Below are 57,671 nucleotides of genomic sequence, written 5' to 3'. Positions count from 1 at the left end.
AAACGACTGGTACCTGTCCAAGCTCAGCTGGACGAAAACGGTTTATTAATACACCAGAAACACTTCTTTATAGGTCTTGACCAGACCTTTCCCGTGGTAGAGCTCTATATAAAAGATATAAGGGCCGGGATTTAGTTTGTTCTGCCGGTAGCCGGATCCGTCCCAGGAAAGCACTCCATTGGTTCCCGTTAGTTCGTTATTGGCGATCTCCGCCACGCGGTGTCCGAAAAGGCTGTAGATAAAGGCACGGCACCGGTAACCCGGCTGATCGAGGGAGTAAAAGATCGAATAAAGGCCGGTCTGATGGGAGTATTCCGGTTTCTCTATGCCGGTGGGGTCTTCGCTTATTTCTTTCTGCTGCATATACTGTGAGTTCTGATAACCGGGAGTGCCGTAGCCGGCACTTTCCGCTGCCGAAGTCCAGTTGTTCTCGTCCTGCGTTTCTCCTTCCGGATCGATACGCTCCAATGCCACACCTTTCTCTTCCCGGATAGCGCTATGATGCCAGGTAGAGGAATAGGTGACTTCATCGATCACCGTCTGATCTGCCGTACGAAACAATACCAGGGTTGAGCCGTTATTGTTCAATACCGGTAGCTTTACCTTATAAATATTCTCCGGATAAGGTATCGGGTAATAGGGATAAACTCCCTCCTCCGCTTTAGTCAATAGAATATATTCGCCCGGCGCCAGTAGAGGGGTAATATCAGACAGCCGATACGTCGTGCTGAGCGTTCCATCCGCCTTCCTTACCGCAATCGAAAGCCCTCTCAACGAATGAGGAATGCCGGAACGGTTATACAATTCGATATACTCACTTCCTTCCGCGTACGGATTGGGCAGAAGCTCATTGAACAGGATATCGAACGGCTCAACCTCACTATTTTCCTCTTCCTCCGGTTCCTCCGGTTCCTTTGGCTCTTCCGGTTCCTTTGGTTCTTCCGGTTCAGGATCGTCGGAAAAAGTGGAGTTCGGGCTTCCCGGTGTGCCTCCCCGGCTATCCGTCGACAGGAACCAGCCCTCTTCCGACCATTCCCAGGCTTGCCCGGCTTTCGCCTGATTGTATGTCACCTCATCGACCTGCTGATCGGTAGGGTCCAATAGGCGGAGGGTCTTTCCGGTATTTGCCAGTTGCGCAGGGAATTTAGCCAACGGCATGGCTTCGCCCCCTTCGTCGATACGGATTTCACGCCCTTCCCGGTACAGGACAAGGAAGCTCTCCGCCGGGAAATCCACATCCGCCAGGGCTACCCGCGTATCTCCGTAAACAAAGGTCCATCCGTTCAAGGCAATACTCTCCGCCGTGGTATTGTACAGTTCAACATATTCCGTTTGCGCCAATTCGCTTAGGCCGCTCGGATCGGCCATGATCTCGTTGATGCGGATAGAACCTGATTCCGAGGGTTGGGGTGTCTCGGGCTCTTCCGTGGGCTCCGTCACGGTCGGGCCGAACAGGGAGGTGAACGTATATTCCCCTTCGCACAGGTTACCGTCTTCATCCGACAACCCACTATAATATAAGGTATAGGTTTTCCCTTCCTCCCGCGATTCTTCCCAGACCAGTTTCAGGATCAATTCATCGTAGGTTTGATAAAGCTCATCGACCGCTCCCAGTTCGGATAAACTCAAACCGGCCTGATCGGCAATCACCGGACGGTTGAAACACATCAATAATTCTTCTCCATTCTCCTGCTCTACCCCTTCCAGGGCAAGAGGCGGATCAGGATTAGGATCAGGATCCCCTTCTCCCGGATCCTCCCGAGAATCAAACGCCTGAACGTAAAGATCATCTATATATTTATTCTTCCCGTGCTGGGAACTGTACTTCACACCGATCATAAAGTAACCCGGATCGTCGGTATAGACCGGGATGGAGGCTGTTCCCTCTTCATAGAATTCCGCCTCGCCAACGCAGCGGCTATACAAAACGCTGTTCCCATCGGCATCGATTGTCACTTTGAACTCCACTTCCTGCGCGTCCGTAAACAAAGCGCGTCCTTCGATCAACGTGGTTTTGTCGATATTGCCCCGCTGGTAGCACAAAGCGATATTGTTCTTCGTATACCCCATCCGCACATAGATCGCCTCACCCGGGTTAACCAGATCCGGCTTTTCACACCAAAGGAAGAAACGGAAATAATTATTGACCGTGCCTTTGTATTCGCTCCGGGCTTTCCCATGCCATTCATTGCCATAGAGAGGAACGGCAGCGAGGTAGAGCTTCTCTTCCCCGCCGCCTGAATAGCCTTTCAGTTGCAATTCACTATCCGCGTTGATTATAAAGCGCTCGGTATTCCCCAACCAGGAATAAGCGGTGGTCACCTCCGGTCCGTCAAACGTTTCGTTTAGTTGACTGGAAACATAAAAAGGAAGTAAAATCGTGATAATTAAGAAGAAATGTCTCATAATCGTCAGGTTTTGTTAATAATTGATTATCTTTGCACCCCAATAAATGACATGACGTAAGTTGCTGGCTTATTAAGGTTTCACAACAAAGTTATGATTATTTTTTTATAAACCAAATAAATTCGTGCTCAAAATGAAAGTAGCAATTGTTGGAGTAAGTGGAGCGGTAGGACAAGAATTCCTGCGCGTATTAGCTGAGAGAAACTTCCCGATGGATGAGCTGGTGCTTTTTGGCTCATCTCGCAGTGCCGGACGTGTTTATAACTTCGGAGATAAACAGTACACCGTTAAGGAACTCAAACATAACGACGACTTCAAAGGAATCGACATTGCTTTTGTTTCAGCCGGCGGAGGTACTTCTGTTGAGTTTGCCGAGACAATCACGAAATACGGTACGGTTATGATCGACAACTCAAGCGCATTCCGGATGGATAAAGAGGTGCCGTTGGTTGTTCCCGAAGTGAATGCGGAAGATGCTTTGGATCGTCCGCGCGGCATCATTGCCAATCCGAATTGTACGACGATCCAGATGGTTGTAGCCTTGAAAGCGATTGAAAAGATCTCCCATATCAAACGGGTACACGTATCCACCTATCAGGCTGCCAGCGGCGCCGGTGCAACGGCGATGGCGGAGCTGGAGAAACAATACGAACAACTCTTGAAAGGCGAAGCCCCTACCGTAGAGAAGTTCGCTTACCAGCTGGCGTACAACCTGATTCCCCAGGTCGATGTGTTCACCGATAACGGATACACCAAAGAAGAGATGAAGATGTATCACGAAACGCGTAAGATCATGCATTCCGATATCGAGGTGAGTGCGACCTGCATCCGTGTCCCGGTGATGCGTGCCCATAGCGAAGCGACCTGGGTAGAGACCGAGCGTCCGGTCAGTGTCGAGGAAGCCCGCGAAGCCTTTGCCTCGACCGAAGGTATCATCCTGCAGGATGATCCGGCCAATAAGGATTATCCGATGCCGCTCTTCATTGCCGGCAAAGATCCCGTCTATGTAGGTCGTGTACGTAAAGATATTAGCAACCCGAACGGTTTGACGTTCTGGACCGTTAGCGACCAGATCAAAAAAGGGGCAGCGCTGAACGCCGTTCAGATCGCCGAATACCTGATCCGTGTGGGAAATGTAAAATAAATCGGTTATCTATCCATAGATTAAAGCAGGTGGAGGTCTCCTTCATCTGCTTTTTTTTGTTTCCTTACCGCTCGAAACCGATAATGCCTTCGGTGGGAATCCCGTTCGGAAATAGGTTTTAAATCCTTATATTTACGGCTTTGAAAATACATATTCGATGAAAAGGCCTTATTTGTTCTTGTTGTGCATTTTTATTTTCGTTATTAGCTCCTGTAAAGAAACAGAAAAAGAAAGAATTACCCGCCTGGAGAAAGAGTGGCAGGGGAAAACGGTCGTTTTCCCTCAAAAGCCGGTCTTCACCCTGTTCGCCGATACCCTCGATTGGCAAGTTCCGGATTCCGAATACAAAGTATTGGCCTATGTCGACTCCACCGGCTGTGTGAGTTGCAAACTCCAGCTTTTGAAATGGAGAGAATGGATCCGGGAGGTCGAGACAGTCACCGGCAAGGCTGTTCCTTTTGTTTTTTTCTTCCATGCCAAAAAGCCCCGCGATATTATTTATACGATGAAAAGGGATCAATTCGACTATCCGGTCTGCCTGGATACGGAGGGCGAATTGAACCGGTTGAATCATTTTCCTACCGACATGGCATTCCAGACTTTTCTGCTCGACCGGGAGAACCGGGTGGTGGTGATCGGTAATCCGATTCATAGTCCGTCGGTAAAAGAACTTTATCTGAAACATATCACGGGCGGAAAAATCGCTTTGCCGGATTCGACTCCGGCAATCCGCACGACGGCACGCCTCCTCCCGACGGCAGCCGATATGGGTATTTTCGAACGATCGGAAAAGAAAACCGTTTTATTCCGGGTGGTCAATACCGGCTCGCAACCGCTTGTCATTATCGATTGGGCAACCACCTGCAGTTGTGCCCGCGTCACGTTTGATAAACATCCGGCCGAACCCGGGAAAACCCTTTCCGTGGAAGTCGAGATGACTCCTGCCGGTAGTGGTGCTTTCAACGAAATGATCACTTTGCGCTGCAATACGGATGAACCGCTTTACATCAGGATTTCAGGAGAAGCTTTGGAATGAGAATCAACATTCGCTGCCGGCCTCTCAGAAAACTCCGGCAGCCTTTTGAAAAAGGCCGGCAGCCTTTCTGAAAACTCCGGCAGCCTTTTGGAAAACTCCGGCGGCCTTTTCGCAACACCTGATACACATAAAAACTCGTTTGCTTCTACGCTCGGCTTTCACTATCTTTGATTCCATAAATGGAATCGAAGATAGGATGCGCCTCAACATAGTCAAGCAAGCTTGCCTCTGTGTTCGACTTTCTTTATCTTTGCGTGATATAAACGATTGACACAAATGGAAGATACCTCCCGTAAATTGCCTTCACCCTGGCTCTCGCTGATCCCGTTAGTGGTATTGGTGGTCTTGTTGTTTTTCACGATCCGCGTTTTCGGGGGGGATGCGTTGGGCGGGGGTAGCCAGGTGGTGTTGTTGACTACTACGGCGGTGGCTTCTTTGTTGGCGATGGCTTTCTGTGGGGTGCAGTGGAAAACGATCGAAAAGGCGATCTGCAACAATATCCTGGGCGTGGCTACGGCATTGTTGATCCTTTTACTGATCGGGGCGCTGGCAGGTAGCTGGATGATCAGCGGGGTGGTGCCGACCTTGATCTACTACGGCATGCAGATTCTTCATCCCAGCTTCTTTCTGGTTTCCTGTTGTGTGATCTGCGCCCTTGTTTCGGTGATGACCGGCAGCTCGTGGACGACGATTGCCACGATTGGTATCGCGCTGATGGGCATTGGCGAGGCGCAGGGCTTCTCGACAGGATGGACGGCCGGCGCAATTATCTCGGGTGCTTATTTCGGCGATAAGGTATCGCCACTTTCCGACACGACGATCCTGGCTTCGTCGGTGACCGACACGCCGCTCTTCACCCATATCCGTTACCTGATATACACCACTGTGCCTTCGATGGTGATCGCCCTGTTGATCTTCACCGTTGCCGGACTGAACCATACGGGAACCGACGGCGGACAGGTAGCCTTGTATTCCAATGCGCTGGCGACGCATTTCCATCTCTCGCCCTGGCTGTTGATCGTGCCCCTGGTGACCGGCATCCTGATTGCCCGGAGAGTGCCTTCATTGATCACTCTGTTTGTCTCGGCAGCGCTGGGCGGGCTCTTTGCCGTTCTTTTTCAGCCCCATCTGTTGCAGGAGATTGCCGGCGGGAACGAGGTGGGGCTTGCCGCGAATTTCAAAGGTTTGTTTATGACACTCTATGGCTCGACCCAGGTGGAGATGGGGCATGCCGAACTGAACGATCTGGTTGCTACCCGCGGCATGGCAGGCATGATGGATACGATCTGGCTGATTCTCTGCGCCATGTGTTTCGGTGGGGCGATGACCGCCAGCGGTATGCTCGAGAGCCTGACCAGCCAGCTCAAGCGGTTTATGAAACGGCGGGTGAGTATGGTTACATCGACGGTTGCTTCCGGCCTTTTGTTGAATATCTGTACCGCCGATCAATATATCTCGATCATCCTGACGGGTAATATGTTTAAGGATGTCTACCGGAAGAACGGCTACGAGAGCTGCCTGTTGAGCCGGACGACCGAAGATGCCGTCACGGTCACCTCCGTGTTGATCCCCTGGAATACCTGCGGCATGACGCAGGCAACGGTCCTGGGCGTGGCCACCTGGACGTATCTGCCGTATTGCTTCTTCAACCTGATCAGCCCGCTGATGAGTATTTTTATTGCGATGATAGGGTATAAGATTAAACAAGGAGTTAGAGAGAACGTATAATTATTATGATATGAAAAGGAAAATGCAAATTCGCAATAGTACAGCTGAATTTTTGATTTTTACTAATCAAGCGAAGGAAGATGGGATTGAGGTGCGAGTTCAGGGTGAAACTATTTGGCTTAGTCAGAAATTGATGGCTACCTTGTTTGACTGTTCACCGGACAACATTTCCCTTCATCTCAAAAATATATTCAAAGAAAATGAACTGGAAGAAAATGCAGTTACCGAGGAATTCTCGGTAACTGCTTCGGACGGGAAAACATACAAAGTCAAGCATTACAACTTGGATGCAATTATAGCCGTTGGCTATCGTGTCAATACAAAGCGAGCGACTGTTTTTCGTCAATGGGCCACATCCGTTTTGCGTGATTATGCGATCAGAGGCTATGTGATTGACAAAAAACGCATGGAGAATGGAACATTTCTTGGGGAGGATTATTTTGAACACCTGCTTGCTGAAATTCGAGAAATCCGATTGAGTGAACGCCGCTTTTATCAAAAGATCACCGATATTTATGCTACGGCAATGGATTATAACAAAGATGCGCTAAGCACAAAAGAATTCTTTGCCAAGGTTCAAAATAAATTACATTACGCTGTCCATGGTCATACTGCTGCCGAGTTGATTCACTCAAGAGCAAATGCAGAAAAGGAACATATGGGGCTAACTTCATGGGAAAAGAGTCCTGACGGAAAGATTGTGAAGACAGATGTTTCTATCGCCAAGAATTATTTAACAGAAGTTGAATTAGAATCATTGGGGCGCATTGTTAATGCTTATTTGGATTTAGCGGAAGACCGAGCGAAGAGGCATATTCCTATGACAATGGCTGATTGGGCAAAACGCCTTGATCGTTTTTTGGATGCTGATGACCGTGACATACTACAGCATAGCGGTAAAATTACGGCACAAATGGCAAAGATTTTTGCTGAAAGTGAATTTGAAAAATATCGCATAACGCAAGACCGCTTATTTGAATCTGATTTTGATAAAGAGATAAAAGGTCTCAAAGACAAGTGACAGTATAAAATACATAGTATGAAAAAGATTAAGATCTCCTTGTTGGGGTGGGTGGTGATTGCCATTGTTAGCGGCGTGGTTTTCGGGCAGTTTTTGCCGGTGCCGATTGCGCGTATCTTTGTGACCTTCAATTCGTTGTTCGGGAATTTCCTTTCTTTTGCTATTCCGTTGATCATTCTCGGGCTGGTGGCTCCGGCGATCGGCGATCTGGGCAAGGGGGCGGGGCGCCTATTGGCGCTCACGGCGTTGATCGCTTATGGCTCGACCTTGTTCTCCGGTTTCTTTACGTTCCTGAGCTGCTCGGCGATCTTCCCTTCGATCCTGCCGGCGAATACGGAATTGGTTGCCCTGGAGAATCCGGAAGATTTCATGCTGACGAGCTATTTCACGGTGGCCATGCCGCCGTTGATGGATGTGATGACTTCCTTGTTACTGGCATTCGTGATCGGGCTGGGGCTTTCGAATATCAGCGGTACGACATTGCGCGACGCCCTTAACGACTTCAAAGAGATTGTGATCCAACTGATCGGCAAAGCGATCGTTCCGCTTTTGCCCCTGCATATCTTCGGAATCTTCCTCAATATGACGGTCAGCGGACAGGTGATGAGCATTATCGGCATGTTCCTCAAGGTGATCGTGGTCATCTTTGTGTTACACGTATTGTTGTTGGTGATCCAGTTCCTGATTGCCGGCGGGGTGAGCGGGAAAAACCCGTTCCGCCTCTTGCGTACGATGTTGCCCGCCTATGCGACGGCATTGGGCACACAGTCGTCGGCGGCAACGATTCCGGTTACCCTTCAGCAGACGTTGAAGAACGGCGTACGCGAGAGCATCGCGGTGTTCACCGTCCCGCTCTGTGCCACCATCCACCTGTCGGGCAGCACGATGAAGATCGTCGCCTGCGCCATGGCGATCCTGATTATGGCGGGCGAGCCGATCCTGATTGGCGATTTCACCGGCTTTATCATGATGCTGGGCATCGTGATGGTTGCCGCTCCGGGTGTTCCGGGCGGAGCGATCATGGCGGCGTTGGGCGTACTGCATACCATGTTGGGCTTCAACGAGACCCTGCAGGCGTTGATGATCGCCTTGTATATCGCGATGGATAGTTTCGGCACGGCCTGTAACGTCACCGGCGACGGTGCGATCGCGGTGGTGGTCGATCGGATTGCCGGTATGAAGGAAAAATAACTACATTTGTTTCGAATTAATACAAGTAATACAAGAGAAAGGACCCCATGAGATATCGAATAGTCGTTTTTGCCCTGTTGTTGTTTGGCATTTTGTTTGCCGGTCTGCAGTGGGCGTATCAGTTCCATTTCTTTTTTATCGAGCAGAACCAGATGTTTCTGTTTACTTCTTATTATTTTACCGATCAGGTAAGCGAGCCGGGCGGCCTGGCGAATTATCTCGGGGAGTTTCTGGTTCAGTTTTTTGCCTATCCTTTTGCCGGCGCATTCCTTACGGCGTTGTTACTGACGGGGGCCAGTGTATTGACTGCCCTGATATGTAAGCGCATAGCGCCTGCCGCTCCTCTGTATCTGTTGTATGCCTTGCCGGCGGTGGCACTTCTTTGCATCCACTTCGGTTTCAACTACCTGTATCAGGGTACTGTCGCTTATCTGATGATGCTTGCCGCGTTTTACCTCTACCTCTCTTTGCGCGCGTTCAAGGTCAGGCTGATTGCCGGCGGGGTATCGGTCTTTCTCTTATTCTGGTGGGCCGGGTCGGTGGCGCTTTTGTATGCTTTCTGCGCGGCTTTATGGGAAGGACTTAACCGTACACCGAAAGGCTACTGGGTATTGATTCTTCCGGTGGAAGCGGTCATTCTGGCTTACGGCAGTGTCTATCTGAGTGTGGTCGGTATGTATCGTTGGGCTTTCCTGCCCGATATGTATTATCACCACGGCCTGGAACCGGAAAAAGAGATTTATTATGCCTGGATCTGCCTTCCGTTGATACTGTGCGTCGCCTGGCTTTTCCGCAAATCCGGGAAGCAGCCGATCAAGAAAGAGATGATCGGTGCGGTGGTGCAGCTTTTGTTGATCGTTGCCGTCTCCTGGCTGGGGGTCACAAACCATATCGATCTTAAGTCGGCGCGCCTGAAACGGTTCGATCATTACGCGCGCACGGGCCAATGGGACAATATCCTTATCCGCTGCAAAGGGCAGCTCACGAATTACCTCTACCTCAATTACCTCAATCTGGCCTTGGCGGAGAAAGGCGTATTGGCGGATGAGCTTTTCAAATACGATCAACGCGGGGTCAGCGGAATCTTTATTCCGTGGAACCGGACCGTGCAGCCGACCATCCTGTTGAGCGATATCCATTTTGCGATAGGCAACTGCGCGATCTCCCAGGAGATGGCCTTTGAAGCGATGGTGAGTACGCCGGGTTATGGCAATCCCCGCTTGTTTCAGCGCTTGATACAGACCAACCTGATCTACGGCGCTTATCCGGTGGCCGAGAAATACCTGGATATGCTTGAGCATACGTGGAACTATCGCGACTGGTCCCGGGCGCACAGAAAATTCCTTTACAACGATGAAATGGTGGAAAATGACCCGCTCTTGGGGAAAAAGCGGAAGGGCCTGGTAGCCGAAAGCTTTTTGTCGAATACCACCGCCGCAGGCTCCGACCTGATAGCCATTGCCTCCCAGAATCCGGGCGATCAAACGGCGATCGAATACTTCGGTTGTGCTGTGCTTCTTTTGAAAGATATGAATGCTTTTAAAGAGATCATTGAGACGCATTACGGTACACCTGTTTTGCCCACCCTGCCCCATGCTTTCCAGGAAGCGGTCATTACGCTTTATGAAAGTCAGCCGGAGATGTGGGAGCATTATCAGATTCCCCAGGCGATGACCGAGCGCTTCAAAGAATTTAAAAAGCAGGTATTGGCCCACCGCAATAACAGTGGGGCTCCGAACCTGTTGAGACGTTCGTATGGAGATACCTATTGGTTTTATTTTATGTTCAAGTAAACGCAAACAGTATGATAAAGAAAATATTTGCCTTGTCGTTCCTGACGCTTTTGATTGCCTGCTCAAAGCCGGTAAGTACGCCCGATGAGGAACGAAACGAGATGCCTCCGATCTTCCCGGATTACGTCAATTGCACGATTCCACCGAATATTGCACCGCTAAACTTTAAACTGACAACGCCTTACGAGGAGGCCTTCGTGATCTTTACGGCCGGGACGGAAACCTTAGAGGTGAAAGCAAAAAAAGGACAGTTCACCCTGCCCGCCTCTTCCTGGAAAAAGATGCTGGAGCAGCATACCGGAAAGGATATTTCGGTCCGGGTACTGGCTAAAACGGATGGGAAATGGATCGGCTACCAGCCTTTCACCCTTTCGGTCGTGCCAGAACCGGTGGATCCGTATATCGCGTACCGCTTGATCGAGCCGGGCTACGAGCTCTGGTCGCAGATGGGACTCTACCAGCGCCATGTCGAAAGCTATAAACAGACGCCCATTATGGAAAACAAACTGACGGATGGGAATTGCATGAACTGCCATTCTTTTTGCATGCAGGATCCCGACAAGATGCTTTTCCACATGCGCGGAAGCATCGCCTGCACCATGCTGTTGGATGGAGAAAAGGTAGAAAAGCTCAATACGAAAACGGAACAGACGATGTCGCCCCTGGTCTATCCTTCCTGGCATCCTTCCGGCCGCTTTGTGGCTTTCTCGGTGAACGATACCAAACAGGCGTTCCACATGAACGATCCGAACCGCATCGAGGTCTATGATTTTAAGTCGGATGTGGTGGTTTACGATACGGAGAAACACGAGATCATTACTTCTCGTCTCTTGTATGGAAGCGATGTATATGAAACCTTCCCCACTTTCTCGCCAGACGGGAAAACCCTTTATTTCTGTTCTGCGGAATATGTATCGGGAATGCCTATCGCGTTTGACGAGGTGCATTATAGTTTGTGTTCCGTCCGTTTCGACCCGGAGAACCGCCGTTTTGGGACCGAGGTCGATACCTTGTATAACGCCCGAACCGAAGGACGAAGCGTTTCTTTCCCGCGGGTATCGCCCGACGGCCGGTATCTGATGTACACCTTAGCCGACTACGGGGGATTCTCCATCTGGCATAAAGATGCCGATCTGTATATCCTCAACCTGGCTAACGGCACGCATTATCCGTTGGAATCGGCCAATACGGAAGATGTGGAGAGCTATCACTCCTGGAGCAGCAACAGCCGATGGGTAGTCTTCAGCAGCCGCCGGATCGATGGCTTGTACACCCGCCCGCATTTCGCCTATATCAATGATGAAGGGCAAGCGGAGAAGCCTTTCCTGTTGCCGCAGCAAGAGGTCGATTTCTACCACCGCTTCATGTACTCCTATAATATCCCGGAATTTATCAAAGGGAAAGTGAAAGATCACCGGCGTACTTTCGCCCAAAAAGCCTGGGACGACAAAGGCATCGATCTGACATTCGGCGGCGCACAGTAGAGCCTCCACAACCCCCTTTTTCAAAGTACCGGTACTTCGTGAACAAACTATTAGTACTTTGTCGACAAAATACCGGTACTTTGTGAGCAAAATACCGGTACTTTGTGAGCGAAACAAGAACGCCTCATTTTCAGCAAGTTGGAAATATCATTTATTCCAAACCCGCGGAGCCGGAATGCCGGGCAGGGGTTTGCGGTTCTTGAGCTCTTTCATGACCTCTTCGATGGCGCGGGTCAACTGCTGGTCGTCGCCGTTCCATTCTTTGATCGGGTCGTTATCCACTTCGATATCGGGCGCGACGCCGTAGTTTTCGATGATCCACTCACCGGTCTTCGCATCGTAGCTGGTGAAGAAAGGCACGCGGATATCCGTTCCGTCCATATAGGGGATCGGGCCGCTGATGCCGACGATTCCTCCCCAGGTGCGCGTACCGATCAGTTTACCCAGGCCCAATGCGCGGAATCCCCAGGGGAACAGGTCGCCATCGGATGCCGAGTATTTATTGATCAGACAAACCTTGGGACCGACCTGGACGGCATCGGGCACCGTGCCGACCATCGTAGAACCCCGGCGCATGGTCAGGCGATAAGGCTCACGCGAGAGGCGTTCGAGGATCATCGGGGAAACATTGCCTCCGCCGTTCGCACGGTCGTCGATGATCAATCCTTCTTTATCCAGTTGCGGATAGAAGTAGCGGGAGAACTCGTTCAACCCCTCCACGCCCATATCCGGGATGTAGATATAACCCACTTTGCCGTTTGTCGCTTCGTCGACCTTGCGGATATTCTCCTGGATCCAGTTGTAATGATACAACGAGTATTCTTCTTCTAACGGGCTGATAACGACCTTACGGGCGCCGGCAAGCTGAGGTTTGGTGTTCAACAGGATCTCTGTCGGCACATTCGCTTTGCCTACCAACAGGGCGTACATATCTTTCACCGTATTCGTCGGCACCCCATCGATAGATACGATGAATTCGCCTGTTTGGGCTTCGATGCCCGGTTCGGTCAACGGCGAACGCAGGTCTTTGCTCCAGGAGGCTCCCGGCAGGATCTTGTCCAAACGGAAGAAACCACTCTTGTCGCGGGAGATCTCGGCACCCAACAGACCTAACGGGATGCGCTTGGGCCGATCGGTCTCACCCGGATTGACATAGGCATGACCACAATTCAGTTCGCCGATCATCTCGCCGATCACATAATTCAGATCCAGGCGGGTCTTGACGTAAGGCAATAACACCTCGTATTTCTTTTTCATCGCTTTCCAGTCTACCCCATGCATGTTTTCCACATAGAATCCGTCACGGAAAGCACGCCAGGCCTCGTCGAAAACCTGCGCCCATTCTTTCGGGTAATCCACCGGGATCTTGATGTTGGACAGGTTGATCGCGTCTTTCAGGTCGGCCTTAGCCGCCGGTATATCCGTGACGTAATACTGTCCGCCTTTGTTGAAAAGCGCTTTTTTGCTGCCCGGGGTGATCGTCATGTAAGCGCCTTCGGCAACGGTCTCTTCTTTCTGCTTCGCCAGATCGTAGGCCTGGGTGGCTCCGCGACTGAAATAATAGACTTTCTTTCCGTCGGAATACAGGTTGTTATAACGTCCGCCGGCTAACGGCAGCTTGATGATACGGTCCAGAATGCCGTCCGGATCAAACTTCACGGCGACGGCAGCGGCGGCTTCTTCTTTTTTCGGTTCTTCTTTCTTCTCCGTTTTCACTTCGGCATCTTTCTGCATAAAAGGAGAAGGAGTGTCTTTCGATAAGAGCGCCAGGTAGACGCCATTCATATTATTATAGACATGGTTCCACTCGGCCGATCCGTAAGTCGGGTTGAAATCGCGTGCCGAAGTGAATACCAGGTATTTACCATCCGTACTGAAGACGGGCGAAGAGGAGTCGTACCATTTATCGGTCACCGGATATTCTTTCCGGTCGTTCAGGTTGAACAGGTAAATGATCGACATCTGGTTGTCTGCCGGACGGGAGTAGGTGATCCACTGGTTGTCCGGAGAGATCTGGACATCATAGATCTCGGCATACGGGTTCTGGAATAAGAGGGTGACCTTCTTCGTGGCTACATCCAAGAGGTTGACCTGGTTTTTGCGGTCGGTATAAACGATCTTCTTGGCGTCCGGGCTCCATTTGAAGGAACGGATATAGGTCGTGTTGTTCTTTGTCAGTTGCACGGCTTCCCCGCCGGCGGCAGGTTGCAGGTAAAGTTCGGTTTCGCCCGTTTCATCGGAGATATAGGCGATAGAAGTTCCGTCGGGCGACCATAACGCGTTCCGCTCGTGTGCCCCCGGACTGCGGGTGATATTCTTGGTTACTCCTTTGTCTGCCGGCAGGTTGAAGACTTCACCGCGTACGGTCATCGCCACTCTTTCGCCATCGGGCGAAAGGCTCGCGTTGCGGATGTATCCCGCGCCGTCTTTGATTTCACCCCGGGCATAGATATTATCGGAAGAAAGGGAGATATTGATCTTTTGCGGCTGGCGGGAAGAGGCATCCATCTTATAGAGATAACCTCCCTTTTCGAATACGATCAGGTTGCCGTGTACGCTTGGGAATTTGATGTCATAGTCGGTGAAGTTGGTCACTTTCGCCGTCTGTTTATTTTTGGTGTTGTAGACAAACAGATTCATCGTACGGTCCCGATCGGAAATGAAAAAGATATCATCGCCAATCCACATCGGCATGATATCCTGTGCTTTGTTGTTCGTGATGTTTTCGACCGTCTGTTTCTCAGGCGAATAGATCCACACCTCATCGGCCATACCGCCTTCGTAGTATTTCCAGGTACGGAACTCGCGCATCACCCGGTTGTAGGCCAGTTGCTTGCCATCGGGCGAGTAGCTGCAGAAACCACCTTCGGGCAAAGGGATGACCTCGGAAAGGCCGCCTTCTTTATTCACCCGGTGCAGTTTGCCGTCGAAGCTCGAGCTGATGCGGTTGCGGAAAACGATTTCCTGTCCGTTCGGATGCCAGCCCATGACCATATTGTTCGGCCCCATACGGTCGCCCAGGTCGTCGCGGCGGTTCGTCGGTGTGTAGGTGACCCGCAGCGGCTCACCTCCGGTTACCGGAATGGTGTACACTTCCGTATTGCCGTCGTATTGTCCGGTGAAAGCGATGGTTTGGCCATCGGGAGAGAAGCGGGGGAACATTTCATAACCGATATGGGAGGTCAACCGTTGGGCTTCTCCACCATTCAGGGAAACTTTATAGAGATCGCCGGCATAGGAGAAAACCACTTCACTCCCATTGGTTGCCGGAAAGCGCAATAAACGAGCTTCGTCGGCCGCATACATTGTCGCAGCAATCATAAAGCTCAACAAAATAAAAAGAATTCTTTTGTTCATACGTGTATAGATTTATTTGACTGGTAACAAAGATAATCACTTTATGAAAGCGACAAAAAAAGAGGGGATGAATATCCATCCCCTCTCTTATGGTTTATCGTTTATTTATTCGATCTTCTCTTGCGGTCGAAGCGATCGGAAGAGGAACGCCGCCAGGGCTTTTCACTGTTTCTTTCCGATTTGTCGAAGCGGTCGTAGAAATGGGATTTGTCGTCCCGGCCTTTCTTGCGGTCGCCGCCGTATTTGCCCCGGTCGCCCGATCTTCCCCGTCCTTTGCCGCCGCCTTCGCCTTTGGCACCTTGCGCCGGTTCGACGGAAATCCGCCGCCCGTCGATCTCAAAGCCATTCATCAGGTCCATCACCCGTTTGCTTTCGTATTGATCGACTTCGAAGAAAGAGAAGTTTTCGCGCAAGTCGATCTTTCCGATCTGTACTTTGCCCGGCACACATTTATTGACCAACTCGATCAGGTTGTTCGGATACAAACCGTCGGCCTTTCCGAAGTTGAGGAAGAAACGGGTAAAGCCATCTTCCGCCGTATACGTTTTCCGGCCGCCCTGCCCTCTTTCACTTCTTTCGCCTCTCTCGCCTTTCTCCTTTCGGGCGGAGCGTTCATCGATAACCTCGATTTCATCGGCATCTTTATAGTAATCGATCATCCGGTTGAACTCCAATGAGACCACCCGTTTGATGATATCTTCTTTATCGAGCCACTCCAGTTTGCGGAAGATGGAAGGCATAAGGCTTTCGATTTCTTCTTCATTGACTTTGACCTTCTCGATCTCGTCGACCAGGTTGAATAATTGCTTTTCGCAGATGGCTTTTCCGCTGGGCATTTCTCCTTTTTCGAACTTCTTGTTGATGATCCGTTCGATCTCTTTGATCTTACCTTTCTCTTTGATATGGCAGATGGAGATGGAGATCCCGGTTTTCCCGGCACGTCCCGTACGTCCGCTACGATGGGTATAAGACTCGATTTCATCGGGCAAACCGTAGTTGATCACATGGGTCAGGTCGTCGACATCCAATCCTCTGGCCGCCACATCGGTCGCCACTAACAGCTGGAGGTTCTTGATGCGGAACTTCTGCATCACATAGTCGCGCTGCATCTGGCTGAGTTCGCCATGCAAAGAGTCGGCATTGTAGCCGTCCTGAATCAGTTTGTCGGCGATCTCCTGTGTCTCTTTCCGGGTGCGGCAGAAGATGATACCGTAGATATTGGGATAGTAGTCGGCAATGCGTTTCAGCGCCAGATATTTATCCTGCGCCCGAACCATATAGTAGCTATGGCGTATGTTCTTATTCCCTTCGTTCTTCTTGCCGATCACAATCTCTTTGGGATTGCGCATATATTTGCGGGTGATACCGGCAATACCCTGGGGCATCGTTGCCGAGAAGAGCAGCATATTGCGCGACTCGGGCACTTCGGCCAGGATCGCATTGATACTATCGGAAAAGCCCATGTTGAGCATTTCGTCGGCTTCATCGAGGATTACGTTTTTGACCAGGCCCAGATCCACTGTCTTGCGGTTCATCAAATCCAATAAACGGCCGGGAGTAGCTACCACGACGTGTACGCCGCGTTTCAATGTCTTGATCTGACTTTCAATGCTGGATCCACCGTAAACCGGCAATACACGAAGTTTATCCATGTATTTGGAATAGTCGTTCAGATCGTTGGCGATCTGCAGACAAAGTTCGCGGGTGGGACAAAGGATTAAAGCTTGCGGATGATATTGGTCGATTTCTATCTTCTGGAGGATGGGAATACCGAATGCGGCTGTTTTCCCTGTACCTGTTTGCGCCAAAGCAATGACATCGTTATCTTCTCCCAGTAACAGGGGAATCACTTCTTCCTGTACCGGCATGGGCGATTCATAACCCATTTCCTGAATTGCCTGCAATATCAGCGGGGCAACTCCTAATTCTTCAAATGTTTTCAAAAAAATATGATTTTATTGTATGTACGAAGCCGCAAAGGTAGGTAAATAATTCGGATTCACTTTAATAAAGTAAGATATCTTTCAGTTTGTCCTGGTCTTTATCGGTGAATTCAAGGACTGTTTCCAGGTAATTATTCATGCCTCCGTGGTCTTTTCTGATCCGAAGTAATAACGGATTGATATAGGATTCGTTGGCCGAAAGAATCGCCGTGATGGCTTCCTGGGAATCCTGGCTCAGGTCGCGGGCGAAGGAGGCGTAGCGGTTGACTATCATATAATCATTCGACGCCAGATAGTCCTGCATGATCGTTTCTTCGGGCACCGACAAAGCAGCAAGCAACAGGGCGGATAAGAAGCCGCTCGCATCTTTCCCCAATGAGCAATTGAACAGGATCGGGTAATTATCTTTATCCAGAAAGAGGCGTAAGGCTTCCGCGAAAGCGGCATTGTTTTCGGTCATGAACTTGAGGTAGGTATCCTGCATATAGACCACCGCATCGCCTTTTCGGATCCGTCCCGCCTGCAGATAAGGCTGCAAATCGGTCAGGTCGCCTATCGTAAGTGGCGCTTTGATGATGTTAATGTCCGGAAGAACCAGGGGCGACTCGGTCATTTCCTTTTTGCTTCTCAGGTCGATGACTGTTTTCAGTCCGAGTTTGTTCAGCCGCAAAGAGTCGAGGATGCTCAGGTTGCTGATATCGCCCGACCGGTAGACTCTGCCCCAGCGGATCATTTTATGGCGGTTGTTGAAGTATCCACCCAGATCGCGCAGGTTCGGAACGCTATCGAGGGGAACGGAGCGGGCGCCTACCACCTGGCTGTATTTCTCATTGAAAACCAGTTTGAAGTATTTGCGGGTGACGTTGTCGGTCGTAATGAAAGTCGTAGCTCCCTGATGGATCGGTGCCTGAAGCACCGGAGCGGTTTTATTGAATTTCTCCGGATTATCGGAGACGTAGATGTTTACCGTGCCGTCAACGGGCGGGTTGGTCTCCCATTTGATAATGTAGTTGCCTATTCCGTCACGCATGCAAAGGGTATAGATATCAGGAGCGTGCAAAGAACATCCCGTCAACGTGACCGTACTGATTATGAATGAAAGAATATTGCGAAACATAAAGCTTTTTTACTTCTTCTACAAAGATAATGAAACTATGCTTCCAAAATACCCGATTAAATATATTTAAGACAGCCGCTTGTAATCGTCGGCAAAAGAGAAGGAGATATAGTTTTCAAAAGTCTGGCAGACATGGGCGGCAAAGTCCATCCCACAGTCCACGATCTTCTCCCAGTCGGCCCTTGCCAATTGGGAAAGGTCGTTCCGGCGGATGTTATACTTTAACAGTCCGTAGATCAAGCCGGCGTTAAAATTATCTCCCGCGCCTATCGTGCTGACCGGTTCGATCGGGGGAGCGCTGAAGTGTTCTTTTTGTTCGCGCAGGTACAGGTCCGCCCCTCCGGCGGCATGGGTCACGATGAGGCGGTCGCAGTAGAAAGCGATGTATTGTTCGTAGATCTCTTGCATATCCGTCTTCCCGAAGAGATGATAGAAGTCTTCATTCGACCCTCTCACGATATCGGCATATTCGAAATTCTCCAGGATATTGGGGCGTAAGCGAAGCGCCTCGGCGGCATGGGGCTTCCTGAAGTTCGGATCGTAATAGATAATCGCTTTCCTTTCCTGTGCATACTGCAGAAGTTCGACGATGCGGTCGCGCAAGGCAGGGTTAAGGGCGTAGTAAGAACCCAGAATAAAGATATCGTCTGCGTTGATCTGTGGGAACGGAACCTCCAACCGTTGGGCCGGATAATCTTTGAAAACCATATAACTGGCCTCTTTTTTCTCGTCGAGAAAAGCCAGGGCTACCGGACTTTTCCCATCCGGATAACAGTCGATAAACTCGGTGGAAAGGGCGTTTTCTTCCATAAAGGAACCGATCAGATCGCCCACCTGATCGTTGCCCATCTCACTGATGAAAGACACCGGAACGCCCATCCGGCTCAGAGACACCATGCCGTTGAAAACGGTTCCCCCGGGGATGGCGCGACAGGGCTGGTTGTCTTTGAAGATGATATCCAGTATCGTTTCACCAACACCAATTACTTTTCGCATGGGATCTACCGGTTTGTTTATTCCTTTTGACTGAGTTCGCGGCTCTTGGAGCCCAGATAGCCGCCATGATGGCGGATGGCATAGTCGCGGCTCGAGAATCCGATGCGGCGCATGGTGCCGACCACCAGGATGTCGCCGATGACGGTCATCACCGTCGTCGAAGTGGTTGGCGTCAGTCCCAGGGCGCAAACCTCCTTGGGGCCACCCGTCGGCAGGCAGACCGTAGCCGCTTCCGCCAAGGCACTTTCCGGGTTTCCGGTGATGACAATGAATTTCATATCCGGAGCAATACCACGGGTGAGCTCGATCAATTCGACCAATTCGCGTGTTTTCCCGGAATTGGAGATCAGCAACATCAGGTCGTTCCCCCGTACAATGCCCAGGTCGCCGTGCTGGGCTTCGCTTGGGTGCAGAAAATAAGCAGGGGTCCCTGTCGAGCTGAAGGTGGTTGCGATATTCATCGCGATTTGTCCCGCTTTACCCATGCCACAGGTGATCAGCGTGCCTCCCTGCTCGTGGATATATTGATAAATAAGCTCTACGGCTTCTTCATAGCCACTGGTTATCGGAATGTTACGAACCGCTTCCGCCTCTTGTTCCAACAAGCATGAGATTTCTTCCTTTGTCATACTCCTTTATCTTTTTGCTGCAAAAATATTCATTTTAATGATTGAACACTGGTTTCAAGCGCTTTTTTTCTTTGCCGTATTTATCGTACCTTTGTTTCCATACAAAATTTGCTTCTGCGCTCCGCTTTCACTACCTTTGCCCCCTCTAAATTGACAGCACGCTGTATGCACTACTTTTCACACTGTTTATCTAATGGTCTTCGTATGGTCCATTTACCGATGGAATCGCCGGTTTCTTACTGTGGCTTTGCGATAAACGCCGGTACGCGCGATGAAGAAACGGATGAATTCGGACTGGCTCATTTCGTCGAACACATGCTGTTTAAAGGCACAACCAAAAGAAAAGCCTGGCATATCCTGAACCGTATGGAGAATGTCGGAGGCGAACTGAATGCCTATACGACGAAAGAAGAGACCTTTGTCTATTCCGTTTTCATGGAAGAGCATTTCAGCCGGGCTTTCGAACTGCTGACCGACCTGGTCTTTCATTCCCAATTCCCTTCCCATGAAATCGAAAAGGAGGTCGATGTTATTCTCGACGAGATCAACTCGTACGAAGACAATCCTTCGGAGCTAATCTTCGATGAATTCGAGAATTTACTCTTCGATGGGCATGCTTTGGGCCATCATATCCTGGGGGATGAAGCTTCTTTACTTCGGTTTACGTCAGAAACAGGAAAATCATTCACCCAGCGCTTTTACGTGCCCGGGAATATGGTATTTTTCTCTATGGGAAGGCGCGATTTCAAACGGATCGTCAGAGAAGTGGAAGGCACATTAGATAAAATCAGTTTACCCTTAGGCAAAAAGGACCGCCAGGCCCCGCCTGTGATCACGAATCATCACCGGAAAGTCGAAAAAGAGACCCATCAAGCGCATGTATTGATCGGTGGAAAGGCCTATTCTATGTTTAGTGAGAAAAGATTGCCCCTATTCTTATTGAATAATATGTTGGGAGGGCCGGGCATGAACAGCCGGTTAAATCTGATTTTACGCGAAAGACACGGTCTGGTCTATAACGTTGAGTCCAATATTACAACTTATACGGATACCGGATTAGCCAATATCTATTTCGGCACCGACCCTAAAAACCTGGACAAAGCCATCACCTTGGTTCATAAGACATTAGGATCACTGCGCGACAACAAGCTGAGTATCAGCCAGCTTTCCGCCGCGAAAAAACAGGTGGTTGGGCAATTGGGCCTCTCCGCGGATAACCGGGAAGGGCTGTTTCTGGGGTTAGGAAAAAGTTACCTCCACTATAACCGCTACGATTCCTTAGCGGAAGTTTTTGCAAAAATAGAAAATATCACAGCCGAAGACATTCTTGAAGCAGCTAACGAGGTATTTGCCCCCGATCAACTCTCCAGTTTGATCTATAAATAGACCTTTTTCCATTCCCGCCGGCCTTTCTGAAATCCCTGCCGGCCTTTTCAAAAACCCTGCCGGCCTTTTTCAAAACCCTGCCGGCCTTTTTGCAAACGCCGCCGGCCTTTTTCGCGCGGCTGAGGACAAAAAAAAGCCGGCCCCCGAAAAGAGACCGGCTTTCGATTATTTCTTACTATTATCTTACTAAACCTGAGAAATCAGCGTTTGTTGCATACTTCGCAAATTCAAGATCGATCGCAGCTTCTTTGGCCAGTGATTTATCTTTAGCGATAGCTGCTTTCAAGTTACTGATCACACCGTTAGAATTGTTCGTACGGGCGGCAACAACAGCTTTCAGATAGTCTGTTACGGCGTCAGCGTTAGGAACAGCGTTCAATGTCTGCTGTGCTTTGCTGTAGTCTTTCGCCATGATCTGAGCCAATGCGGCATTGTTGCTCTTGATCGAACCGAAAGAGTTTACTGCTTTCGCGTATTCGCCTTGCTCCAGATACAATACACCCAGTGCTTCGCTCAGTTCGTTCACGCCAGAAGCGCTACCCAGCAATTGTTGAGCTTTCACTTTGTCGCCTTTCGTCAACGCGATCAAACCTAAGTTCATGTTTGCTTCCGGGTTAGACTTCACCGAGTTGGCTTTGTTGAACATCGCTTCTGCCTGAGCCAGGTCGCCCGCTTGGAAACGCATCATACCGATGTTGTTCCACGTACGATAGTCGCTACCGTAGAGTTCGCTTGCTTTTTTGTAGATCGCTTCTTTTTCAGTTGCATTATTCGTCAATGTAGCGGCGTAAAGGATTTCTTCTACCGTCAGTTCTCTCGGGTTGCTCTTCGCCAAAGCGCTGATTTCATCGTCAGATTTGCCAATGATTTCGATATTGGCCGTCAAACGTGAACGACGCAGTTGCGGCAGGATCTCTTCAGCCAGTGTGCTGAATACAGAAGAGATATTCTTGATTTCCTGTTCGCGTCTTTCCGGATCGTTGTCGTACATAGACAATACACGCAGTACGAGATCTTTGTCCTGGATGTTTGATTTAGATACCAGCTGTTGGAATCCTTCCCAGTCCTGAGCCGTGTAACGAGCATCCACCGGAACATCAACTTTTGCTCTCTTCAATTCTCTTTCCAGATATTTAGAAGTATTCGCTTCACGTCTTTCTGCCAGACCGGTGTTCAGCTTCACACCCCCGTCAGGAGAGGCATAAGCAGAAATCTCGATGGCTACATTCTGGTTCGGCGCTTCGTCGGCATTCTTTACCAGGTTTTTCCAGTCTGCGATTTCACCTTTGTTCAATTCTTTTGAACGCAGTTCGGCTTGCTGGATCAAGAACATGATGTTTGCATCGTGAGCTTCTTTGATAATGCGTTGGAATTTGTCAGCACCGATCGCTGCATTTGCCGTACCGGCATCCGCCAACGCGGAAGTAGCAATCACACCTTCACCGATTTTCAGGTCAGGCAACTGTACGGTTTTGTTTTTGATCTTTGCGTCGAAAGTCAGATACAATTCGGATTTCTTCATCTCCGGCTTGTAAGCGAAAGAAGATCTCATCGTCACGTTTCCGCCGTTCTTCTGAGAAATCACCTGATTGTTACCACTAACTTTTTCACCCTGGTAGGTATAAGCCGTGCCCCAGGTTTCACCACCGGCATAACGAAGAACCGGGGTAACAGTCACAGTTGCGTTTTTGTTAAACCATTTGGCTGGGAAAGTAGCGTTAATCGTTACCGGTACCTGACCTCCAATGGCTTCCAGCGGTTGAGGTTCGGCCTTAACATACTCTTCTGCCAGCGGTTTCAGCTTGCCCGAGCAAGAAGAAAGAGCGAAAATTGCTGCCAAAGTAAATAATGGCAATAATAATTTTTTGTTCATAAGATGTAAGTTTAAAATGTTACTTATATAGATTTGCTGTTTCTAATCCCGTTTTGAATCTCTAAGCCTTATACCCACCAGTATGCAAATCTAAACCATTTTTTTGTTATGAATAGCAAACAAGCAATAATTTCGTCCTAATTAATACTTATTAATGAAAACGACCGTTATTTTACACCCTTTTGAGGATAGCAAAGCGTTTTAGCCGGGTAGCCTGCCCGGATTCAGGCTCATTTTTAAGTAAAAAACGTCTTTTCCGAAGCCGAATTAACGCTTCGATTCCTTAAAAGATCTTAATGATTTAGCCCAAATTTCTTTCCTAAAATAGAACGAACGGGGAGCAAAATCCAGAGAATCCGCTCCTGTCAGAACAGGATCTTTTGCACGAACTGTTGGTCGCCGAAAGTCAGTTTGATCAGGTAAACGCCCGGGGCAGTGGCGTTGAGGGGGACGGATGCCTGGGCGGAATAAACCGGGCTTTCCTGAACCACTTGACCATTCATGGATATCAAAGAGAAAGTGGCCCGATCAACGTCGTCCGGAAGATGGATATAAGCGGTTCCCCGATCCGCGCTTAAGATAATGCGGGCTTGTGTGTTTGGTTTAACGGGGACATTATTTACTTCATTTACTGATTGCACGACAGGATCGATGAAAAGGGCGGTTTTCTTCGATAGGGCCGGGTGTGCGGTGGCTTCGACCCAGGTGTTTTCCGAGAATAGCCAGGTCGTGTTTTCCGTTACAAATTCTTCCGGTAGGTTATACGCGGCAAAATAGGTGTTTTCGGGAGCCGAGACAATCCGGTAACCTACGTAAAAGTCCCCTTTCACCGCAACAGGCGTCGGGAAAGCGACAAAACTTTCCTGGGCCCGGTTCAGTGATTTCACTTTTTCCGTAAACTCCTGTTCCTCCCGGGAATAATCGGTGTAATTCGGTTGGAAAGTTTGCGAATGGAGCAGAGTCGACGGCCCGTTTCGCCCGGCATAGACACAGATCTCGACTTCCAGGTCGGCATAGTTGCGGCCGGCGGGGGGAGCCACGATATAGGTTCCGTAGACCAAAGCATCACCCACCGTATGATAAGCCTCCAGGTAGGTATCGATCGCATACGGATTGTTGCCATAGAGCGGAATCGCCGGGTTATCCGGGATCGTATCCATGCGTATGCTGTCGACCTGACCGGTTGACGCGATGTTACTCAACCGGTAGCAAGGGGCTTCCAGCGCGTAGGGGTCGAATCCGTTGCAGGAAGTGACCGATTTGCCGGAAGGGTTGAGCCAGGGGCTGAGGCCTTCCCACGCTTTATCCAAGGCGAAATAGTAGTCTTCGTTGGGCGTCGCGCAGGTAGAGTAACCTCCGGATAAAGCGCCGATGATGCGTCCGTTTCCATCAAAGAGCGGTGAGCCCGACGATCCGCCGTCCGTACTGCCGGCTGTCCACTCTCCCACCTTCCAATGGGCCTCTTCGTCGAAACCCATAATCGCAAACGTTGCCCGTTCCAGTCCGTCATCCAGCCAATTCACCCTTTTCACCGTAGCTTTGGGGTGGTGAATTCCGAAATATGGGGCGGAAGGTGTTTTCGAAATATTCCAACCCGCGTAGTACGGGCGATAGTAGACCGGAGGCACTTCCGTCAGTTCCAATAAGGCCATATCGACCGCTCCATTGAACGCCTTCAGGCTCGTCGAAGCCATCGACATTTCTTCCGCTCCCCGAAGGACCGGGCGGCAGAGGGGACTGTCGTAATGGAAAAAGCAGACAATGCTGCCGGCAATCACCTCGTAGCGGTCGGGATCGGTCACGGTAAAGTTCTTATTGATGCAATGCGAGGCGGTCAGGATATAAGGCGCTCCGTCCTGGCGGGTGTTGTTGACCAGTACGCCGGTGCAGGAGGAGTTCCCGTCGATAATCAATAAGACGACGCTCCGTCCCAGCTCTTCCGTGATCAACGGATCCTCCGGGAAGCAGGCCAGGGGCTCCATGCAATAGTAATTCGCCAGATCGCCTTCCGGCTCCCTGCCGCGCAATGCCCGGTAGGCATGATTCACCTCCCCGACCGTCAGTATCCCCGCGAACTCGGCATGGGCCGGTTCCTGGTATTCGATGATTAATTCATCGCCATATACCGGTGAAACGGGGAAAATACGCAGATCGGAATTGTTCCGGTGGGTGAATGAACCGAGGATATGGCTCTGGTCGGCATTGTATAAGAAGAGGCGGGCTCCTTCGGGAATCTCGAATTCAGTGAACAAGACATTCAACGAAAGCGCACCCCGGGAACGGATGCCCAGGCGCCATACCTTTGTCCCGTCGGCCAATGTGAAGGAATAACCCGAATTACTTCGGTTGAAGTCGGTCATGAATTTATAGGCAAAGCGATAGCTGCCTCTGGCTCCGATCTCGTTGAGCGAGTCGATGCGCAATTCTTCCTGCACATCAAAGGCCGGCATTTCTTCGAAAAGGAATGCGTTTGCATTTCGTGTAACAGGCAACGCAAGCGGCTTCCCCCCATAGCTGATCTGTGCCTGCACAGTGAAAGAAAGAATAAACACACTGATAATTAACAGCCCGTATTTTTTCATAACAGGCAAATGTATAGAAATCTTTTCAAATTCTTACTTTAATTAAGAAGATTGCACCGACGCTCATTTAAAATTTAAGTACTTTTGTCTCGCGCAAATACTAATCATAAATATAAACTAATAGTTCTGAATTATGGCAACACCTCCTTTTAAGTATCAGGAACCGTTTCCTATGGGAAAGGATACGACGGAGTATTATCTGCTTACAAAAGATCATGTATCTGTCGGCGAGTTTGAAGGAAAAGAAGTATTAAAAGTCGAACCGGAAGCGCTGACACAGTTAACAAAAGCTTGTTTCCACGATGTGGCGTTCTATCTGCGTCCGGATCATCAGGCACAGGTGGCCAAGATCCTGTCGGATCCTGAAGCCAGTGATAATGACAAGTTTGTAGCGCTTACTTTCCTGCGTAATGCGGAAATCTCGGCCAAAGGGCAGCTTCCTTTCTGCCAGGATACGGGTACGGCGATTATCTCGGCCAAGAAAGGCCAACAGGTATGGACCGGCTACAACGATGCCGAAGCCATGTCGAAAGGCGTTTACGAAACCTATACCGAAGACAACCTGCGCTATTCGCAGAACGTTCCGTTGACGATGTACGACGAGAAGAACACGGGAACGAACCTGCCGGCACAGATCGATATCTACGCGACCGAAGGCATGGAATACAAATTCCTTTGCATCGCCAAAGGCGGTGGATCGGCCAATAAGACGTACCTCTATCAGGAAACCAAAGCAACGCTCAATCCCAATACATTGGTGCCTTTCCTTGTTGAGAAAATGAAATCACTCGGCACGGCAGCCTGCCCGCCCTACCATATCGCGTTTGCGATCGGTGGCACCTCGGCAGAGGCCAACCTGAAAACCGTTAAGCTCGCATCGGCGCATTATTACGATAACCTGCCGACCGAAGGCAACGAACACGGCCAGGCTTTCCGCGATATCGAACTGGAAAAACAAGTCCTGGAAGAAGCTTACAATATCGGCTTGGGCGCACAGTTCGGGGGTAAGTACTACGCGCACGATATCCGTATCATCCGCTTGCCGCGTCATGGTGCTTCCTGCCCGATCGGTATGGGTGTTTCCTGCTCGGCCGACCGCAATATCAAAGCGAAGATCAATAAAGAAGGGGTTTGGATCGAGAAACTGGAGACCAACCCCGGCCGTTTCATCCCCGAAGCACTGCGTCAAGCCGGCGAAGGCAATGCCGTGAAGATCGACCTGAACCAACCGATGGCGGAGATCCTCAAGGAACTGGATAAATACCCGGTATCTACGCGCCTGTCACTGACCGGTACGATCATCGTGGGCCGTGACATCGCTCATGCCAAACTGAAAGAACGCATCGACCGCGGCGAAGGCCTGCCCCAATACGTCAAAGATCATCCGATCTATTACGCCGGACCGGCGAAGACCCCGAAAGGTATGCCTTCCGGATCGTTTGGCCCGACAACTGCCGGACGTATGGACTCGTATGTCGACCTGTTCCAGGAGAACGGCGGCAGCATGATCATGATCGCCAAAGGCAACCGCAGCCAGCAAGTGACCGACGCCTGCCACAAACATGGCGGTTTCTACCTCGGAAGCATCGGTGGACCGGCAGCCGTTCTGGCACAGGAAAGCATCAAGAAGGTCGAATGCCTCGAATACCCCGAATTGGGAATGGAAGCGATCTGGAAAATCGAAGTCGAGGACTTCCCCGCCTTCATCCTGGTCGACAACAAAGGCAACGACTTCTTCAAGCAATTGAAACCCCGTTGCGCCGGATGCAAATAAGCGGTGAGCTGAACTAAATAAAGTATTCATTTAAAGAAAAAGGGAATGAAAAAGTATGTAGCAGAAATGATTGGCACGATGGTGCTTGTATTGATGGGTTGTGGTAGCGCGGTCTTCGCAGGGAATGCTGCGGATGCGGTAGGTGCCGGTGTGGGAACGTTAGGGGTAGCCCTGGCTTTTGGTCTTTCTATTGTGGCGATGGCTTATTCGATCGGTAAGGTATCCGGTTGTCATATCAATCCGGCGGTGACCTTAGGCGTATGGCTTTCCGGCCGGATGCCGGGCAAAGATGCCGGTATGTATATGGTGTTTCAGGTGATCGGCGCATTGCTTGGTTCGTCTATCCTGTTTGCGCTGGTATCGACCGGTGCACATAATGGCCCGACGGCGACTGGTTCGAATAGTTTCCAGGATGGAGCTATGATGCAGGCCTTTATTGCCGAAGCGGTGTTTACGTTTATTTTTGTGTTGGTGATTCTGGGGGTGACTTCGAAAGGTGCCAATAATAAATTTGCGGGATTGGCGATCGGGCTTACCCTGGTGTTGATCCATATCGTTTGTATCCCTATTACCGGAACATCTGTCAACCCGGCACGTAGCATCGGCCCGGCCTTGTTCGACGGAGGTGTTGCCCTTTCGCAACTCTGGCTCTTTATCGTCGCTCCGTTATTGGGTGCTGCTATCGCCGCTTTCACCTGGAAAGCGATCGATACGGAAACGGTTTGATCTGATAAAATATACCCCGCCAGGGGTAGAATGTGGATAACCCCGGGTGCAACCCGGGGTAGAAGCTAAACTCCTCTCTCTGAACCCCGAAGTGGGTTCAACCCCTTCCGGGGTTGCTTTGAGTAGGATAGTCTCTACCCCGGGTTGACACCCGGGGTTATCAAAAAAAAGCCCTTTCGGGCTTTTTTACTGCTTCTTATTCAGCAGTGATTTCGAGTTTTACTTCGATATTTCCTCTTGTTGCGCGGGAATACGGGCAGAATGCGTGTGCATCTTGCGCCAGCTCTTCCGCATCTTTCTGGCTTAAACCTGTTGTACGGATGCCCATCACAACGGAAAGCTTAAATCCGTCACTTACCTTATTGAGCGTCACATTCGCTGTGATCTCCGGACGTACGCGAAAACCTTTAGCCAAAGCGACATGGCCGTAAGCTCCTGCAAAACAGGCTGCATAGCCGGCAGCAAAAAGCTGTTCGGGGTTGGAGTAGTCGCCACCGGGACCACCCATCTCTTTCGGCGGGCGCAGTTCGAGGTTGATCACTCCGTCGGACGACGTTACTTTTCCAGCTCTTCCCCCTGTCGAGGTGACATGGGCGGTATACAATGCTTCCATATTCTATTCTTTTAATTGTTTGTTTCTATAGAACAAGCCGTAAAGTCGAATTGTTGTAACCACAATTATTATTACATTTGTCCTTTCATAACAGTAGAATACATGGAAGACGATTTTGATATTAGAGATCCGAGAATACCGGAGAGCGAGCGGGAGTATGAAAATGCGCTCCGTCCGCTTTCTTTTCGCGATTTCAGCGGACAGGGTAAGGTGGTGGAGAACCTGAAGATCTTTGTCATGGCAGCCCGGATGCGCAACGAAGCGTTAGACCATGTGTTGCTTCACGGACCTCCCGGATTGGGGAAAACGACGCTTTCTCAGATTATCGCCAATGAGCTGAATGTAGGCTTCAAGGTTACTTCCGGTCCGGTATTGGATAAACCGGGCGATCTGGCGGGTGTATTGACCTCGCTGGAGAAGAATGATGTCCTTTTCATCGATGAAATCCACCGGTTGAGCCCCATTGTGGAGGAGTATCTCTATTCGGCGATGGAGGACTACCGGATCGATATTATGATCGACAAAGGGCCGAGTGCGCGGTCGATCCAGATCGATCTGTCGCCGTTCACGCTGGTGGGTGCTACGACGCGAAGCGGCCTGTTGACCAGTCCGTTGCGTGCCCGTTTCGGGATCAATATGCACCTGGAATATTATGATGTGGAGACGCTGACGCGGATCGTGATGCGTAGTGCGGATATCCTGCAGGTGCGCTGCGAGTTGAATGCTGCCCGGGAGATTGCTTCCCGCAGCCGGGGAACGCCGCGTATCGCCAATGCCCTGTTGCGTCGGGTGCGCGACTTTGCCCAGGTGAAAGGTACGGGTGAAATCGATAAAGCCATCGCTTGTTATTCGCTCGAAGCATTGAATATCGACCGCTATGGTCTCGATCAAATCGATAATAAACTGCTTACGACGATTATAGATAAATTCAGTGGCGGCCCGGTGGGGCTGACCACAATCGCCACTGCCCTGGGCGAAGACCCCGGAACATTGGAAGAGGTCTACGAGCCTTTCCTGATCAAAGAAGGTTTTATCAAGCGTACCCCCCGTGGGCGGGAAGTCACCGAACTGGCCTATACGCATCTGGGACGAAAGCGGGGAACAGAACAAGGTTTTTTATTTGATTAAACGCTATGGCTGAAGGAATGAAGCGGTTGGCAAAAGAGACCGCCATATATGGGCTGCCCAGTATACTCGGGAAATTCCTGAACTGGTTGCTTGTTCCTATGTATGTGCGTGTGCTCGATGGAACCGGTGAATTCGGCATTTATACCAATCTGTATGCGTGGGTCGCGCTGCTTCTGGTGATCCTGACCTACGGCATGGAGACCGGCTTTTTCCGCTTTATCAATAAAAAGGAAGAAAAAGAACCGCTTCGGGTTTATTCGACCACGCTTTTCAGTATCGCTTTTACGTCGATTCTTTTCTTTTCGTTGAGTATCCTGTTTATTCATCCGATCAGTCGGGCCCTGAGTTACGAAAATTATCCTGAGTATCTGGGAATGATGGCGGGCGTGGTGGCGCTGGATGCTTTTACCTCGATCCCTTATGCTTATTTGCGTTATGCCGGCCGGCCGGTTCGCTTTGCTACGATCCGGTTCATTAATATATTCCTGAATATCGGGTTGAATCTTTTCTTTTACCTGGCTTGTCCGTGGCTATTGAAACATATGCCGGAGACGGTCGACTGGTTCTACAATCCGGGTTATGGGGTAGGCTATGCCTTTGTGGCTAATGTGATTACTTCGGTGACCGTCTTTCTGTTGCTGCTGCCGACGATCCTTCCCGGCATCCGGATCAAACCGGATCGGGATTTACTCCGGAAGATGTTGCGTTATTCTTTCCCGATCATGATTCTGGGTGTGGCGGGGATTTTCAACCAGACGGCCGATAAGATCATTTTCCCGTTCCTCTTCGATGATAAACAGTATGCGGAAGGGCAACTGGGCATTTACGGCGCCTGTTTCCGGATGGCTGCTGTGATGGTGATGTTTATCCAGGCGTTCCGGTATGCTTACGAGCCGTTTATCTTTGCCCGCAATAAAGAAGACGGGAACCACCGGGCGTACATCGAGGCGATGCGTTATTTTATCATTTTCGCCCTGTTGATTTTCCTGGGCGTGATGTTTTATATCGATATCCTGAAATATTTTGTGACGCCGGACTATTATCCGGGCCTGCGGATCGTGCCGATCGTGATGATGGGCGAATTGTTCTTCGGCATCTATTTCAACCTGTCGTTCTGGTATAAACTGAACGATCAAACCTGGTGGGGCGCCTGTTTCTCAACGATTGGCTGTGTGATAACGGTCTTGATCATTGTGTTCTTTGCACCCATCTATGGTTATATGGCTTGCGCCTGGGCTTCTTTTTGTTGCAACCTGTTGATGATGCTGTTGTCGTATGTGATCGGGCAGCGGAAGTTTCCGATTGCTTATGATCTGCGTTCGGCGTTGATCTATTTTTTTGTAGCAGGCGTGTTCTTCACGGCAGGCATGCTACCTTACATTGATTCACTTGTCTTGAGATTACTATATCGTACCGCACTATTAGCCTTTTTTGTCGTTTTCATCGTGAAAAGAGACCTTCCCCTCCGGGAGTTGCCGATAGTCGGACGCTATTTTCAAAAGAAATGATGAATAGCATAAATTTAGTATTAATACACAAATAAAAGTTATGAAAAGAACGTGGGCAATATTACTGTTTTGCATTCTAACAGTAAGCCAAACACATGCCGATGAAGGGATGTGGGTCTTAAAAGAGTTGAACAAATTGAGTATGGCCCGGATGGCCGAACTGGGGTTTACCCTTTCTGCCGAGCAGGTCTACAGTGAAACGGATCCGTCTATTGCGAATGCCGTGGTGATTTTCGGAGGCGGATGCACGGGTATTACGGTTTCCGAGCAGGGATTGTTATTCACCAACCACCATTGCGGTTACGGGTCGATCCAGAAACTGAGTAGCGTGGAACATGACTACCTGAAAGACGGTTTTGTTTCCCAATCCATGAGCGAGGAACTGCCTGTACCGGGACTGAGCGTGCAATACCTGAAAGAGATGATCGATGTGAGCGATCAGGTAATGAACGAGATCAAGGATATCGAAAACGAGTTCGAACGGCTGAATAAAGCCGATTCCATCGGGAAAGTGCTGGCTGACGCCGTGGGTCGTAACGAGTTTTTATCGGCACGGGTCATCCCTTTCTATAACAATAACAAATACTACCTGGTAGTGTACAATGTCTATCGCGATGTGCGTATGGTATTTGCTCCGCCCAGCTCGGTAGGTAAGTTTGGTGGCGATACCGACAACTGGATGTGGCCCCGCCATACGGGCGACTTCTCGGTCTTCCGTGTCTATGCCGATGCCAATAATCAACCGGCTGAATATAGTGCAAATAATAAGCCTTACCAGCCGAAATATGTAGCCGAAGTATCGATCCAGGGTTACGAAGAAACCGACTACGCGATGACGATCGGTTTCCCGGGCAGTACCAGCCGTTACCTTTCTTCCTGGGGCGTGGAACAACGCATCGAAGACAGTAACAAACCGCGTATTGCCGTGCGTGAAGTAAAACAAGAGATCTGGAAAGAAGCCATGCTGGCCAGCGATGCCGTACGCATTAAATACGCTTCTAAATTTGCCGGTAGCTCGAACTACTGGAAAAACTCCATCGGCATGAACCGGGGATTGGACAACCTGAACGTTGTCGACCGTAAGAAACAGGAAGAAGCGGCTTTCTCGACCTGGGCGAAGCAGAACGACCGCTTGACACAAAAGTACGGCGAAGTGCTTCCTTTGTTGGAAAATGGCTTTAAAAGTAGCGGTGAATACGTGAAAAATGCCACTTACCTGTCGGAAGCGTTTATGAGTGGAGCGGAGATCGTACGTCTGGCGCGGATGATCCAGAGCTTTGATGTGAAAGGCTCGACACCCGAAGAAGTGGAAACCTTTATGGAAGATCGCGTACGCGCATTCTTTAAAGACTATGAACCGACACTGGACCAAAAGGTGTTGGGTGCCATGATGAAAGTGGTCAAAGAAAACGTGCCGGCGCAATACCTTCCGGATATCTATCCGAAGATCGACAAGAAATACAAAGGCGACTATGCGAAATATGCCGCTGATGTATTCAAAAAAACGTCGCTTCTATCGATGGATAAGATCGAAAAGATGCTGAGAGATCCGAATGAATACAAGAAACTGCAAAAGGATCCGGCAGCTGAATTAAGCCTTTCCGCCTTGATGTCGATCTTCGACCTGCAACAGCAAATGAGCCAGGCCAGTTATGATATCGACAAGGGAGAACGCTTGTATTTCGAAGCCCTGACGGAAATGTATCCGGGAAGATCCCTCTATTCGGATGCCAACTTCACGATGCGTCTGAGCTACGGCTCGATCCTGGGCTATCGTCCCTACGATGCCGCCTGGTATAACTATTACTCCACACAACGCGGTATCTTCGAAAAAGAAGACCCGACGAGCGATGAGTTCTGGGTACAACCGGAAATTCTGACGCTGATCAAAGGCGGAAACTACGGTCAATACGCCAACAAAGACGGCGACTTGCCTTTGTGTTTCCTTTCCAACAATGATATTACGGGAGGTAATTCCGGTAGCCCGGTATTCGATAAAAACGGACGGGTGATTGGCTTGGCTTTCGATGGTAACTGGGAAGCAATGAGTGGAGATATCGCTTTCGAACCCGATCTGCAACGTTGTATCTCAGTAGATATCCGTTACGTTCTTTATATGATCGACAAATGGGGAAAATGCCCGCGGTTGATTAAGGAATTGAAGTTAGTGAAATAATTTCCGAACTTTGATTTTGCTGATTAAAAGATAGGCTATGAGTTTGTAAAACATATTACAGACTCATAGCCTTATCATTTAATCCGTATAATCTGAGTTCAATCCATCGCCTCCGCAACCGCCTTTTTCAAGGCGTCGCCGCGCAGATTACGCTTGACGATTTTTCCGTCGGGGCCAAACAAGATGATATGCGGGATGCCGGCGATACCATACAATTCGGTCGGGATGGTCTGTGCGTTAAGGATCTGCGGCCAGGTGATGCCATGCTTTTCAATCGCTCCTTTTGTGTCTTCCAAGCGATCCCATACGGCAACGCCCAACACCATAAAGCCTTTGTCTTTATATTTCTCATAGACTTCCACTAATACCGGCGTCTCCTGAATACAGGGACCGCACCAGCTCGCCCAGAAATCAACCAACACATAATTACCTTTGCCCACGTAGTCCGACAGGGAAACACTACCGCCCTCTTCCGTTTCTACGGTGAAATCGGTAAAAGGCATACCTTCAGCCGTCAATTTCAATACTTCATTCCGCTTCTTCAGGTCTTGAATGGCGTTCATCGCCAACAGGTTAGGACCGGCTGTGGCAAGCAGCTTATCGACCTCATCCGGTTCGGCAGAATAGGCATAGTCTGTAAATGCCCGTGCACCAATGGCATTATCTTTGTTTCTTTCAAAATATGTCAGAAGCAAAGAGCTATACGCTTTATCCATTTGCTTGGAGAATTCCTCTCTTTTGCGCAGTTGCTCCTGAGGATCGGTGACTTCTTCCATCAGTTTGTTGTATTCTTCCATCGCTTTTTCCTGGAATTGCTTCCGCTCGGCAGAAAAGTTCACAAACTCTTGATTCAATGGAGTAGTCGGCGAGCCCAGGTGCTTTTCAAAGTCAACCGTGATCTTTCCTTTTTCCAACACCACCTCTGCGTATATCTCCCGGCTAACGTTGATAATCGTCAGTATCGGAGTCTGAATTGTTCCGGTGAAAACGAAGTTTTTGTCTGTGACGATCACACTGTCAATATTCGCGTTCTGGTCATTCGCGTAGAGGTAGATATACTTTCCATCGAACGAGTCATTCGGAAGGGTTCCCGTTACAGTATAAGTATTTGGGGACGAACACCCCGCCAGTATGCTTCCGGTAACTATTACAGAAGCAATGATTTTGTTGATCTTTCTCATTTATTTTTAAATTAGTAGTCAAATCCCTAATTTCGTGCGGATCGCCTTGGGGATCGCGTCTTTGTGCACCAGGATAAAGATGGTCTTGGCGCGTACGTAGCTCTCCGACATATTCAGGTAACCGCCGAACGTATTGCGTTCCGTCCCCCAGGAGTTCTTCGTAATATAATAAGGCGTGCCGTTCTGGTCTTTTACAATACCGGTGACGTGCATCAGGTGGTCGTCGGTCGTCACAAACTTCTCAAAGCCTTGCTGGCGCACTTCGGGCGTAACCATGACTTCCGGGTAAGGGCGTTCGAATTTATATACTTCTTCCAGGCGTTGCGTCATACTCATACCTTCGAAACGGGCGCGGTCGCTTCCCGACAGGTCTTCCGTTTTAGCCACTTCCGGATTGATTGCTACGCCGTTGGTATGCGAAAAGCCCTTTTCGCTCACGTCGCCGTCCCAGCAAACCGTATACCCTTTATCCAGGGAGTAGTTCATGGTTTCCATCAGTTCATCCAACGGCAGGTTGTACATTTTTCCATGTTCCCAGTTGTCGGGCACTTCCACTTCGAACTGCGTGTAATACGGGTGGTGCGTAAAGCTGGTCAGTTCTACATAATCGTCCATATTCAGGCCCAGTGAAGCTGCAAAGGACTTCGGCGTATACTCTTTCCCTTTGTAAGTGAACTTCTCGGGCACTTCTCCCAGGTACGTATCAAACAGGTTCTTCACCAGTTTATCGTATTCCGGGCTGCGGTGTTTCAGTTCCACGGCAACATCGGCAATGCCTTTCAGGTAGCGCGCCAATTCCCCGTGGTTGTGACGTTCTGAGTCATAATTGATGCCATTATACACCTCTTCCGGCACGATCCCTACCTGAAGGAATGCGTTGATCGCCGTATGAGAAAGGCTCCCCTGGCTGATATTGCCTTTGCCCCGGCGCAGGTAGTTGTCCTGCAGTTGGTTCATGTATTTCTGGCGCACGAGGAACATTTCCGAGAGGTCATACTCTCCTTTTCCCGTACGCAACAGTTCTGCTTCGAGGAAAGACACTGTGGCAAAACACCAGCAAGTCCCTGTCGATGCCTGATTCTTCACCGGTGTAGCGGCTAACCGCTTCACGTCCGTAAATTGATATCCCTGTGCAAATGCGCTGCCTACGGATAAGATCAGCGCCAAAATCATAATACTCTTTTTCATGTGAATACGAATTATCAAAACATTTAATTATCAATTATCAATTCTCAATTATCGAATGCCGGTAACTGGCATTCGATCAGAATCCTCTGGCAAACATCTTCCAGAATTCCCCTTTCAGCTCTTCCCAGCGGAGCATCGTAGCTCCGGCGAAGTCATTGGTATAGCCTGTAAGGAACGCGCGGGCAGCTTCTTCGCCCTCTTTCTCCCGGATCTGCTGATAGGTCGCTTCGACGAAAGGAAGCTCGCGTTGCCCCTTCTCCTCGAAATATACGATGGAACCGTTCATTTTGTCTCTTGTGAGCCCCCATCTTACGGTCGCCAGCTTGTTCGCCTGGCGGTATTTCCATACCACAGCGTCCTCGCGGAAGCGATGTTGCCCACAAATGCCAAAACACTCAGGAAGTACGGTGGAACCGCAAAAAATGGGGATGCGCGGACTTTGTCCCGGATTGTCGAAAGAAAGCCAGGTTACCCCGCCAATTGCATCGGGCAACCAGTCGCGCAACTGGATCACGACCGAATAAGAACATTGTGGAACAGACACCAAACGGTAGCGCACCACCGTACTGTCCTGGATGCCATTCAGCATATTCACCATATCGGGAATCATCCACGGGTTAGCCGAGGGGCTGGTGATGACTTCAGTCTCGCCGGTCTCCCGGTTCTTTACCGACACCTTCAGGTTCTGCGTCATATCCCATTCCGTGCCTTCGTAAGTCTGGCGCAGGAGCGCCATGACATCCGTTGCGGCAACGGGTTTCTCCGGTTTGATGGTGAAAGGAAGTTCTTCGGCATCGTACGAAAGGTGCAACGATGGCGCCAGGTAGTTCAGGATAAAGAACTCCCGGATATTAAAGGCTTTCTTGCCGCCTCCGTAGGCTTTCCAGAACGAGAACGTTTCTTTTCCATCCCAGTAACCCAATTTCTTGGCTACGTCGAACACATTGTCGGAAGCCATGCAATTCGGATCTTTCCGATCAATCTTAGAGATGCGCGGGATATTGGCGGAAACGCCTACATGGTCGTCCGGAATACGGATTGCCGCCCATACGCCACCGACTTTGTCCGGCCCTTCGCCAAAAACTTCAAAGTGCCATACCTCTTGGGTATCGGCAATCGTCAGGCACTCGCCACTGTCGGCATAACCGTAGGTCTTGATCAGTTCGCCCATCAGGCGGATCGCCTCCCGGGCAGTCGTGCAACGTTCCAAAGCGAGGCGTTGAAGTTCTTCGATCATAAACATCCCGTTTTTGTTGACCAATTCCTTACGTCCGGTAATGGTCGTTTCGCCGATGCCCAGTTGCTTCTCGTTGAAACAGGGGTACGACGTGTTCAGAAACTGATAGGTAGATCGAACCTGTGGAATCGTCCCTTTCAGGACCCATTTGCTTTTGTCGGCGATAAACTCGGTATGCATCAACCCGTCGTAAACGGCCACTACCGTATCTTTATCATACTGCCGGGCGGGAACGATCTCCATCCAGGTGCGGTAATTCCCGTCACAGGTGTGGCTCGTCATGACCGATCCGTCTGCCGAAGCCTTTTTCCCAACCATAATACTGGTACAACTTTCCGGATCATTTACCGGCTGTGAATACTCGATTTCTTGTGCGGCGCTTGAGTTCCATAACGCGCAGAGTGCGAGGAATAAAAATAGCTGTTTTCTCATGTGCTGTTTAGATTTAATTGCGGCGTAAATATAAGTAAAAAAAATTATGAATTATGAGTTATGAGAACAGGATTTCCTCTTCTCTCTCATAACTCATAATTCATAATTCATAATTGTTTCTTAGGCTTTCCCCTTCAGCATCCCATAAAAATAGAGGGGCTTCAGCATATAGACTTTCACCAGCCAGGCGAGGCGAAGCTCCTGGGAGGCATTCATCCAACTGAACGGGAACGAGCTTTTACGCTCCTTGCTGTAGTCGAACTCACACATCAACACATGGCCGTAGTCGGTCACGATCGGGCAGGCGGCATATCCGTCGTACCTCTCGGTGGGTTCTTTCCCCTCCATCAGGGCGATCAGGTTTTTGCCGGCGATAGGTACCTGCATACGCGTAGCCGCAGAGGTCTTGCTGGTCGGGATACCTGCGCAATCGCCCAAGGCGATGATATTCGGGTAGTTCTTGTGAATCAATGTTTCTTTGTCGACTGCCACCCAGCTCTGTTCGGGCACAGTGCCGTCTGCGCTGTCGAGGCCTGCCTGGCGCACGAAGTCGGGTGCCGACATTGGGGGGGTGAAATGCAGGAAATCGTAATCTTCCTTGATCGGGGTGATAATCTTCTGGTCGCCCACGGTTTCCGTTTTCTCCAGATACACCTGTTTGGCTGCCGTATCGATCCCTTTCACGCGGGTGGTCAGGTTGATCGGAATATGCCGCTCGGCATAAATATCCAACAGGCGCGGCGTGAAATAGGGCACATCGTATAATTGCTTGGAGGCGGTATAGAAATGCAGGTCCACCGTCTCGCGAGTTTGCTGCTTGCGCGTGTAATGTTCGGTCAAAAGGCAGATTTTCTTCGGTGCCCCACCGCATTTATGCTTGGTGTAGGTGTCGGTATATACGCCTTTGCCTCCGGTGCGCGAAAACTCCTGCATGGCCTGCCATGTCTTTTGTGCTCCCTGGAAATCATAGATAGAATGTGCATTCCCCTGTCCAAGTTTGGAATAGTCGAACCCTTCGATCCAATCCCAATGGATCTGAATGCCCGGCGCGATGACCAGAAAATCATAGTCGATCTTCTGATTGCCCGAAGTAGTCACCCGGTTGGCCACCGGATCGACAGCCACCACCGCCTCTTTGATCCAGCGGATATCCTTCGGAATGCAATCCTCCTGTTTCTTCCAGACCTCTCCGGGCTGATACACGCCCGAAGCAATCAACGTAAATCCCGGTTGATAAAACTGGCGATCGGCCGGATCGATCAGTGTAAGATCCGGTTTTTTCAGCCATTTCCTCAAGCGGGCCGCCAGGCTCAAACCGGCAGCACCCGCTCCGATAATCACAATTCTCCCTTTGGCGTTACTTGAAAAAGCTTCTGCTTTCTGTGTATTTAAAAACGATAAAGAGCCGGCAACGGCTGCGTACTTCAAAAATTCTCTTCGGTTTATCCCGGTTTGTTCTAACATTGCGTTTAATTTCATGTATTTCTATAAATCTAATTGGGGTGTAAAAAAAATTAATTGACGCAAAAGTAGTTTTATTAATCCAGCCCGTGTGTCTACATCACCCTTATAGCAGGTTAAATATTCTATATTATTCTAAGAGAATGCAAACGTTGAAAGATATTGCGTCTGAGTTGACAGGTTGTCGATTAAGAATTATCTTTGACCTTTGTTTCAAACCTCTAAAATACTCTGATATGAATGCATCCGATTTACTTACGGCAAAATACAACGATACGAAAGATCTTACTTACGACTATGCGGTATTGCCCTGGGGGGCGACTGAACCGCATAATTATCATTTGCCTTACCTGGCTGATTGCTATCTGGCGCATGACGTAGCCATAGATGCGGTGGCCAAAGCGCATGAACGCAGAGGTGTACGTGGCATGGTGTTACCTTTTATCCCTCTGGGTTCACAAAACCCGGGACAGGTGGGCCTGCCCTTCTGTTTGCATGGGAGATACGAGACGCAAAAGGCGATCTTAACGGATATTGTTGATTCGCTTATCCGGCAAAATATCCATAAACTGATTATTGTAAACGGGCATGGCGGCAATAGTTTTAAGAATATGATTCGCGACCTGGCGGTTGACTATCCTTCTTTCCTGATCGCCTCAGCCGATTGGTTTAAAATCATTCCGCAAAAAGACTACTTCGACATGCCGGACGATCATGCCGGTGAACTGGAAACCTCCGTCCTGATGCATTACCGTCCGGAGCTGGTCGACCTGTCGGTTGCCGGTGATGGTACCTATACCCCCTTCCGGATACAAACGCTGCGCGAAGGCGTGGGCTGGATTCCCCGCAACTGGAGTAAGGTGTCTCAAGATACCGGAATCGGTTGTCCACACCAATCCACCGCCGAAAAAGGCAAACGATACGCCGCCGCCGTCACCGATAAATTAGCCACATTCCTGATCGAACTGACTACCGAAGAATTATATTCCTCATTTCGTTTATCCTGAAATTTGACACTTTGTTACTCCTATAGGTAGTATTCGCTCGTACTACCTATAGTATGGCGCCGTACTATATATAGTATGAGCTCGTACTATATATAGGAACACTTTTTAACATATCGTATTGTCATTTCTGCAACTACGAATATTTTTCAAATAAAAATGCAACCCTTTGCCAGGGTCGTTCGTCTTACAGGTAGATGACTATATAATAAATGAATAATTATGAAATTAAAAGTATTTGTGTTGGCCTTATTGGTCTTGTCGTGTGCCTCGCCGAAAGAGATGATTAATGGGAAAGTAAAGGGGAATGGGAAGATCATTACAAAGGAGATTAACGTTTCGGGCTATCAGGAGATTGTATTAGGGAGTGGGATTCAATGCCCCAATAATGCAGGGAAAAAGGGGATTCCTGTGTTTAATTATTCCCAATCGAGAGGCGGTGAATCGCTAGCTGTGACTACCGACGAGAATATTCTGCCGCTGCTCGAAATCCATTGCTCGAAAGGGCAACTGACGATCTCTTCCAAAGGGAAAACGACCCGGCTGGAACCTACCCGTCTGGTTATCGAAGGGAAATCGAAACGGTTGACCTCACTTATTGTCTCGGGCTGTATGGATTTTAACCTGCAAAGTGATCTGGAAGGGGAGAGCCTGTATATTAAAGGTTCGGGAGCTACGGACATCTACCTGAACCGTCCCGTTCGCATGGATGCCTGTGAGTTTCTTATCAGTGGCTCGGGCGATCTGTATGCCAATGATTTAGTGACAAATACGATCCAGTGTAAGGTTTCCGGCTCGGGGGATGCCTCTTTGAAAGGGCGTGCGGAAGAAGGAAGCTTTGGCGTATCCGGAAGTGGCGACCTTAAAGGCTACGATTTCCCGGTGAAATACCTTGAAGCCAGTGTGAGCGGCAGTGGAGATATACGGGTGAATGCCACGCATACGTTGGAAGCCAAAGCTTCCGGCAGTGGGGATATCCGTTACACCGGCGAGGCTTCGGTCAACAAACGGGTTTCCGGTTCCGGCGATATTAAGAGAGCGCGTTGAGTATTCCGATTCAAAATGTTAATTAAATAGAATAAACAGTACCTTGCGTTGCAAGGTATTTGTTATTTATATAAGTTTGTCTGAAGAAAAGCGTTATGGGTTGTAACCTTTTCTTTTTATAAAGAGTCAAATTTCGAAAGGAAGAAGATGAAACGAGCCATTAATAATAAGAATAATAATGTATGAAAGAAGCCTTATTAGTTGTTAGCCTCTGTTGTTTATCGCTCATCGCCTGGGCGGCTGATCCGGTGAAAGGAAATGGAGTGTTGACGACGGAAAAAGTAACCGTAAGCGATTTCAATGAGATCCGTATCAATGGGCCTATGGCTTTTCAGTATGAACAATCCGATGTGGCGTCTCCATTTGTTGAAGTGACGATCGATGAAAATCTCTATCCGCATCTGGTGATTGAAGTGAAAAACCGGGAGCTCACCATCGAGTTTCGGAAAATAAAAATAGAGAATATCACCCAATTCACCGTGAAATCCAACTCACCCTGGTTGAAAGAAGCGCGTCTGGCAGGCAATGCCGCTTTGAATATCCAGAAGCCCTTGTCGGGCGATGAGATCATCTTGCGAGGCACGGGCAATTGCCTGATTAACTGCACCGGCGGCATCAAAGCCGGGACGTTGGAATTGCTTACGCGGCAAAGTGCCAATATCATTGTAAACGATCTGGAAGCCGAAGAGTTGAAATGTGATATGGACGGATCGGGTTCGATCAGGCTGAAAGGCGGGAAAGCCGTTACCGGCAAATACTCGATTACCGGAAGTAATGACCTTCATGCCTTCGACGCGAAAGTAGCCGACCTCAGTTGCAAAATCACCGGCAGCGGCATGGCGGAAATCCAGGCCACGGAGAAGTTGAAAGTCAGTATCATTGGCAAAGGCACTGTCAAATATAAAGGGATAGATCCCGATGTGCAAACGACAATCGGGAAAGGAACAATCACTAAAATAGAATAAAGATGAAAGCAAAAATCACCGTATTGATCGGGCTTTTCCTGTTAAATATCGCTTCTTGTTATGCCGCCGACAGGATCAAAGGCAACGGCAAAATAGAAACACGAACCTTCCAGGTGGGCGACTATACGCGCTTAATCCTCGGCGAGGGCATTGAGTTCGAAGGAACCTCGGGATTAAACTTCAAGAAAAACAAAAAGCGGTCTCCGGTCTTCCACTACACCCAGGCCTATGGCTCGGCAACGTTGAAAATTACTACGGATGAAAATCTTTTTCAATGGCTGAATGTCAAAGAGAAAGACGGAAAACTATATATCGAAGCAGAAGAAGACCTCAAAGTCAAGCCGACCGAAATGACCGTTACCGGCAGTTCCTCCGATCTGACGGCGGTTCATATCCATGGCTGCATGGATTTCCACAATAAAGGCGAGCTGGCAGTCAACCGGATCCGCCTCGAAGTCAGCGGTGTAGGCGATATGGAGATATCCGATCTTTCCGCGCGGGAGATCACTTGCGATGTATCGGGCGTGGGCAATATGCACTTAGCCGGTGAAGCCGAAAAAGGAAACTATTACGTCTCGGGTGTAGGTAAGATCTTCGCTTACGACTGTACGGTCAAAAACCTGAAAGCGGAAGTCAGCGGCGTAGGCAATATGCAGGTGATGGCATCCGAACACTTAGATGCCGAGACCTCAGGTGTCGGAAACATCAAATACAAAGGAGAAGCAAAGGTTAAGACCTCTTCTTCGGGTATCGGGAGAGTGAAAAATGCGAATTAAAAATAGTAATACGAATACATATATGAAAACAAAAATCACAAGTGCGATCCTGTTGTCTCTATTCTTCCTTTTGAATAGCTGCCTGCCGGGACAAATCATTAAAGGAGACGGAAACATAGTTACCAACAATATCCCTATTGGCGAATACACAAAGATCAAGACGTCCGGAACGATCCATATCAATTACAGCCAGTCGGATGAAGAGCCGTTCCTACAGGTCACAACCGATCAGAATATCTATGATATCTATGAGTTCTTGATCGAGGATAACAACGCCCTGGTGATCCGCCCCAAGAAAGAATACCGGCGCAACACCTTTATCCGCCCGACGGAGTTTACCGTCAACACCCACTCGCGCGAGCTGGTCAAGGCAGATATCGCCGGCAGCTCTACTTTCGATGCGAACAGTCCGCTTCAGACCGATCAGTTACACTTCTCCCTTGCCGGTTCCGGCAAGCTTAACCTGAACGAGCGGGTAGACACCCGCCGGTTAAGTACGGAAATCGCCGGCAGCGCTACCGTAAATGCCAAGCAGATCTATACGCAGGAGTTCAAAGGCAATATCGCCGGCAGCGGCACGCTGAATATGGGCGGGGAAACGCAAAAAGCGACGTTTGAAGTGGCCGGCAGCGGTGATGTCCGGGCGTTTGATTTCCGAATTGAAGACATGAAATGCGAAATTGCCGGCAGCGGAGATATCGAAGCCTATGTGAACCAGAATATCGACGTCAGCGTCGCCGGTAGTGGCCGTATAAAATACAAAGGCAACCCCAGCAATATCACCAAAAGCATTGCAGGCTCAGGCTCGGTGAAGCAAGTCAACGAATGAAAGTAAAACAATTATGAATTATGAATTATGAGAAGATATAGTATCTGTGATCTCATAATTCATAATTCATAATTGCTTAGAGCCACCCCTCATCAATATACCATGCGATTGCCTCTTCAAGGCCTTCGCGCAGGGAGTAGGCAGGAGTGAAACCGAGATCTTCCTGAAGCGGCGTAACATCACACACCCAGTTACGCTGCTTCAGGATCTTATATTTATCCGTATTCAAAGTCATACTTTTCCGGTTTAGCTTACCGACTTTCTCAGAGAATAGGCAGGCAACATACACCAGCCCGGAAGGGATACGCGCCCTGATCACCCGTTTCTTCGCAACGATCTCCTGGATCATCCGGGCAAAAGAATGATCGGTATACACATCGCCATCGGCGACGAAGTAGTGGCGATTGCGTATATCCTCTTTCTCTAAAGCAAGAAAAGCAACAGTTGCCAGGTCTTTCACGTAGATAAAGGTGATACGCTGCGGCGTCATGCCGACGGTAAAATCGAATCCCGAACGGATACTCTTAATCTCCATAAAGTAATCAAGCTCGCCCGGGCCGTAGACACCGGTCGGACGCAGGATAACGTAGGGGAAATAGTTCTGGTTGCGTACAATGTTCTCGGCTTCCAATTTGCTTTGCCCATAAGCCGTATCCGGTCGCTGTTCATCCTCTAAGCGGATAGGGGTGAAACCTTTCTCGTCGCCCGGGCCATAGCTGCTCAGGCTACTCATCAACAGGAACTTCTCGGGCCGGCAATCGGCAGCATTCAATGCTTCGACAAAACGGCTCGTGTTTCCCGCGTTCACGCGAAAGAACTCGCTTTTGTCGAACGTCTTAGTTAAGCCGGCATTATGAATAATATAATGCCAGGCACCATGATCACGTCGAAACTCTTCCAGTTGCTTCTTGAGCCTGATCTCTTCACCATAAGCCAGGTCGATAAAATGGATACGCTCATCCCGCAACCGTGCCCGGCTACTGCCGGAACGTATTCCCGCCCATACTTCATACCCTCTGTTTAAGGCTTCCCGGACCAAAAAGCCGCCAATAAATCCGCTGGCGCCGGTGATTAAGATCCTGCATTTTTCTTCAGGAAGGGCCGAAGGGGTTATAGGAGCTGTAGAAACGGTAGGAACAGCAGGGATTATAGGCGCTGTAGGGGCTATAAGAGCTATAGGATCGGAAGGGACTATAGGAGCTATAGGATCGGGATTAGCTTCCGGTTCGATTCCGGCTACCGGCTCAACCTCTGCTTTGGGTTCAAGCTCAATTTCGGGCTCAACCTCTGTTTCGGGAGCTGATGCGGATGTTTGAGGGGTGTCGTTTGCATCAAAATAAATGACCATAGGCTGGAGAAGCTCTTCTGTGGAGGTCAAAGGAGGTGAGGGCTTTAAGGGCTTTAAAGGCTCTTCCGCTACTACTTCCTCTACGGACTCCTCGACCGGTTCTTCTGATAGGGATTCTTCTTCGGACTCCTCTATTCGCTCCGGCACAGGTTCTTCCAATGGCTCTTCCAGCGGCTCCTCCGCAGGTCCCTCTATAATAGGAGCTGCAGCCGGGGGTTCCGGCGTAAACGAATCAAAAAGAGATAATTGAATACTCTCCTGTTTGCCATTATTCTTTTGCATCGCCTATATTTTCTACTGATCGGTTAATTTAATTACTCAGGATGTTGATGTGTTTTTAATATCCGGTGAGGCAGATCCCCATGACCCACCAACTCGATCGGACAGGAATAGGCATGGCCTACCCATTCTTCCGTAATATCACTTCCGGCATGATAATGAAGCGTCTCATTCACGCAGGCAATGTTTTTCACCATCGGAAGGATTGTGCCCATATCATGGGAAACCAGGATAATCGCACTTTCTTTATTGATCTCGCTTAATAGTTCATAGAAATGGGACTCGAACCGCTTGTCGACATACGAATTGGGTTCGTCCAGAATCAATACTTCCGGCCGTGAAACGATAGAACGCCCGAGCAATACCCGTTGCAACTGTCCGCCGGATAGCTCTCCGATCGGACGGTCCGATAAATCGTCCAGTCCCATCTGGTGGATCACCTCTTCAATCCGTTCGGTTTGCATCTTATTGAATCCCCGGAAAAGGGGTTTCTCCGACGACAAACCGGAGGAAATGACCTCCCATACGGATATCGGGAATTTCTTATCAATCAGATTCGTTTGCGGAAGATAACCGATCTTCAGGGAGGATACAGGCGCACCATTGTGGTAATAGTTGACCGTCCCCTTCTCCGGAACGAGCAAGCCCAGGATTACTTTCAACAGCGTAGTCTTCCCGCCTCCGTTAGGCCCGATAATGCCCAGAAAGTCATTCTCCCAAACATCCAGGTTTACCTCGTGTAAGACCGGCTTCCCGGGATATCCCGCTGTGAGCTGCTGTATCTCTATCCGTTTATTCATCGATTAATGCTTTCGCAATATGTATCATTTCTTTACTCCAATCGTAAGCCAACGGATTGATCGTCACCAGACGGCAGCCGGTTTCTTTGGCAATCAGTGCGGCGTTCTTCTGATCGAACTCTTTTTGTACGAAGATAACCTGTGCATTGTACAGTCGGGCCATATCGACCAGTTCTTTCAGTTGTGCCGGAGTCGGCTCTTTCCCATCCATCTCGATGCAGAGCTGTTGCAGATTAAACTCTTCGGCAAAATAGGTCAATGCCGGATGGTAAATGATGAAAGCCCGACTTAAGGCCGGTTGCAGATATTGCAGAATCGCTTCTTCCGTCCGGTCGATTTCTTTTATCAATTCGTCATAGTTCCGACGGTACTGATCTGCATGCGCTTCATCCAGTGCGATAAAAGCATCCAGCATATTCTGGGCGACAACTTTGGCTCCGTGTATCGAGCTCCAGATATGTGGATCCTGTGGCCCGTGATGATGCCCGTGATCATATTCGCATGCTTCTCCTTCGGCATGGTGATGATGTTCGCTCTCTTCCATAAAATGCATGCCTTCTGAGAGGTCGAAAAACGTAACCGTAGGATTATTCTTTTGAATATTATCCATCCATGCCAGTTCGAAACCGATCGGTCCGATCTGGAAATAGGCAAGGCTCTTCCCGATCTCTACCATCTGTTGAGGTGCCGGGTCGTAGGTCTCCGGACTCTGTCCTATCGGCACCACGGTATTAATCTTATACTTATCTCCACCGATCTTTTCCGCGAAATAACGCTGCGGTTCGATGGTGACCGAGATAATTCGTTCGGAAGCCGGCTTGGGTTGACAGGCAAAAAATGTAAATAAGAATATGGCGTAACGAATATATTTCATTCTTTTTTCATTTAGAGAAGCAAAGGTACAAAAAGTTCATCACTTAAAATGTTCATATAGGTTTTTGCTTCACAAAGGAAATCTCTATCTTTACCTCCGGAATATCTGAATCTAAATCTATTGTAGAAACAAACTTCGTGGCAACTGACAGTATGCCGGGAAAAGGAATAAATGATCGACATAGAAAAATTAAAACACGGCGATCCGTTAACCTTTAAAGTTTTCTTTGAACGCTTCTACCCAAGGTTGATGGGATTGGCTTGCCGCTTCGTAGATGAACAAACGGCAAGAGATATCGTGCAGGAAGTCTTTACCTCTTATTGGGAACGGAAAAAAGAAATTGAAGCGGAAAACATCCAGTCTTATCTTTACAAATGGATCCAGAACCGTTGCCTGAATCATCTGAAACATCAAATCCTCGTAGAAGAGTACGAGTCACGGATCCGTATCGCAGAAGCCCGTATCGCTTATCTGGAAAGTGTCACCGATACAAACGATGTGTTAAGCCAGATTATGACCCGGGATCTCACCGACCGCATCAAAGAAGCCATTGACCAACTCCCTCCTAAATGCGCGGAAGCATTCAATCTTTTCTATTTCAGTGAAATGTCACACAAAGAAATTGCCGAACAGATGCAGATCTCCCCCCGCACCGTAGAAGGACATATCCGCCAGGCGGTTTTATCCCTACGTAAGCAACTGCGCCACCTGATCACTTTTCTCTGAAGTAGCGCCGGATATTTCAAAAAGGCCGTCGGAGTTTTTAGAATAGCCTTCGGTATTTTTTTAGCAGGGCGTATAAAAATGCTTTCCGACCACGTAGTTTTCCTTTCTCAGTTGTCGTATTAATAGAAACACAAGTAAAACAAGGTATGGGCGAACAACTACTCTTACGATTTTTGAATAAACAGTGTACCCCGGAGGAACTATGCCAGGTAAAAGAATGGATCGAGGAAGACACTGAAAATGCAAGCTGGTTATTCGAAATGGAACGTATCTGGAGCCTGAAAGATGAAATTCAGTTCTCGGAAGAAAAAGAAATATGTGAAGCATATAACCGGTTTATCATACAAAAGCCGGAAGCCCGTATTCGCCGCCTGCAGATATCACGCAAGAAAATGTTATCGTGGGTGGGGTATGCTGCCGCCATTCTTATCATCGCCTTTTTAGGAACAAGTTTGTATAAACTGCAGAAAGATGCGGAAATTGTAGCACAAAGCATGAATATAATCGAGGTCCCAAAAGGTCAACGGAGCGCCATCACTTTGACCGATGGGACAAAAGTCTGGCTCAACGCGGAAAGCCGGTTGGTATATCCAGCCAGTTTTACGGCAAAGAACCGAACGGTCACATTACAAGGAGAAGGTTTTTTTGAAGTTGTACATGATGAAAAGTCCCCTTTTATTGTCCGGACCGACCTGATTAGTGTTACCGTTCTTGGTACCAAGTTCAATGTAGAAGCCTACCCTTCGGGCAACACATTGGTCACACTGGCTGAAGGAAAAGTGGAAGTGGCTTCCATTGAACACGATGGCGACCGGGTTGTTTTAGAGCCAAACGACCAGGCATCCTATTCAAAGGAAAATGGGCTGAATGTCAAACGAAATGTAGATACCAGCCTATTAAAATCGTGGACTGTCGGTGAACTTAGTTATGCAAACAAAACACTGGCTTATATTGTCGATGATCTTGAGCGCCGCTTCAATGTGAAAATTGTGATCCTGGATAAAGAGCTGGAAGAAGAAACTTTCAATAGCCGGGTATATGAAACAGCTACAATAGAGAAAGTACTCGACTTCCTGAAAGAAACAAGACGGTTGGACTACCGGAAAAATAACGATCAATACGAAATTTTTAAACTTAAAAAATAAATGCCTATGGAATAAGCCGAACAAAAACGGAAGAACCGGAGTTGCGCCAACATCCCCGGTTCGGATAAAAGCAAGTAAAACATTTTAGAGACTACCTAAATTAATACTCACCAATCATTTACAAATGTATGGATTTTATTATGAAAAACACGCCATGCAAAGAAGCTAAATTTGCATGGCTACGAAAAAGCCTATTTATTATGAGATGTATCCTGTTATTTCTAATGTTAGGAACATTGCAAAGTGTAGCGAGCCTATTGTACTCTCAATCCGCCCGCTTATCCTTAGAGATGAAAGACGCCACCGTAGAACAAGTCTTATCAGCTATTGAAGAAGAAAGTTCTTTTTATTTTACGTATAATCTAAATCAAATTAACGTCAATCGACGTGTTTCCGTAAACGTAAAAGACCGGGCAGTAATGGAAATTTTGGATGAACTGTTTGCCAGCGAAAATATCAAATATACGATCGACGACAAACATATTATCCTTTATAAAGAAGGAGGCCGCATTTTACCGGCTTCACAGCAAGGCCGACGGATTACCGGGGTGGTCGTCGACGATCTCGGTGAACCGATTATCGGAGCAAACGTGGTGGAAGCCGGAACGACAAACGGTACGATAACCAATTTCGATGGAGAGTTTACCCTGGAACAGGTAAATGGAAATCAGTTGCAGGTCTCTTATATCGGTTATACAACCCGGACCATTAGTATCGGCCAGTCAAGTTCACTCCGCATCGTATTGGCAGAAGATACACAAGCGCTCGACGAAGTAATCGTTATCGGTTATGGTACGCAACGTAAGTCCGATGTATCCGGTTCTGTCACCACAGTTGCCGGAGATAAGATTGCAAATCTGGCAGTTTCCGGAGCAGCAACTGCATTGCAAGGGATGGCTCCCGGCCTCGCTATTAACTTTGGTAACGGAGCTCCGGGAACTTCACCGACTATAACTGTCCGTGGTCTGACGACATGGGGATCCAGCAATGAGCCGTTAGTCATTATCGACGGGACTCCCGGTGATATGTCCTTTCTTAATCCGGAGGATATCAAGTCAATGACTGTATTGAAAGATGCGGCTATGGCGGCAATCTACGGTTCACGTTCCGCTGCCGGGGTTATCCTGATCGAGACTCACCGGGGAACAGCAATGAAAGAACCTCGCATTCAAATATCTTCTTTTATCGGATTGGAAGACCTTCCCAAACGGATGGATATATGTAACTCCGCGGAATATATCTGGGTAAACAAATTGGCATTAAGTAATGCCGGGGTACCGGAAAATCGTTGGCCGAAATATATATCTGCTTATGAAGAAAATCCAAATCAATTTGCCGATACCGACTGGCAGAAAGAATATTACAGAAGAGCGCTTTCACAGAAATATAATATCAGTTACTCTGCAGGGAATGAGATTATGAACGTCGCTCTCTCCGGCTTTTATAATAAAACAGACGGGATTGTGGAAGGTACAGGTTCTGATGGTTTTGGTTTCCGCCTAAACTCCGATGTGAAACGAGGGAACTTTAAAATGGGAGAGTCCGTCAGCTACGGACGAAACACCTATCGTCCGGAGCCCAATACCGGCTTCCCGGGAATGTTCCAGACCAGTAATATAGAACCATTGGTTAGCGTATACGATGAAAATAACGAAGGCGGATACGGTGGAGCCATTCCCGGTATGGGGATGACCGATGCGGCCAACCCGGTTGCATTCAACAACCTGATACAACAAAAGCGGGCAACCGATTATATATCTGCTTCTGCATACGTTCAATATGAGCCGATCAAAGACCTAATCTTTAAATTCCAGGCAAGCCGTAACATGAATTTTTACCATTCGAAGACTTTCGTTCCTACTTATTATGTCGGTGCTTTGAAGGTAAATACATTAGCGAACCTGACCGAATACCGAAGCAAAAGAACAAACGACCTGATGGAACTTACAGCAAATTACAACAAAACATTTGCAGAAAAGCATTCCCTGCAGGCCATGTTAGGTCTCTCACAGGAAGAAAGCCGTTGGGATGACCAAGAAGGATATGCGCAGAAATTCGAGAATAATGAACTTCCGTATCTGGGGCATGGACAACAATCTTTCGCTGTCGACGGAGAATACAATCGGAATGCTTTACGCTCTGCTTTTGGTCGTGTAAGTTATAACTATGATTACCGCTATATGGCGATGTTCTCGGCGCGTTATGACGGTTCTTCCCGTTTTGGAGAAGGAAATAAATGGGGTTTCTTTCCTTCTGCTTCTTTGGGATGGAACATAGCCAATGAAGGGTTCTGGGAAAACCTGAAAGACAATATATCCGTAATGAAACTACGGTTAAGCTATGGTGCATTAGGTAATCAATCCATTGGGAATTATATGTATATCCCTAAATTGGCCTACAATACCAATGATCTCAATTATGCTTTAGGTGGAAGTGAGATCAACTACGGATATGCAATAACTGGTTTACCTTCCTATAATATTAAGTGGGAAACGACTTATTACAAGAATATCGGTATCGACCTGGGATTCTGGAACAACAAACTGGAAGTATCTCTGGAAGGATATATCAAAGACACAAAAGATATGTTATCCAGTAAGAACATCAGTTACTGTACCGGCTTTGGTGCGTTAACCGTGAACGAAGGCAAACTACAAACCAAAGGATGGGAATTGCAAACCATTTACCATGGTAAAGCAGGGGACTTCCGCTATGATATCGATATGAACCTCTCCGGTTATAAGAGTGTACTGAAAGAGATGTCGGATCCGGGTTATTTATATGAATCAGGTCCTGCCCGTGCTTATGTAGGCGGTGAAGTCGGTGAATTCTGGGTATATGAAACGGCCGGCATCTTCCAGAGCCAACAGGACGTAGATACTTGGAATGCCCAACACGGTTCTACGGACGCAAATGGGAACTGGGTACCTTTGCAACCTGCCGCTCAACCGGGCGACATCCGTTTCATCGATCAGAATGGAGACGGAAAACTGGACTCAAGCGATAAATATCATTTAGGTTCCGGTAATCCGAAAGTCATTATGGGTCTGAACTTCAATCTGGCTTACAAAGGTTTCGACCTGGTGGCTAATTTCTATGGCAATTTTGGAGTGAAACGTTACAACGGTATGAAAGTGCAACTCCAAAGAATGGATAAGAACTTTAATTACGGAAAAGATGCGTTAAATTCCTGGCGCCCGGACAATACCAATACGGATATTCCACGTGCGGTGATTGGCGATCCGAATGGAAACATCAAAGTATCCGATCGTTTCGTTGAGAATGGCGACTATCTGCGTTTGAATAATCTGCAAATCGGTTACAACTTGCCTGTGAATGTGTGCAAGCAACTAAAAATTGAAAACCTGCGCGTGTATATTGGAGGCAATCGCCTATTCACCATTACAGGCTACAAAGGGTATGACGCAGGAACCGGAGATACCCGGAAGAATGACGATGGCACTTACAACTTCCAGGGATATGACTATGCTCAATATCCTTTAAGCCGTAGTTATACGATTGGGTTCAAATTAGGATTTTAATTAACGAGAAAGAAATAAACGATATGAAACTAAAAAATATATATATTGCAGTCATCGCGCTTTTTATGGTTAATATGACTGCTTGTACCGGTGGATTCCTGGATGAAGATAGTAATCCCAATGCGTTGAGTCCAAGTGTATTCTGGAAAAGTGAAGCCGATATTGTAAAAGGATTGACCAGTGTATATGCGCAACTTCAACCGAATATGTCCTGGGGTACCCCTTTTGAACGGTTTATTGTGGTCGACTGCTATCGTTCCGATGAACTGGACTTTCGTGCCGACGTAACCTCCTGGTTGCAGATTGCCACTTTTGTGAGTGAATCGAATAACACAATCGCCCGAACCAACTGGACATACCTCTATCGGGGAGTTAATTATGCGAATCAATGTATTGATAATATCCCTAATGTGCCTGGAGTTTCTGATCAGGTGAAAAATCAAACCATAGCAGAAGCTCGTTTCTTACGTGCCTACTTCTATTTCAGATTATATATGAACTATGGGGAGCGTATTCCTATTTATACCAAACAATTGGAAGGAACAGACGAAGAATTTTATCCTCCCCAAGCAGCACCGGGCGAACTGGTCGCCTTCATTGAAAAAGAACTGCAGGAGGTACAAAACTATCTGCCGGATCTGGGCCATTATTCGGGAACGAATATTGGGCGTGCGACCAAATATGCCGCTGCGGGTATTTTAGGTAAGTTCTATATGTTCCGTAAAGAAGAGGCAAAGGCCGAAAAAGAATTTGAAAAGATTATCGGTAAGTTCCAGTTGATGGAAAACTACAATGATAACTTTGACGGACTGCACAAAAACAATAAAGAGTCGATCTTCGAAGTTCAATTCTCCGGTGACAATACGGGAGGCTTGCGCGAGTTCAATCGTATCGCCCAGCATCTGGTTTCATCCAATGCTGAAGGGTATGAAGAAGCCTATCCTTCTTTCTGGCTTTACGAAACATTGAAAAAGGACCTTACGACTGACGGTGAATATAGTGACCGTCTTTATTCTACTATCGTATTCAACGATCCGAAAACAAAAACATTCTACATGAAGGATGGAGAAGGTTTCCTGGATTATCATAAAGACGGGGAAATCTTCTGGAATAAATTCACCAGTTGGGACCCTTCACTCAGCTCCTATTGGACACAAAGTGCCTTTAATATGCCTGTTGTACGGTATGCCAATGTATTATTACTTTATGCCGAATGCCTCAATCACCGGGGAGCAACGGCCGAAGCCATTGGATATATCAATCAGGTTCGCGCTCGTGTTAATGTTCCGCCATTATCAAACACGATGTCCAAAGACCAGGTATTGAAACACCTTCAGGATGTTGAACGTCCCTGTGAGCTCGCATTGGAAGGCGATCGTTGGTACGACCTGATTCGCTGGGGTATTGCCGGACAGGCCTTGAGAGAACACAATAAACCATATGTAGAAAACTTTGTGGAAACCAAACATCTTTTATTCCCGATCCCACACAACGAATTCCTATTGAATCCGGATTGGGAACAAAATCCCAATTATGGGAAATAATGTAAAAATGTAAACAAGTAGTCAAAGGAGTCAGAGTAGTTATTCACTTTGACTCCTTTTCCCAAATAGTTTCTTATATTTGTGACTTTCGACCTAATTATTCATCATGTAATATCTAAAGTATGAAAAGCATGTCAAGAAGAACCGCAATTAAGACTGTTTTGGCCGGAAGTGCGGCGGCCGCTGTATCGGGAGTCGCGAGTGCAACGCCATTCGCCTCCGGAGTATCCCAGGCAAATTCTCCGCTGAAAGGAAATATCCGTCATTCGGTAAGCCGTTGGTGTTTCGGAAGAATACCGATGGAAGAGTTCTGTGTTGCCTGTAAGAAGATAGGGATTGAATCCATTGAACTGCTCGATCCGGCCGACTGGCCCGTTGTTCAGAAGCATGGATTGACCGTAGCTATGGCACAAGGAGCCGGACTGGGTATCGACCGGGGTTTTAATGATCCCAAACTGCACGACGAACTGGTAGAAAGTTACGAAAAAGTGATCCCAATGGTTGCCGAAGCCGGATTGACCAATCTGATCTGTTTCTCCGGGCGTCGCAATGGGGTGACCGACCTGGAAGGATGGCAAAACTGCGAAAAAGGCCTGGCACGTTTGATCCCTACGGCAGAGAAATACAATGTCGTTCTGACTATGGAATTGTTGAATACCGTTGGCCATAAGGACTATCTTTGTTCCCGAACCTATTGGGGGGCCGAGCTTTGCCGCCGCCTGGGTTCCGAAAACTTCAAGCTGCTTTATGATATCTACCACATGCAAATCATGGAAGGCGATATCATCAACAATATACGCAAGTACCATCAATATTTCTCCCATATCCATACCGGAGGGAATCCCGGCCGTAACGAGATCGACGAACGCCAGGAGATTTATTACCCGGCAGTAATGAAAGCGTTAGTGGATGTGGGCTACAAAGGTTTTGTCGGCCAGGAGTTCGTACCTAAAGACGAAGACAAATTGGCTTCCCTGGAGAAATGTATTCGTATTTGTGACGTCTGATCGGCCCTAATCCAATGCCTGAAAGGCGGCGGCATTCAACGTATGTAATTAATATACGGATAGTATAGACCAGGTAGATCATCACGGGTATACGATTTGAAATTCAGTAATAGTCAAGTCGATACAATTCGTGCCGATCTATTTGGTCTATAGTTTTTTCTCGTCTGCCAAGATCACCCCATAAAGTTGATAAGCTTGGCAAGCTTTTGCCATGCCGTTGGCAAAGTTTTGCCACCGTGCTGGCAAAGTATTGCCATGCCGAGGACAAAGTTTTGCCACCTTCATGGCAAACCTTTGCCAACAAGTGTTCCACAAAAAAAAGGAGGGGGATAGCGGTAATTGCTACAACTTTCTAATCTAAATAGAAATCTCTGAAATTATATGCACCGTTTTCTTCTGTTGAAATGATTACATCACCATCATATATGAGTGCCGAACGTGTTATTCTTGATTTAAAAATGGCCAAATCGAAAGTGAAACTTTATATTTGGCAAATATACAATTTTATTTTGTTATACTAATATGCAACACCACCAATTCCGAGACGGTCCCTACCCGGTAGGGCGGGCCGGCGATGCCGATGCCGGAAGAGACATAGAACTGGCTATTGCCTTTGCGTGAGTAGCCATACGGATTTTCATAGATCAATTTCATGAGTAAAGGGTAGGGCCATATCTGGCCATAGTGGGTATGACCATATAGGCCGATATCCGCTCCGTTCATTGCCGTTTCGGCAAACGACCAGGGCTGGTGATCGAGTACGATCGATGGCTTTGAAGAATCCAGGTCTTTCATCAATGTGCGCAGGGGCTTTCGCTTTTTCTGGATATAATCATCACGGCCGACCAGATAAAACGTTGAGTCGGGCATAACGACTGAGTCGACCAATAGGATTGCTCCTGTTTTTTCCAACCAGCGGCGTTTGGCATGGCGGTTAGCCCGGTATTCATGGTTCCCATTGACAATATAGGTGCCCAAAGGCGCTTCAAGTTGTTGCAGGTCTTCTTCTATTTTCGCCTGCTCGGCGAAGCGGGATTCGTAATCCATAATATCGCCGACCAATACGACCAGATCCGGATGCTGGGCGTTACTCATGGCGACATACTTCTGAACCATCTTTTTCCCAATCATCTCCCCGATATGTAGGTCGCTCATCATCACGATCCGCAGGCTGTCACGTCCCTCTATCGTTTTGGGCACCGTCATATAGACATGCGTCACCACCGGATGCATCACCCGGCCGTAGGCATGCGCCATCAATAATACGGTTCCGAGGGAAATAACGACAAAGCAGGTCGCTTTAGTTCGTTTCCAATGATGCGTCACAAATGTTGGGAACCAGGGATAAAGCCTGTTTGTGAATCGAAGCAATTCGAGGAAGAGGATCGCCATCGTTATATAGAGCGAAGCGATATACCAGGTATTGCAATAATACAGGATAAAGATAAAGACATCGTCGGGCAGGATGCGATGAAAGAAAAAGCCGGTCAGGAAAATAAGTAATTCAATGGCAAAGAATAGTAGATAAGGGATACGCCAGCTTTTCTTTGCCGGTATAGCCTGATACCCCCTCCAGAAAATGAAGGGGGTAAGTATCAATTGCCCGAATATAGACTGCAGAAAGACCTTCATAGAAAGAGAATGAAGAATGTCTACATTCTACATTATTATTGGGGGTAGCCTACCGGGTTGTTCATTAACAGCAATTGGTTGTCGTTTAGTTTTAAGGCTTTCCGGAGAACATCCTGATCCATGGTGGCACGGGGAACGGTGGCCAGGCCAAGTCCCGTGCAGGCCAGGTTGATATTCTGGCAAACGATACCGACATCGACCGAAGCCATCAGTTTCGTCCTGTCGGAAGCCGGATCGCCCAGGCGGGCCAGGTCGGCAACCAAGACCAGGCTGACCGGCGCTTCTTTGGCAAAATCCTGTGGCCCGGCTACAGCGGCCCGGTAGTCACCAGCCGTGACAGGCTTCAGGGCATGTTCTTTTGCGTCGTACAGGTATGCACCTGTTTTCATTACCACATACACATCGACTTCTTGTCGGTTCATCGCCGACGGAGCCGTGCGTTTCCCATCCGGACGGTTAATCCCGTTTGCCGCCCAAAGCAGATCCGACAGGTCTTGCGCAGCCAGCTCTTTGGCGGCATACTCACGGATCGACTGACGGTCGTTAAGTACTTTCATTACTGCTTCCCCTTTTGTTTTGTTGGGAGCGTTCAACTTAATCATCTTTAACTCTTGTGCTTGCATCGTTATAGCCATTAATAACGTAATAATAACAAATACTGAACGTTTCATATCAAAATGGTTTTTACGCTTTTTATACAAATGTAGAGGATTTAAGTATTTTTCAAATAGAAGGATACATTTTTTATGCTTCTTTATAAAACAAGGCGTTCAGGTCAATTGGTTTATCCATTACTTTTGCGCCTTACGATCAATTCGTAAGAACCATACTCATATTGAATTCGATGAAAGAGAAACTGATGAATTTCTTACTGGTACTATTCCTTACTGTACCGGTGTATGCACAAACAAACAGTGCAGTGTCCTATACTATTAAAGGACAAGTGATTGACTCCCTTGCTAATGAGACTGTTCCCTATGCAACATTGAACATCGTGTTGGCAAATGCTCCCCAGCAATCTGTAAAGATGTTGGCTTGTGATG

At 48.5% G+C, this 57,671-nt stretch carries 43 protein-coding genes (2 of these 43 cut by a window edge); 25 read left to right on the top strand and 18 right to left on the bottom strand.

Going from position 1 to position 57,671, the window contains the following annotated elements; translation table 11 throughout:
- Nucleotides 1-49 carry the final stretch of a clostripain-related cysteine peptidase gene (locus tag M2133_RS09615; RefSeq protein ID WP_277465905.1) on the top strand. The gene continues 1,094 nt to the left of window position 1, outside the view, so the window shows 49 of its 1,143 coding nt (coding positions 1,095-1,143); its start codon lies off the left edge, out of view; the stop codon is at nt 47-49.
- Here the strand turns inward: M2133_RS09615 and M2133_RS09610 are convergent.
- The gene (locus tag M2133_RS09610) at nt 46-2,406 is read right to left on the bottom strand and encodes a lamin tail domain-containing protein (protein ID WP_277465904.1); all 2,361 of its coding nucleotides are present in this window, start codon (nt 2,404-2,406) and stop codon (nt 46-48) included. The genes M2133_RS09615 and M2133_RS09610 overlap by 4 nt on opposite strands.
- A gap of 133 nt (nt 2,407-2,539) precedes the next feature.
- Here M2133_RS09610 and M2133_RS09605 point away from each other — a divergent pair, with 133 nt between their 5' ends.
- From M2133_RS09605 to M2133_RS09575, 7 genes are all read left to right on the top strand, one after another.
- Nucleotides 2,540-3,550, top strand: a complete 1,011-nt coding sequence (locus M2133_RS09605; protein WP_277465903.1) for an aspartate-semialdehyde dehydrogenase — start codon at nt 2,540-2,542, stop codon at nt 3,548-3,550.
- Between the two features lie 157 nt (nt 3,551-3,707).
- Nucleotides 3,708-4,586, top strand: a complete 879-nt coding sequence (locus M2133_RS09600) for a DUF1573 domain-containing protein (RefSeq protein WP_277465902.1) — start codon at nt 3,708-3,710, stop codon at nt 4,584-4,586.
- A 276-nt stretch (nt 4,587-4,862) separates the two neighbouring features.
- Entirely contained in the window at nt 4,863-6,314 is a 1,452-nt protein-coding gene (locus M2133_RS09595) for a Na+/H+ antiporter NhaC family protein (RefSeq protein WP_277465901.1), read from the top strand.
- A gap of 10 nt (nt 6,315-6,324) precedes the next feature.
- Nucleotides 6,325-7,335, top strand: a complete 1,011-nt coding sequence (locus M2133_RS09590; RefSeq protein WP_277465900.1) for a virulence RhuM family protein — start codon at nt 6,325-6,327, stop codon at nt 7,333-7,335.
- 18 nt (nt 7,336-7,353) lie between these two features.
- Entirely contained in the window at nt 7,354-8,526 is a 1,173-nt protein-coding gene (locus M2133_RS09585; RefSeq protein ID WP_277465899.1) for a dicarboxylate/amino acid:cation symporter, read from the top strand.
- 47 nt (nt 8,527-8,573) lie between these two features.
- The gene (locus M2133_RS09580) at nt 8,574-10,319 is read left to right on the top strand and encodes a DUF6057 family protein (RefSeq protein ID WP_277465898.1); all 1,746 of its coding nucleotides are present in this window, start codon (nt 8,574-8,576) and stop codon (nt 10,317-10,319) included.
- Nucleotides 10,320-10,330: 11 nt separating this feature from the next.
- Nucleotides 10,331-11,803 (top strand): hypothetical protein, encoded by a 1,473-nt coding sequence (locus M2133_RS09575; protein ID WP_277465897.1) that lies wholly within the window; start codon nt 10,331-10,333, stop codon nt 11,801-11,803.
- Between the two features lie 147 nt (nt 11,804-11,950).
- Here M2133_RS09575 and M2133_RS09570 read toward each other — a convergent pair whose 3' ends face one another.
- The 5 genes from M2133_RS09570 to M2133_RS09550 all read right to left on the bottom strand — a co-directional run bounded on the left by M2133_RS09570 (nt 11,951) and on the right by M2133_RS09550 (nt 19,845).
- Nucleotides 11,951-15,160 (bottom strand): S41 family peptidase, encoded by a 3,210-nt coding sequence (locus M2133_RS09570; protein WP_277465896.1) that lies wholly within the window; start codon nt 15,158-15,160, stop codon nt 11,951-11,953.
- A gap of 101 nt (nt 15,161-15,261) precedes the next feature.
- Nucleotides 15,262-17,046, bottom strand: coding sequence for a DEAD/DEAH box helicase (locus M2133_RS09565; RefSeq protein ID WP_277465926.1), 1,785 nt, complete (start codon nt 17,044-17,046; stop codon nt 15,262-15,264).
- Nucleotides 17,047-17,164: 118 nt separating this feature from the next.
- Nucleotides 17,165-18,220: a tyrosine-protein phosphatase gene (locus M2133_RS09560; protein WP_277465895.1), complete on the bottom strand. Its 1,056-nt coding sequence runs from the start codon at nt 18,218-18,220 to the stop codon at nt 17,165-17,167.
- Between the two features lie 66 nt (nt 18,221-18,286).
- The gene (locus M2133_RS09555; protein WP_277465894.1) at nt 18,287-19,216 is read right to left on the bottom strand and encodes a carbohydrate kinase; all 930 of its coding nucleotides are present in this window, start codon (nt 19,214-19,216) and stop codon (nt 18,287-18,289) included.
- A gap of 17 nt (nt 19,217-19,233) precedes the next feature.
- Nucleotides 19,234-19,845: an SIS domain-containing protein gene (locus tag M2133_RS09550; protein ID WP_277465893.1), complete on the bottom strand. Its 612-nt coding sequence runs from the start codon at nt 19,843-19,845 to the stop codon at nt 19,234-19,236.
- A 165-nt stretch (nt 19,846-20,010) separates the two neighbouring features.
- Between M2133_RS09550 and M2133_RS09545 the strand changes: the two genes are divergently transcribed.
- Complete coding sequence (locus M2133_RS09545; protein WP_277465892.1) at nt 20,011-21,231, top strand: pitrilysin family protein; 1,221 nt, start codon at nt 20,011-20,013, stop codon at nt 21,229-21,231.
- Between the two features lie 178 nt (nt 21,232-21,409).
- On the opposite strand, the gene M2133_RS09540 is transcribed toward M2133_RS09545, so the two are convergent.
- Both M2133_RS09540 and M2133_RS09535 read right to left on the bottom strand, forming a co-directional pair.
- Nucleotides 21,410-23,104, bottom strand: coding sequence for a hypothetical protein (locus M2133_RS09540; RefSeq protein ID WP_277465891.1), 1,695 nt, complete (start codon nt 23,102-23,104; stop codon nt 21,410-21,412).
- 365 nt (nt 23,105-23,469) lie between these two features.
- Nucleotides 23,470-25,686 carry a trypsin-like peptidase domain-containing protein gene (locus M2133_RS09535; RefSeq protein ID WP_277465890.1) on the bottom strand — a complete coding sequence of 739 codons (2,217 nt, stop codon included), beginning with the start codon at nt 25,684-25,686 and terminating at the stop codon, nt 23,470-23,472.
- 133 nt (nt 25,687-25,819) lie between these two features.
- On the opposite strand from M2133_RS09535, the gene M2133_RS09530 reads away from it, so the two are divergent.
- Nucleotides 25,820-27,460, top strand: coding sequence for a fumarate hydratase (locus M2133_RS09530; protein WP_277465889.1), 1,641 nt, complete (start codon nt 25,820-25,822; stop codon nt 27,458-27,460).
- 45 nt (nt 27,461-27,505) lie between these two features.
- On the top strand, nt 27,506-28,186 hold the full coding sequence (locus M2133_RS09525) for an MIP family channel protein (protein ID WP_277465888.1): 681 nt from the start codon (nt 27,506-27,508) through the stop codon (nt 28,184-28,186).
- A 196-nt stretch (nt 28,187-28,382) separates the two neighbouring features.
- On the opposite strand, the gene M2133_RS09520 is transcribed toward M2133_RS09525, so the two are convergent.
- The gene (locus M2133_RS09520) at nt 28,383-28,799 is read right to left on the bottom strand and encodes an organic hydroperoxide resistance protein (RefSeq protein WP_277465887.1); all 417 of its coding nucleotides are present in this window, start codon (nt 28,797-28,799) and stop codon (nt 28,383-28,385) included.
- Between the two features lie 102 nt (nt 28,800-28,901).
- On the opposite strand from M2133_RS09520, the gene ruvB reads away from it, so the two are divergent.
- The 3 genes from ruvB to M2133_RS09505 are packed head-to-tail and all read left to right on the top strand — an operon-like array spanning nt 28,902 to nt 33,611.
- Nucleotides 28,902-29,927 carry a Holliday junction branch migration DNA helicase RuvB gene (gene ruvB, locus M2133_RS09515; protein ID WP_277465886.1) on the top strand — a complete coding sequence of 342 codons (1,026 nt, stop codon included), beginning with the start codon at nt 28,902-28,904 and terminating at the stop codon, nt 29,925-29,927.
- 5 nt (nt 29,928-29,932) lie between these two features.
- Complete coding sequence (locus M2133_RS09510) at nt 29,933-31,435, top strand: oligosaccharide flippase family protein (RefSeq protein WP_277465885.1); 1,503 nt, start codon at nt 29,933-29,935, stop codon at nt 31,433-31,435.
- Nucleotides 31,436-31,466: 31 nt separating this feature from the next.
- Complete coding sequence (locus M2133_RS09505; protein ID WP_277465925.1) at nt 31,467-33,611, top strand: S46 family peptidase; 2,145 nt, start codon at nt 31,467-31,469, stop codon at nt 33,609-33,611.
- 98 nt (nt 33,612-33,709) lie between these two features.
- Here M2133_RS09505 and M2133_RS09500 read toward each other — a convergent pair whose 3' ends face one another.
- The 4 genes from M2133_RS09500 to M2133_RS09485 all read right to left on the bottom strand — a co-directional run bounded on the left by M2133_RS09500 (nt 33,710) and on the right by M2133_RS09485 (nt 39,128).
- Nucleotides 33,710-34,792: a TlpA disulfide reductase family protein gene (locus tag M2133_RS09500; RefSeq protein ID WP_277465884.1), complete on the bottom strand. Its 1,083-nt coding sequence runs from the start codon at nt 34,790-34,792 to the stop codon at nt 33,710-33,712.
- An 18-nt stretch (nt 34,793-34,810) separates the two neighbouring features.
- Nucleotides 34,811-35,980 carry a C1 family peptidase gene (locus tag M2133_RS09495; protein WP_277465883.1) on the bottom strand — a complete coding sequence of 390 codons (1,170 nt, stop codon included), beginning with the start codon at nt 35,978-35,980 and terminating at the stop codon, nt 34,811-34,813.
- Between the two features lie 76 nt (nt 35,981-36,056).
- A complete protein-coding gene (locus M2133_RS09490; RefSeq protein ID WP_277465882.1) occupies nt 36,057-37,649 on the bottom strand; it encodes a C69 family dipeptidase in 1,593 nt (530 codons plus the stop codon).
- A 120-nt stretch (nt 37,650-37,769) separates the two neighbouring features.
- Nucleotides 37,770-39,128, bottom strand: coding sequence for an FAD/NAD(P)-binding oxidoreductase (locus tag M2133_RS09485; protein WP_346843238.1), 1,359 nt, complete (start codon nt 39,126-39,128; stop codon nt 37,770-37,772).
- A gap of 218 nt (nt 39,129-39,346) precedes the next feature.
- Between M2133_RS09485 and M2133_RS09480 the strand changes: the two genes are divergently transcribed.
- From M2133_RS09480 to M2133_RS09460, 5 genes are all read left to right on the top strand, one after another.
- Nucleotides 39,347-40,117, top strand: coding sequence for a creatininase family protein (locus tag M2133_RS09480; RefSeq protein ID WP_277465880.1), 771 nt, complete (start codon nt 39,347-39,349; stop codon nt 40,115-40,117).
- 219 nt (nt 40,118-40,336) lie between these two features.
- On the top strand, nt 40,337-41,161 hold the full coding sequence (locus tag M2133_RS09475; RefSeq protein WP_277465879.1) for a head GIN domain-containing protein: 825 nt from the start codon (nt 40,337-40,339) through the stop codon (nt 41,159-41,161).
- 182 nt (nt 41,162-41,343) lie between these two features.
- Nucleotides 41,344-42,126 (top strand): head GIN domain-containing protein, encoded by a 783-nt coding sequence (locus M2133_RS09470; protein ID WP_277465878.1) that lies wholly within the window; start codon nt 41,344-41,346, stop codon nt 42,124-42,126.
- A gap of 2 nt (nt 42,127-42,128) precedes the next feature.
- Entirely contained in the window at nt 42,129-42,902 is a 774-nt protein-coding gene (locus M2133_RS09465) for a head GIN domain-containing protein (protein ID WP_277465877.1), read from the top strand.
- Nucleotides 42,903-42,924: 22 nt separating this feature from the next.
- The gene (locus M2133_RS09460; RefSeq protein ID WP_277465876.1) at nt 42,925-43,731 is read left to right on the top strand and encodes a head GIN domain-containing protein; all 807 of its coding nucleotides are present in this window, start codon (nt 42,925-42,927) and stop codon (nt 43,729-43,731) included.
- Nucleotides 43,732-43,807: 76 nt separating this feature from the next.
- On the opposite strand, the gene M2133_RS09455 is transcribed toward M2133_RS09460, so the two are convergent.
- The 3 genes from M2133_RS09455 to M2133_RS09445 all read right to left on the bottom strand — a co-directional run bounded on the left by M2133_RS09455 (nt 43,808) and on the right by M2133_RS09445 (nt 47,032).
- Complete coding sequence (locus M2133_RS09455; protein ID WP_277465924.1) at nt 43,808-44,845, bottom strand: NAD(P)-dependent oxidoreductase; 1,038 nt, start codon at nt 44,843-44,845, stop codon at nt 43,808-43,810.
- Between the two features lie 548 nt (nt 44,846-45,393).
- Nucleotides 45,394-46,158, bottom strand: a complete 765-nt coding sequence (locus tag M2133_RS09450) for an ABC transporter ATP-binding protein (RefSeq protein ID WP_277465875.1) — start codon at nt 46,156-46,158, stop codon at nt 45,394-45,396.
- Complete coding sequence (locus M2133_RS09445) at nt 46,151-47,032, bottom strand: zinc ABC transporter substrate-binding protein (RefSeq protein ID WP_277465874.1); 882 nt, start codon at nt 47,030-47,032, stop codon at nt 46,151-46,153. Before M2133_RS09445 ends, M2133_RS09450 begins: the two co-directional genes overlap by 8 nt.
- A 171-nt stretch (nt 47,033-47,203) precedes the next feature.
- Here M2133_RS09445 and M2133_RS09440 point away from each other — a divergent pair, with 171 nt between their 5' ends.
- The 5 genes from M2133_RS09440 to M2133_RS09420 all read left to right on the top strand — a co-directional run bounded on the left by M2133_RS09440 (nt 47,204) and on the right by M2133_RS09420 (nt 54,996).
- Nucleotides 47,204-47,758: an RNA polymerase sigma-70 factor gene (locus M2133_RS09440; RefSeq protein ID WP_277465873.1), complete on the top strand. Its 555-nt coding sequence runs from the start codon at nt 47,204-47,206 to the stop codon at nt 47,756-47,758.
- A 146-nt stretch (nt 47,759-47,904) separates the two neighbouring features.
- A complete protein-coding gene (locus M2133_RS09435) occupies nt 47,905-48,903 on the top strand; it encodes a FecR domain-containing protein (RefSeq protein WP_277465872.1) in 999 nt (332 codons plus the stop codon).
- A gap of 128 nt (nt 48,904-49,031) precedes the next feature.
- The gene (locus M2133_RS09430) at nt 49,032-52,445 is read left to right on the top strand and encodes a TonB-dependent receptor (protein WP_346843237.1); all 3,414 of its coding nucleotides are present in this window, start codon (nt 49,032-49,034) and stop codon (nt 52,443-52,445) included.
- 23 nt (nt 52,446-52,468) lie between these two features.
- Nucleotides 52,469-53,989: a RagB/SusD family nutrient uptake outer membrane protein gene (locus tag M2133_RS09425; RefSeq protein WP_277465870.1), complete on the top strand. Its 1,521-nt coding sequence runs from the start codon at nt 52,469-52,471 to the stop codon at nt 53,987-53,989.
- Between the two features lie 122 nt (nt 53,990-54,111).
- Nucleotides 54,112-54,996 (top strand): TIM barrel protein, encoded by an 885-nt coding sequence (locus tag M2133_RS09420; RefSeq protein ID WP_346843236.1) that lies wholly within the window; start codon nt 54,112-54,114, stop codon nt 54,994-54,996.
- A gap of 504 nt (nt 54,997-55,500) precedes the next feature.
- Here the strand turns inward: M2133_RS09420 and M2133_RS09415 are convergent.
- Nucleotides 55,501-56,628 (bottom strand): metallophosphoesterase, encoded by a 1,128-nt coding sequence (locus M2133_RS09415; protein ID WP_277465868.1) that lies wholly within the window; start codon nt 56,626-56,628, stop codon nt 55,501-55,503.
- Nucleotides 56,629-56,663: 35 nt separating this feature from the next.
- Complete coding sequence (locus M2133_RS09410; RefSeq protein ID WP_277465867.1) at nt 56,664-57,299, bottom strand: SagB/ThcOx family dehydrogenase; 636 nt, start codon at nt 57,297-57,299, stop codon at nt 56,664-56,666.
- Nucleotides 57,300-57,472: 173 nt separating this feature from the next.
- Between M2133_RS09410 and M2133_RS09405 the strand changes: the two genes are divergently transcribed.
- Nucleotides 57,473-57,671, top strand: the 5' portion of a protein-coding gene (locus M2133_RS09405; protein WP_277465866.1) for an outer membrane beta-barrel family protein. Its footprint extends 2,288 nt past the window's final position; the window shows 199 of its 2,487 coding nt (coding positions 1-199); it begins with the start codon at nt 57,473-57,475; its stop codon lies off the right edge, out of view.

Source organism: Parabacteroides sp. PF5-6 (genome assembly GCF_029504695.1).
Taxonomy (GTDB): Bacteria; Bacteroidota; Bacteroidia; order Bacteroidales; family Tannerellaceae; genus QVMG01.
The sequence above is the reverse complement of the archived record's forward strand: the minus strand, read 5'-3'. Positions and strand labels throughout refer to the sequence as shown.

Excerpts from the sequence above, each read along its gene's own strand:
- M2133_RS09610 (WP_277465904.1), bottom strand. The coding sequence starts at position 2,406 with ATGAGACATTTCTTCTTAATTATCACGATTTTACTTCCTTTTTATGTT.
- M2133_RS09605 (WP_277465903.1), top strand. The coding sequence starts at position 2,540 with ATGAAAGTAGCAATTGTTGGAGTAAGTGGAGCGGTAGGACAAGAATTC.
- M2133_RS09600 (WP_277465902.1), top strand. The coding sequence starts at position 3,708 with ATGAAAAGGCCTTATTTGTTCTTGTTGTGCATTTTTATTTTCGTTATT.
- M2133_RS09595 (WP_277465901.1), top strand. The coding sequence starts at position 4,863 with ATGGAAGATACCTCCCGTAAATTGCCTTCACCCTGGCTCTCGCTGATC.
- M2133_RS09590 (WP_277465900.1), top strand. The coding sequence starts at position 6,325 with ATGAAAAGGAAAATGCAAATTCGCAATAGTACAGCTGAATTTTTGATT.
- M2133_RS09585 (WP_277465899.1), top strand. The coding sequence starts at position 7,354 with ATGAAAAAGATTAAGATCTCCTTGTTGGGGTGGGTGGTGATTGCCATT.
- M2133_RS09580 (WP_277465898.1), top strand. The coding sequence starts at position 8,574 with ATGAGATATCGAATAGTCGTTTTTGCCCTGTTGTTGTTTGGCATTTTG.
- M2133_RS09575 (WP_277465897.1), top strand. The coding sequence starts at position 10,331 with ATGATAAAGAAAATATTTGCCTTGTCGTTCCTGACGCTTTTGATTGCC.
- M2133_RS09570 (WP_277465896.1), bottom strand. The coding sequence starts at position 15,160 with ATGAACAAAAGAATTCTTTTTATTTTGTTGAGCTTTATGATTGCTGCG.
- M2133_RS09565 (WP_277465926.1), bottom strand. The coding sequence starts at position 17,046 with ATGGGTTATGAATCGCCCATGCCGGTACAGGAAGAAGTGATTCCCCTG.
- M2133_RS09560 (WP_277465895.1), bottom strand. The coding sequence starts at position 18,220 with ATGTTTCGCAATATTCTTTCATTCATAATCAGTACGGTCACGTTGACG.
- M2133_RS09555 (WP_277465894.1), bottom strand. The coding sequence starts at position 19,216 with ATGCGAAAAGTAATTGGTGTTGGTGAAACGATACTGGATATCATCTTC.
- M2133_RS09550 (WP_277465893.1), bottom strand. The coding sequence starts at position 19,845 with ATGACAAAGGAAGAAATCTCATGCTTGTTGGAACAAGAGGCGGAAGCG.
- M2133_RS09545 (WP_277465892.1), top strand. The coding sequence starts at position 20,011 with ATGCACTACTTTTCACACTGTTTATCTAATGGTCTTCGTATGGTCCAT.
- M2133_RS09540 (WP_277465891.1), bottom strand. The coding sequence starts at position 23,104 with ATGAACAAAAAATTATTATTGCCATTATTTACTTTGGCAGCAATTTTC.
- M2133_RS09535 (WP_277465890.1), bottom strand. The coding sequence starts at position 25,686 with ATGAAAAAATACGGGCTGTTAATTATCAGTGTGTTTATTCTTTCTTTC.
- M2133_RS09530 (WP_277465889.1), top strand. The coding sequence starts at position 25,820 with ATGGCAACACCTCCTTTTAAGTATCAGGAACCGTTTCCTATGGGAAAG.
- M2133_RS09525 (WP_277465888.1), top strand. The coding sequence starts at position 27,506 with ATGAAAAAGTATGTAGCAGAAATGATTGGCACGATGGTGCTTGTATTG.
- M2133_RS09520 (WP_277465887.1), bottom strand. The coding sequence starts at position 28,799 with ATGGAAGCATTGTATACCGCCCATGTCACCTCGACAGGGGGAAGAGCT.
- ruvB (WP_277465886.1), top strand. The coding sequence starts at position 28,902 with ATGGAAGACGATTTTGATATTAGAGATCCGAGAATACCGGAGAGCGAG.
- M2133_RS09510 (WP_277465885.1), top strand. The coding sequence starts at position 29,933 with ATGGCTGAAGGAATGAAGCGGTTGGCAAAAGAGACCGCCATATATGGG.
- M2133_RS09500 (WP_277465884.1), bottom strand. The coding sequence starts at position 34,792 with ATGAGAAAGATCAACAAAATCATTGCTTCTGTAATAGTTACCGGAAGC.
- M2133_RS09495 (WP_277465883.1), bottom strand. The coding sequence starts at position 35,980 with ATGAAAAAGAGTATTATGATTTTGGCGCTGATCTTATCCGTAGGCAGC.
- M2133_RS09490 (WP_277465882.1), bottom strand. The coding sequence starts at position 37,649 with ATGAGAAAACAGCTATTTTTATTCCTCGCACTCTGCGCGTTATGGAAC.
- M2133_RS09485 (WP_346843238.1), bottom strand. The coding sequence starts at position 39,128 with ATGAAATTAAACGCAATGTTAGAACAAACCGGGATAAACCGAAGAGAA.
- M2133_RS09480 (WP_277465880.1), top strand. The coding sequence starts at position 39,347 with ATGAATGCATCCGATTTACTTACGGCAAAATACAACGATACGAAAGAT.
- M2133_RS09475 (WP_277465879.1), top strand. The coding sequence starts at position 40,337 with ATGAAATTAAAAGTATTTGTGTTGGCCTTATTGGTCTTGTCGTGTGCC.
- M2133_RS09470 (WP_277465878.1), top strand. The coding sequence starts at position 41,344 with ATGAAAGAAGCCTTATTAGTTGTTAGCCTCTGTTGTTTATCGCTCATC.
- M2133_RS09465 (WP_277465877.1), top strand. The coding sequence starts at position 42,129 with ATGAAAGCAAAAATCACCGTATTGATCGGGCTTTTCCTGTTAAATATC.
- M2133_RS09460 (WP_277465876.1), top strand. The coding sequence starts at position 42,925 with ATGAAAACAAAAATCACAAGTGCGATCCTGTTGTCTCTATTCTTCCTT.
- M2133_RS09450 (WP_277465875.1), bottom strand. The coding sequence starts at position 46,158 with ATGAATAAACGGATAGAGATACAGCAGCTCACAGCGGGATATCCCGGG.
- M2133_RS09445 (WP_277465874.1), bottom strand. The coding sequence starts at position 47,032 with ATGAAATATATTCGTTACGCCATATTCTTATTTACATTTTTTGCCTGT.
- M2133_RS09440 (WP_277465873.1), top strand. The coding sequence starts at position 47,204 with ATGATCGACATAGAAAAATTAAAACACGGCGATCCGTTAACCTTTAAA.
- M2133_RS09435 (WP_277465872.1), top strand. The coding sequence starts at position 47,905 with ATGGGCGAACAACTACTCTTACGATTTTTGAATAAACAGTGTACCCCG.
- M2133_RS09430 (WP_346843237.1), top strand. The coding sequence starts at position 49,032 with ATGGATTTTATTATGAAAAACACGCCATGCAAAGAAGCTAAATTTGCA.
- M2133_RS09425 (WP_277465870.1), top strand. The coding sequence starts at position 52,469 with ATGAAACTAAAAAATATATATATTGCAGTCATCGCGCTTTTTATGGTT.
- M2133_RS09420 (WP_346843236.1), top strand. The coding sequence starts at position 54,112 with ATGAAAAGCATGTCAAGAAGAACCGCAATTAAGACTGTTTTGGCCGGA.
- M2133_RS09415 (WP_277465868.1), bottom strand. The coding sequence starts at position 56,628 with ATGAAGGTCTTTCTGCAGTCTATATTCGGGCAATTGATACTTACCCCC.
- M2133_RS09410 (WP_277465867.1), bottom strand. The coding sequence starts at position 57,299 with ATGAAACGTTCAGTATTTGTTATTATTACGTTATTAATGGCTATAACG.